We start from the raw sequence: 57,671 nt of genomic DNA, 5'->3' as shown, positions 1-57,671 counted from the left end.
AAATCTATGGCTGGTATTGGAGCTTTTGTTGCTGCTAATGAAGAAATCGTTACTTATTTACGATACAATATGCGCTCTCAGACCTTTGCAAAGTCTTTACCCATGCCAATGGTGATTGGTCTTATAAAAAGGCTTGAGCTCTTAAAGAATGAGCCGGGTTTGCGGGCTAAATTATGGGAAATTGCTACTTTATTGCAAAAAGGATTGAAAGATCAGGGATTTGATATAGGCCATACAAATACGATGGTCACGCCGGTGTTTCTAAAAGGCGATCTTGCCGAAGCAACAGCGCTTACAATGGATTTGCGTGAGAATTATGGTATCTTCTGTTCTATTGTTGTTTATCCTGTAATCCCCAAAGGCCAAATAGAATTACGATTGATACCTACGGCTACCCATTCTAATGAAGACGTTAAGCGAACTGTGCATGCGTTTTCAGAAGTTTCTGAAAAGTTAAATAATGGATACTATAAAGAACAACAAGTTGTTACCGCTTAATATTATGTAAATATTATATCTTTTTAAAATAAGCGCTATATGGAAAACTTGTTTTGTTAATAGTTGTTTATCAATATGTTGTAGAGTACTTGGGGTTGCTTTACTAATTTTGTTTTAAATGTTTCAAACAGGAGTGGTGAAAATTGTGTTTTTAAGTGTTTAAAAAATTTTTTTTTTCGAAAAAAGATTTTACATTAGCTCTATATACAAAAAATTATTAACTTATTAACAAACAAAAGGAGTATATTCTATGGCAAGTATTGAAAAATTCAACGAGCTAAAAAGTCTAATTGATGGTTTAGACGGAGATGCTGACAAATTCTTTAACAAGGGTAACAGTGCCGCTGGTACTCGTGTGAGAAAGGGTTTGCAAGATGTTAAAAATTTGGCGCAATCTATTCGTTTAGAAATCCAAGAGGCGAAAAATAAGAAATAAGATTTATCAAATCTAAGCAATTATAAAGTCCTAATCATTTATTTGATAGGACTTTTTTTTTAAGAAAACCTCCTGTTCTACATAAATTCATGCTGCTGCAAAAGATAATCGATAAGATATTGACGTAATGAATGGGAAGGCACAGAATGATTAAAAAGAAAGGGTAATCCTTTTGAGATCTATTTACCCTGTTTTGCTAGTTTACTGATTTCCCCATCTCGAAGTGTGTGGAGATAAGGAAATCAGTAAATAAGTATAGGGCTAGTTTTGTGCTGTTAAGTCCTTTACAGCAATTGCAATCTTTTGTTTAGTTTCTTCACTGACCGGCACAAGGGGGAGCCTTACATGATTACCACATATTCCAAGTTCTTTGAGCATCTCCTTGACGCCTGCTGGATTCCCCTCAATAAAACACAGGTCATCTATGTTCAACAGTTCGTAATGTAGTTTTCGAGCTTCTTCATAATGCCATTCGTTGCAGTATTTTACAAGCTTTTGGGTTTGTTTTGGAAAGGCATTTCCAACAACAGTTATGACGCCCACAGCACCTAGCGACATCATGGGAAGTGTTAAGGCATCATCTCCTGAAATGAGGAGGAAACCTTCTGGTTTCTTAGCCATAATTCGAGTAAAATGCTCGAAATTTGCTGATGCTTCCTTCACACCAATGATATTCTTGAAATTAGTTGCTAGGCGTATAATCGTTTCCACGGAGATCATACTTCCCGTCCTTCCCGGGACGTTATATAAAATAATGGGTAAAGTTGTTGCTTGTGCTACAGCTTTGTAGTGTTGATAAATCCCTTCTTGAGTAGGTTTGTTATAATAAGGGCTAACAGATAGTATTGCTTGATAGGCCGGATTATCAAAGGATTTTATTTGGTCCAATAGTTCAGCGGTATTGTTTCCCCCGAAACCTGCAACAAGTGGCACGCGTCCATTAACTTGTTCAGCTGTAAAATCTAATATTTTCTTCTTTTCTTCTTTTGTTAGTGTGGCAACCTCTCCTGTTGTTCCCATACTAACAAGATAGTCCATTCCCCCAGTTATTTGATATTCGATCAAATTTGCTAATCCATCAAAGTCAATACTACCATCATTATTAAATGGTGTAATTAATGCCACTCCGGCACCAAGTAGATTATTCATCTTCTTATTTACGTGTTATATTTATTAATCTATTCTTTTGCGAACACTAAATCTACTACAAAAATGGTAGATTTTTCATCATTTTATCATTTTAATTAATTCATCTTCTGTGATCATTGGTATGTTGAGTTTTTGGGCTTTTGCTAGTTTGGACGGCCCCATCTTGTCACCAGCAACCAGGTAATTTAATTTGGTGCTAATGCTGGTCATGATTTTTCCGCCGTTTGCTAATATTAAGTTCGTTAGCTCCTCGCGACTGTGGTATTCAAAAACTCCAGAAATGATGAATGTTTTTTCTAATAGCTTGTAGCTCTTCAACTGTATTTCTTGTTCAACGATGGAAAACTGCAGTCCTTGCATTTTTAATTCTACCAGTTGCTGTTGATGAAGAGCGCTCGAAAAATAGTCGCTAACGCTTTCGGCGATACGTTTGCCAATTTCGTCGACTTCTGCTATTTCTGTACTGCTTGCCGTGGCAAGAGCATCAATATTTTTAAAGTTTAGGACTAGCTTTCTCGCAATGGTTTCGCCTACGTATCTTATTCCGAGCCCAAATAACACTTTCTCAAAAGGCTTTTCTTTTGATTTCTCTATACCATTTAACATATTGCTGATCGATTTGCTTCCAAATCGTTCTATTTGTTCAAGAATACTTTGATGACGGTGTAAGTTATAAAGATCTCCTATTTGTTTAATTAATCCTTTTTTATACAACACTTCTATAGTTTCGTTGCCAAGGCCTTCAATATCCATGGCTTTTCTGCTAGCAAAATGCTGTATTCTACCGACAATTTGAGGGTGGCACCCTATTTCATTCGGACAATAGTGGACGGCCTCCCCCTCTTTACGAACGAGAATAGTGCCACAGACTGGGCATTTTTCTGGATAGGCTATTTTAACCGCATCAGGCACGCGTTTTGCGGTATTTATTGAAGTAATCTTAGGAATGATTTCACCTCCTTTTTCCACTAGTACCGTATCAAGCTCATGTAGGTTGAGTCGAGCAATTTCATTTGCATTGTGAAGGGTGGCCCGTTTTACCGTTGTTCCAGAAAGTTGTACCGGTTCCAAATTAGCAACAGGAGTAACCGCACCTGTACGGCCCACTTGATAACTGATCGATTTTAAGATAGTCTCAACTTCTTCCGCCTTGTATTTGTAAGAGATAGCCCACCGTGGAGACTTTGCAGTAAAGCCCAATTCATCTTGCTGGGCATAGCTATTTACTTTTAGTACAATACCGTCAATGTCATAACTTAGGTCGTGACGCCCCTGTTCCCAATAAGAAATAAAAGCTAGTGCTTCATGGATATTATTACATAGTTTAGTGTGTTCACAGACATGAAAACCCCATTGTTTCAATGCTTGCATACTTTCCCATTGCGTTTTGAATAATTTGTCGCGATTATCGGCATATAGAAAATATAAAAAACAGTCAAGCGGACGTTTAGCTACTTCTGAAGAATTTTGCAACTTGATAGTTCCTGCAGCAAAATTTCGAGGATTAGCGTAAGGGATTTCGTCATTTTCAACCCGTTCTTTATTTAGACGTTCGAATGCAGCACGGTGCATAAACACTTCTCCTCTGATTTCAAATATATCAGGGTAGCCGGTGCTCCGTAACTTACTCGGAATATTTTTGATTGTTTTTATATTGGCAGTAACATCATCTCCTTGCGTACCATCGCCACGAGTTACTCCTCGTGTGAGTAGCCCGTTTTCATAGGTGAGACTCATCGATAAACCATCAAATTTTAATTCACATACATATTGAAAATCGTCCCCTAACACTTTCCTAACACGTGTGTCAAAATCTTTGAGTTCTTGTTCACTATAGGTGTTACTCAGTGATAGCATAGGCCATTTATGGCGCACTGTGATAAACTGTTTAGTAATATCACCTCCCACTTTTTGGGTAGGGGAGTCGGGGTCTAATAGTTCTGGATACTGTTGCTCAAGTGAAGCGAGTTCCGCTAACCTACTGTCGAAGTCGAAATCTGATATACTAGGTTGCGCCAATACGTAGTATTTGTAATTATGCTCGTTCAGTTCCTTGGTTAACGCTGCAATACGAGCAGCTGCATCTTTTTTAGACATATGCGAAGGTAATAAATTTTCAGTTATCATGGGATGCCCCTGTTTAAATCATAGCGGTTTCGTGCAAGGATATACACAGCAAACGTTAACGAGATCAAGAGCTTTGTTTTACGGGCAGAAACCATAAAATGGAGGCGCTTACCACAGCACATAAAGCCATTACCCCCGTCATTGGTAATCCAGAATCGTTATGGAACAAGCTAACAAGTGCTGAGCTTATTGCACCCATTCCCAGCTGTATGCTCCCTAGCAAAGCAGAGGCGCTGCCCGCTGATTTGTCGAATGGATTTAATGCAGCTGCGGAAGTGTTCGGAAATGTGAAGCCTTGACAACCTAAGAAGATAAAAATTAAGATAATTGTCAACGGAAGGTTGATAGCATGTACCGCAGTTAGGCTGAACAGTGTAATTCCCGTGAGTGCTTGCAGTAATAGGGCTATTTTTGCAATATTAGAACTAGCATGTTTCCTAAGTAGGAAGTTGTTTAGTTGGCTTGTGGTAACTAAAGCGGTAGCAATGACTGCGAATATCCAACCGTACTGTTGTTCTGATACGCCATGTAGCTCCATTAGTACATATGGAGATCCGGCCAGATAGGCGTACAAGCCAGAAGAGGCAATCCCGCCCGCAAATGCGTTGACATAAAATGGCCGTGTTCGGAAAACCTCCCAAAACCCCTTAACTATTGGCTTTGGTTTTAGTGAGAGCTGCTTATTAGGGCCGCGACTTTCGGGTAAAATAAATATGACAGCGAGTAGGATGAGTGTAGTGATCAACGCCAGTAATATAAATATCCCATGCCAATCCCAGTGCTCAATAATAAATCCGCCAATTGTTGGTGCAAGTATAGGAGACACACCTATTACGAGCATTAGAAGCGAGAATACCTTTGCCGTTTCACTTGACGTAAAATAATCCCGCACCATAGCTCTTGCCGCAACCATCCCTGCACAACTGCCGAGCGCCTGTACAAAGCGAAAAATAATCAAGTGATCGGCTGAGTATGTAAGAGCACACGCGATAGAGACGATAATGTAGATGATTAAGCCCGCGATTAAGGGTCTTTTTCGCCCGTATCGATCTAACAACGGTCCATAAATAAGTTGACCTGATGCTACACCAATGAAAAAGCTGGTTAAGGAAAGCTGAATACGTGGCACAGTGGTCTCTAGATCGTCTGCTATTGATTGAAAACCGGGTAGGTACATGTCTATGGAAAGAGGCCCAATGGCTGAAAGTAGACCTAAAATTAATATCGTAAATAAGCGGCTTTTTGTTGTACGCATTGAGGGGGCAAAGGTACTACCTTATTGAGAAGGAAAAATAAGTTTTATGTAAAGATTAACGAATAAGGGGTAGCCCAAACGTGCGGGCTACCTCTTATTCGTTAAATTTGCGCTTTGGCCTTTTGTAGAGTACGGTAGCAATTACGGTTATTAATATTACTCCTATGATTATGTAGGTAATAGCTTTCGGAGTACTATAATGTTCTCCGTCTCCCATATCACTTGCTAGTAATAAATTTGAATAAATCATTGCCACCCACACCATGAATAACTTTTTCATTCCTAATCCCTCCTTGATTTTAATTAAATGTTGTTAAAAAAACACTTTCGTGATTCTTTAGGTTTAGTGTCGATGTAAAACATTAAATATAAGGGAAAATAATGAATATTTCAAATTTTTCCGACGCTATTCTATATTATTCCCGGTTTTTTTAATTTATTTGTTTTTATTTTATTGATGATTTATAGTTTTGTGTTTAATTTTTGTATTAAAATCAATTATTCTCTAAAAAATCTCTAAGCACATAATGTAATATACCTCCATTTTTGTAATACGCTATTTCTATTGCTGAATCGAATCTAGCCTTGGCTTTAAACGTGACTTTTTCTCCATTTTCTCTTTCAGCGGTCACTTCAACTGTTTTATGTGTAGTTAGATCCTCCGCTAAACCCTTTATTGAATATTTCTCATCGCCCTTGAGATTTAAGGAAGCTGCGGATTGATCTGGAAGAAATTCCAATGGCGCAACTCCCATGCCAACTAAATTACTCCTATGTATCCTTTCGAAGCTTTCGGCAATTACTGCTTTTACGCCCAGGAGGCTGGTTCCTTTAGCAGCCCAATCGCGCGAAGAACCACTTCCATATTCTTTGCCAGCCAAGATGATGAGCGGTGTCTCGTTCTTTCTATATCTCTCAGCAGCTTTAAAGATAGATAGTGTTTCATTGTCGGGGAAATAGTTCGTGAAGCCCCCTTCCTTGTCCGCAATTTTATTCTTGATTCTCACATTGGCAAAAGTGCCTCTCATCATGACTTCATGATTGCCCCGCCTTGAACCATATGAGTTAAAGTCTTTTACCTCAACGTTTTTGCTTTTTAGATATTTACCCGCTTCTGTATCTGATTTAAAAGACCCTGCCGGAGAAATGTGATCTGTGGTTACAGAGTCTCCCAAATATAAAAGCACCCGTGCGCTTTCGACGTCTTCGATAGCAGACGGTTTGTTACTAATATCCTTGAAAAAAGGGGCTTCCTGGATATAAGTAGATTCGCTGTTCCATTGATAATCACTTCCCGTAGGGGCTTCAAGATCCTGCCATAGGTCATTACCATCAAATATTACATCGTAAACATTTTTGAAGTCTTCCCGTCTCATCGCAGTGTTGATTACCTCATTGATTTCTGCCTGTGTAGGCCAGATATCTTTTAGGTAAACAGGCTCTCCATTCGGGTCTAAATCTATTGGTTCGTTAAAAATATCTGCATCGATTCTTCCAATTAAAGCATAGACTACTACCAGCATAGGAGAGGCCAAAAAGTTCATTTTGACTTGTGGGTGTACCCTGGCCTCGAAATTTCTATTACCACTTAATATAGATGCTGCAACTAAATCTGTTTTGTCTATTGCCTCAGCAATATGCGGAGGTAGTGGACCGCTATTCCCGATGCAGGAAGTACAGCCATAGCCTACATGATGAAAACGTAATGACTCGAGAGGTTCCAATAGTCCAGATCTCTTGAGATATTCCGTAACCACTTTAGAACCAGGGGCTAAACTCGTTTTCACCCAAGATTTAGTGCGTAAACCGCGTTCCACAGCCTTGCGGGCAACTAAACCCGCTCCAATCATAACTGCCGGATTCGAAGTATTGGTACAACTTGTAATAGCTGCAATGACTATTGAACCATCACTTAATGTATATTCCTGATTGTTATTGATGATTCTGACGGTTCTCAGTTGCCCTTCTTTTATCTCTATTTTTTGAGCATTCGATTCGCTGGGAGGAGTGTATTCGGTCCCCGATCCTCCTTCGGATAACCATGCATTAATTTCTCTATTTTTATAGGGGATATATGCGCGGCTATATTCTTCGTTTAATAGCTTGCCAAATTCACTAAACAAATCTTTTACTAAAATTTTGTCCTGCGGGCGTTTAGGCCCGGCAACCGTTGGTTCTAATGTATTTAAATCTAGCGTTACTATATCTGAGTATTTGATGGATTCTTCATCTGTTCTCCATAGCATATTTTCTTTGCAGTAGGTTTCCACCAGTTCAATATGTTCTTTGGATCGGTTTGTACGTTCCATGTAATCCAACGTTTGGTGGTCTATAGGAAAATAAGTTACCGTACAACCGAATTCGGGAGACATGTTGGATATCGTTGCTCTGTCGGTGACAGTTAAGTGATCAAGCCCCTCACCAAAAACCTCTACAAATTTACCTACTACTCCATAAGCTCTTAATATTTTGGTAATAGCTAGAACCATATCTGTTGCCGTACATCCTTCAGGAATTTTGCCGGTTAAACGTAAACCAATTACCTGAGGACAAGTGAAGTAAATAGGTTGGCCTAACATAGCAGCCTCTGCTTCTATACCACCGACACCCCAACCCAATACACCTATGCCATTTACCATTGGAGTATGCGAATCCGTTCCTACAAGCGTGTCGGGAAAATACCATCCATCTCTATCAACAACACCTTTTGCTAGGTACTCTAGGTTTACTTGATGGCAAATGCCCATACCCGGGGGAACAACCGTGAAGTTCTCAAGTTCGTCCTGTGCCCATTTTAATAATTGATACCGTTCTGAATTTCGTTCATATTCTAATTCAACATTTTTATTGTAGGAGTATTCTGTGCCGAAGTAATCTACCTGAACAGAATGGTCAATAACTAAATCTACCGGTATGGCAGGGTTGATTTTATCGCCGTTTTTGCCTTTCCTAATAACTTCTGCTCTGATAGAAGCAATGTCAACAACCGCAGGTACACCTGTGAAATCCTGCATTAAAACGCGTGCAGGTTTATAGGGAATTTCCTTATCAGCACCCTCAGGATTCCAATTTATCAAAGTGGAAAGATGTTCATCTGTAATAGAAAACCCATCGTGATTGCGCAATACATTTTCTAAAAGTATACGTATGGAAAAAGGCAATTTGTTAATCGATTTACCGTTTGCTTGAAGTTTACCGAGTGAAGCTATTTTTTTGTCCATTTTAGTTTAGTTAAAGTATTTATATATAAATACCTATTTTAAACCAAAAATGTTTTTTTTCCGCGTCTTCATGAATTTTAAATGATAAAATAGGGGAGGATTGATCGTTTGAGTCTGTATTGAATCTATGGCGTGAAATTAGGCTTATATTGAGCAACCAAAACGGGGGCATTTGCGCCCCGTTTTGGTTCTATAAAATGAAAATAACTATTTTAATTCAAAAACCACTCTAAACTGGTAGTTGATTTTTATTGTTTTAAAATCGATCTCCATCGGTTGTTCAGCATAATCAGCTGATTCGCCACGTGCAGCCATTGGTTTATACATCATCGGCTGTGGGCTACCTGCGTCTGTATTAGTATCTGTTACTTCGAGCGCTTGACCTAAAGTATCGCCAAGAGCTTGTGCCATAACGGATGCTTTTTCCTTTGCATTATTAACCGCTCTGATCCTCAGCTCATTTTTTATTTCGGTTATTTTACTATGTTCATAACCCGAAATGCTGGTAGATTGAATTCCTTGAGCATCTACGCCATCTAATATCGTATTGATTGCATTTAGGTTGCTTACTTTGATTCGATATTGCTTACTAGCCAAAAAGCCGGGGTCCTTTTTCTTTTTAGGATCATTTTGGGCGTAACTTGAGATGTTGTTGATCGTAAAATCTTCCTCTTTTATACCGGCTTTTTTTACGGAAAGCGCTAGTTGCTTTTCAAGCTCATCTATTGTTATCTTGTTCTTGTTATTACTGTCTTTAAAATATTCCTTTAAAGAAATGGCGACATAAATAATATCGGGAGTTACTTCCTCTTCCGCCGATCCGTAAACTTCGATTTTCCTCCTGGTGTCTACATTTTGAGCAGAAGCTGATAATGTAATAGCTCCTAACACCATTGCTATAACTAGTTTTTTCATATAACTCATTTTACCAATTTTAATTAAGTTGTGGTATTGTTTGGGAATAAAACGATTTGTTAAAAGAAAATGCTACAAATTGTGTTTTCTTAAAAATATTATTCTTCTACAATTTCACTGTTATAGCTAGCAGGTTCTTCAATCTCTTCTTTGAAATAGCGCTTTTGAAATAGGAGTATAATGACTACGCCAACAGAAATTGCTGAATCTGCCAAATTAAACACTGGGCGGAAAAAAATGAATTCTTCATTTGACCAAAAGGGAAACCATGAGGGGTAGGAACCTTGAATGATTGGTAAATAGAACATGTCAACTACCTTGCCGTGGAATAAACTACTGTATCCTCCAGTGGACGGAAGAAAGCTTGCTTTGTCATACCACGTACTTTCACTGAATACGATTCCATAAAAGGTTGAATCGATGATATTACCTAAAGCCCCTGCAAAAATCAGCGCAACACACAAGATCAGACCTCTATGGTATTTACGCTTGATCATATAGATCAAGCCATAACCTATACCTAATACTGCTAGTATCCTGAAAATAGAAAGTGCCAATTTACCACTTTCACCGCCAAACTCCATTCCAAACGCCATGCCATTGTTTTCAGTAAAATGGATGAGCACACGGTTACTTATAAGTTTGAACTCCTGACCGAGGGTCATGTTGAGTTTCACCCAGAACTTAATAAGTTGGTCAAGTAATAATACCGATAATATGATAGTGAGCGGCTTTGTATATCCTTTCATTGAATGTCGAAGTATGCAGTTGATCCCAAATTGACAATAAAGCACGAACCCTTACCATTGGTGATCAGCGACAACTGAGTTGTTAATATTGTTTCAATTTAGCTTCCATGCTCAAAGTCGTATGTGGAACCGCTCTTAAGCGTTCCTTCTGTATCAACTTACCGGTTTCTCTACAAACACCATACGTTTTGTTCTCAATTCTAACTAAAGCTGCTTCAAGATTATCAATGAATTTTTTTTGACGGGCTGCCAATTGATTAATTTGTTCTTTCTCTAATGTCGCAGAGCCATCTTCCAAAGTTTTAAAAGTTCCGGCAGTATCATCTGTGCCGTTACTGTTCGGATTGCTTAAAGACTTTGTCAAGGATGCCAACTCTTCTTTAGCTATCCGAAGTTTCTCTAAAATAATCTCTTTAAACTCTTGAAGTTCTGCATCACTGTAACGTGTCTTTTCTGTGTTTTCCATTTTACAATTCTTTTTAAAGGATATCTGTCTGTACTCGTCAAATATAAATACTTAATAATCTACAGGTTCCAACAAGATTATTCCTTACACTTTTTCAATTAATACATTTAACTCAGTTTCATCTATTTCAACACGTTCACCAATAGATAAGTTGTTCTCTATTTTAAATGAATCCGCGAGAATCTCCGTGCTAATATAGGATAAATTATTCTTAATCGCATCCGTAATAATCGAACTGTTACCCACTGTTACATTGATCTTATCTGTAACTTCAAAGTTTAGCTCTTTACGGAGTGTCTGAATACGGTTTACTAGTTCTCGAGCTAATCCTTCTCCTTTAAGCTCGGGAGTAATATTTATATCGAGGGCAACAGTTAGTTTGTCGAGGTTTGCTACCTGCCAACCCGAAACATCTTCAGCAATGATTTCAACATCATCAATGGTGATTTTGTGCGGTGTATTGGGGATAGTGTACGCTCCGGTTATTTCCAGTTCATTAATATTTTGATCAGATAAGCCATTAATGGCATTTGCAACAATTTTCATGTCTTTGCCTACCTTTGGTCCTAATGCTTTAAAGTTAGGTTTGATCTTCTTCCTAATGATTCCGGAAGTGTCTTTAATAAATTCGATTTCCTTTATATTGGTTTCAGACAAAATAAGGTCTTTGACTTTTGCAATCTTTGTACTAAAGGCAGTGTCGAGGACTGGAATAAGAATTTTGTTTAATGGTTGACGCACATTAATGCCAACCTTTTTACGAAGCGATAAGGTCAATGAAGAAACATCTTGTGCCAAGCGCATACGCTCCTCCAAAGCTTTGTCTACAAATTCTTTATTGTATAAAGGATAATTTGATAAATGCACCGATTCAGCAATGTCTTTACCTGTGACACTGTTTAAATCTAAAAACAGTTGATCACTGAAAAAAGGAGCTATGGGCGACATCAACTTTGCTACTGTATCCAAACAGGTATAAAGTGTTTGATATGCGGATATTTTATCGTTGGTATATTCTCCTTTCCAAAATCTGCGACGGCATAACCGGACATACCAGTTGCTCAAATGCTCATCTACAAAATTTTGAATAGCCCTTGCAGCTTTTGTAGGTTCAAAATCGTTGTAATAATCGTCAACTTCTTGTGTTAAACTGTTTAACAAAGATATCACCCAGCGGTCTATTTCAGGACGATTTTCTTGTGTAATATCCTCTTCCTTATAAGTAAAACCGTCAATGTTGGCGTATAATGCGAAGAAGGCATAGGTGTTATACAGCGTGCCGAAGAATTTTCGTCTAACCTCATCTAACCCTTCTTCATTGAACTTTAGGTTATCCCATGGTGCTGCATTACTAATCATATACCAGCGAGCTGCATCCGCACTGTACTTTTCAATTGTAGCAAAAGGGTCTACGGCGTTACCAAGACGCTTCGACATTTTATTGCCGCTTTTATCTAAGACCAAACCATTGGAAACAACATTCTTAAAGGCAACAGAATCGCACAACATAGTGGCTATCGCATGTAAAGTAAAGAACCACCCTCGGGTTTGATCTACTCCTTCGGCAATAAAGTCGGCTGGATAAGCGCCACTAAAGCCATCTTTGAAAGGAAGTCTGTCGTCTTGTCCTAATTTGCCGTGGTCTAATCCCCATTGCGCATAAGGCATAGCGCCTGAATCAAACCAAACGTCAATAAGGTCAGGTTCCCTATAAAGCTTTTGACCGTTTATAGACACCAATATAATATTGTCTACGTAGGGGCGATGGAGGTCGAATGCTTCATTACTCAAATTATCAAGGTATTCTTGAAGATTAGCCCGTTCTTTTTCGCTTAATAATCCAGAGTCTAAGCTATAAGCGATCTGTTCGCGGAGCTCAGGGATAGATCCAATACATATCTCTTCATTTTCATCTTCTGAGCGCCAAATAGGAAGCGGTGTTCCCCAATACCTTGAACGTGAGAGGTTCCAGTCTACCAGGTTTTCCAACCAGTTGCCAAACCTACCTGAGCCTGTGGCAGCGGGTTTCCAGTTAATGGTTTTATTGAGTTCAACCAACCTGTTTTTTACCGCAGTAGTTTTGATAAACCAGCTATCCAATGGGTAATAGAGGATGGGTTTATCCGTACGCCAGCAATGTGGATAGCTGTGTTCGTATTTTTTTACATCAAAAGCTTTATTTTCTTCCTTTAATTTAATAGCTATGAGTACGTCAGTGGGTTTGAAATCAGTCGATGCCCGCTCAGCATCACTATAATATTCTTCTTTTACATATCTTCCCGAAAAATCTGTGATCTCTTTTACAAATTTCCCTTGTTTATCAACGATAGGCACGTCTTTACCGTTATCATCTTTTACTAAGATGCCCGGAACACCATTTTCTTTACATACTCTAAAGTCATCTGCTCCAAAAGTAGCCGCTGCATGCACGATGCCTGTTCCATCTTCTGTTGTAACAAAATCACCTGCTATTACTCGAAAGGCATTTTGTTGTAGATCTTCATTAGTTACATAAGGTAATAGTTGCTCATATTTCAAGTTGAGAAGATCTTGACCATGAAATTCAGCAGCAATCTCCCAGGGGATCAACTTGTTTCCGGTCTGATAATCTTGAAATGGTAAATCCTTTGCTTCCGGTTTGAAGTACTTTTCTATTAGGTCTTTGGCTAAAATAATACTTATAGGCTCAAAAGTATACTGATTAAATGTGCGTACTTTTACATAGTCTATATGCTTACCTACTACCAGCGCACAGTTAGCGGGAAGCGTCCATGGAGTAGTTGTCCAGGCGATCATAGCCGTGTCTTCTCCTTCTTGCTCAAACAATTGTGGAATTAGTGGATGTATTTGATCTTTAACGATCCTAAACTCCGCTACGATGGTGGTATCCTTAACCGGCTTATAAGTGCCGGGTTGATTGAGTTCGTGGGAGCTCAACCCGGTTCCCGCTGCAGGAGAGTAAGGTTGGATGGTATACCCTTTGTATAGCAAATTTTTTTTATAAAATTCTTTTAGAATCCACCAAATGGTTTCGATATATTCGTTCTGATAAGTAATATAAGGATGGTCAAGATCAACCCAATAGCCCATTTTCTCCGTAAGGTCATTCCAGACATCAGTGTAACGCATCACCTCTTTTCTACAAGCATTGTTGTATGCTTCGACAGTGATTGTTTTCCCAATATCTTCTTTGGTAATACCGAGCGTTTTTTCAACAGCCAACTCAATTGGTAATCCATGTGTGTCCCAGCCGCCTTTGCGCTTTACCTGATACCCTTTTAACGTTTTATAACGGCAAAAAATATCTTTAATAGTACGTGCCATAACATGGTGTATACCAGGCATGCCATTTGCCGATGGGGGGCCTTCATAGAATGTATATGGCTTGGCGGAAGGTCTGCTGCTAACACTTTTTTCAAAAATCCGCTTTGTTTGCCAATTAGCTAAAACATTAGCGCCTATGTTGGGTAAGTCGAGCTGTTTATATTCCTTGTACATCAGTGTATTGATTCCAAAATTTAAGGTTGCAAAGTTAAGGTATTATGCTGAGAAGTGAAAGGGGCGCATACTAATATGTGTCAGGCAAGTGTTATAGCGCTTACCAGATGACATAATTGTGCGATATTATTTATTATCTTTAACAGGTCGTTATCTTAATCTTCATAATATTATGAATAAATATTTAAAAAGAGGTTTTTTTTTCACCTTACTAGGACTATTAGCAGGGGGGTGCGGTTTGTACCTTAAAGATATGGAGAACGATTGGTATAGTATAATACTAGTGGTAGGAGTTATTGTGTTTGGAGTAGGTTTTGTGACGATCGTTTACAGCTTGATTAGAAAAATCGAACGCAAAAGCATTCTGGAATCCAGGGAACAGCAATCGCAGGAAAAAGAATAGGGTAAATGAAATATATACAGGCCTTTAAGTTTGCCGTAAAAGGACTCAGGGATTCGTTTATAAGTGAAAGGAACTTTAGCGTTCACCTGATAATGGCGTTAATCGCCACGATTGTTGGTGGGCTTTTAAAGCTTAATCTGAACGAGTGGCTCTGGATTCTTCTTTCCATAACATTAGTGATTGCCGCGGAACTATTTAATACCGCTTTGGAATCACTTACTAATTTGGTCTCTCCGGAATATCATGTATTAGCAAGGAAAGCAAAAGATGCCGCTGCTGCTGCAGTTTTAGTGATTGCTATATTTTCATTAATCTGCGGAGGAATGATTTTCATACCAAAGATTATAGGGTTGATAAAAAACTAACTGAAGTGTTGCATAAAACTAGGGGGATTGTCTTAAAAACCACGGCCTATGCTGAAAGTAGTGTTGTGGTGCATGTTTTTACCGAAAAGTTTGGTATTCAATCTTATCTGATCAATGGTGTAAAAAAACCTAAGGCTAAAATTAGACTGAATATTTTACAACCATTACATTTACTTGATATGGTTGTTTACCATAAGGACGGAACAGGACTACAACGTGTGTCGGAAGCAAGGCAGTTGCCGTTGTTTCAAAGGATACCGTATGATATTATTAAAAGTTCATTGGTCATCTTCTTGAATGAGGTAGTGTATAAGAGTGTGAAGCAACAGGGACCGGATATAGCCATGTTTGAATTTTTGTACAATGCTGTTATTTGGCTGGATTCATCAGTTGATACGCCTGTTAATTTTCATATTTATTTTCTATTGAAGTTTACAAGGTATCTGGGGTTTTATCCTGCTCTCCCTAAGTCAGTAGATAAGTTTTTCGATTTAAAAGATGGTGTTTTTACGCCTCATGTGCCCAGTCACGCTTTTGTATTGCATGAGCCTCACACCACTCAATGGGCACGCATTTTAGCGTGTTCCTTAACCGATCTACCCACTGTTAAAATATCCAATAATGATAGGAGGGTGCTGATACGGAAGGTAATTGATTTTTACCGTCTCCACATCGATAATATTGGAGAGATTAAATCGAATGAAATTTTAGAGGAGGTATTGAACTAATTGTTATTAGTGTATAAAACCGAACTAATTATTTATAATTGCAAGATGATGCGATGCGTTTATCTCTTGGTTAAACAATAGCCACGACACGTTGGCTTGTTTATCGGAGATAGTATATGAATAGTTTTATAAAAAGAAAAGTATATGAAGTTTGGACAGGTAGAAGACCCAGGAAAAATTGATTTTTCGTTGCCTTCGACGCACCCAGATACGATCAGTTTGCTCAAGAATCATAAACTTGAAACGAAAGACTTCCATGTATCTGTAGGTTGTGCAAAATGGAATAAGCAGGATCTAAAAGGATTTTATCCTCGGGGTGTTAAGGATGAATTGGCGTATTATGCCACGCAGTTTAATGCTATTGAATTAAATGCTACATTCTACAATTCACCCAGTAAAGAACAAGTGTTAACATGGAAAAACAAAACACCCAGTGATTTTAGATTTTTCCCGAAAATACCAAATCAGATTAGTCATTTTAGACGTTTACTCCATGTGACGGAACCGACCTTGGCGTTTTGTGATGCCATTAGTTTTTTCGAGGAGAAATTAGGTATGGTTTTTCTCCAAATGCATGATAACTTTGGGCCAAAACAGTTTGATCGAGTAAAGGAATATTTGGCAGAATTTCCCGTAGGAACTCCTTTGGCAGTGGAAGTAAGAAATCAGGAATGGTTCAAAGATGTGGAGGCAAGTAATAGTTTTTTTTCTTTATTGGAAAGTAAAAAGGTGACGAATGTTATTGTGGATACGGCAGGAAGACGAGATATGCTGCATATGCGTTTAACAACTCCTCACGCTTTTATTCGGTTTGTAGGAGCTAATCATGAAACTGATTACGCCCGTTTGGAAGAATGGTTAGATCGCATAACTGAATGGAGAAAATACGGACTTCAATCACTTTATTTCTTTGTACATCAACATGTAGAAAAAGAATCCCCCCTATTGTCTGCATATTTTATTCAAAAGTTGAATAAGTTGTTTGATTTAGATTTGAAAGTACCTAATGGTAAGAATGATCCTGAGCAGACTGTTCTTGGTCTTGATAAATAATAAAGAAGGCGTCTAAAAAGGGCGCCTTCTTTCGTTTTGTATCTACCTGTAGAGTCTATCGGTTTTAGGATGTTACTCTGCGACCAATGGTTGATAGCAGTAGTTTATCCATTTGGGGTCATAAATAAGGGGATTATTGTATTTAGGTTCGTTGTTTGGGCCTGACGAAGTTGTTTTCAGGAGCTTTTTCGACCATTTTCTCAGGTTATGCCCTATACACATCAGGGCGAACTCAATATCGACCTTTTCAAGCCCCCTCATGGTTAACCTGTTGAATCTGTTGTTGCTTTTCATCTGTCCGAAGACCGCCTCCACTTCTATGGGGCGTTTACTCCGGTGGTACTTTCCTGTTTCCGATGTTAGACGTTCGCGTGCCCTGGTCTTCAGTTCGTTCAACCGGTGGTTGACTTCGATGATCCTGTTTCCCTGCGCTTTATGGCACTGCCCCCGAAGCGGGCAGCCTTCACAGCGTTCGGCCCTGTAATAGCTCACCCGGGAACTATATCCATTGGTGCTTTTGCGTATTCCCTTACCGGCAAACTCCATCTTCTGTCCCATCGGGCACACATAGAAGTCCTGCTCTTTATGATAATACAGGTTCTGTAATAGAAAAGGATTGTTCCTCTGGTTGCGTTTCTGCTCTTTGTGGAAGTAATTATATTTCACGTAACCTTCTATGTTCTTTGATTCCAGCATTTCATAGTTCTCTTCACTTCCGTAACCGGCATCGGCCACCACCACATCGCTCTGCCTGTTATATTGATCTTCGAAGCTATCAAGATGGTCTTCCAATGTGGTGGTATCGGTGCTTGTCTGGTGGATACTGTAGTGGGTGATGAACTGTTCTTCCGTACTGATCTGCGTGTTGTAGGCCGGTTTGAGCTGCCCGTTCTGCATGTGGTCATCTTTCAGCCGCATGAAGGTGGCATCTTCATCGGTTTGGAGTTGCTACCTTTAAAGCGAGACAGATTTAGACAGTAATTTTAAATTTGTAGAAATGCATAGAAAATTTGATGATTCGTTTAAGATAATGGCGGTCGATTTGAGCGTTGTTAAGGGATCTGTAGCCGATGTAGCTAAGGAATTAGACATAGACCCCAGTTTACTGAGTAAATGGCGTAGAAATCCACGTTATAATGGGAATAAGGTTTTACCTGACAATCCCAAGATCAGTCCGGAGGAGCAGGAGTTAAGGATTTTACGCAAGAAATTAAGAGATACAGAATTAGAACGCGATATCTTAAAAAAGGCCATAGCCATCTTCTCCAGGGGAGACGGTCCATATACCGGTTCATAAAGGAGAACCGAGAAGTATATTCCGTAGAGAAGATGTGCGAAGTATTGAACGTTAGCAGCAGTTGTTTTTACCGTTGGCTGGTTTGGCCCGAATCCCCCAGGGAACAACGCAGTAAAGCACTTGTGGATAAAATACAGCAGGTACACAGTGACAGTAAGTATATCTATGGCAGCCCACGGATAACCGCAGAGCTGCACAAAAAAGGTGAAATGGTATCAAGAAGCTACGTAGCAAGATTGATGAAGAAACATGGGATACGAAGTAAGGTTAAGAAAAAATATAGGGTGACCACAGATTCGAGCCATAGTTATAGGATAGCTGAAAATCTCCTCCAAAGAGATTTTTCAGCGGATTCCCTATCGCAAAAATGGGTTAGCGACATTACTTACATCCATACCGGCAAAGGGTGGCTTTATCTAACAACGGTTATCGATCTGGCGGACAGAAAAGTCATTGGATGGTCTTTAAGCACCGATATGACGACTAAAAACACTTCTGTACAAGCCATCAAAATGGCTATTAGAAACCGAGGTATCAAAGATGGTCTTATCTTCCATTCGGATAGAGGGATCCAATATGCCTGCGATGAATTCAGGAGGGTAATTGTAAAAAACAAGATACTTCAAAGCATGAGTAGGAAGGCCAATTGCTGGGACAATGCAGTAGCTGAGAGCTTTTTCAAGACACTAAAGGCTGAAATGATCTACCATAGAAAATTCATCGATCAGCAATCGGCTAAATTGGAGATCTTTGGATATATTGAAGGTTTTTATAATACCAAAAGAACACATTCTGCCCTGGGATATAAAACCCCTAAGCAGATCGAAGAGATGCTATTGGAAAAAGAGAAAATGGCAGCATAAAAAAGTCTCCTATTTTAAGTTGCAATTCCAGTTTTGCTGTAACTGTTCCTTTCCCCCAGTGTAGCCAATTGCTTTTCGTACTTTTCCAGCCTTGGAAGATGTTCTTCCCGCAGCTTTTTAAGCTGTTTTTGGGTAGGTTTTGCTGTTGCTTTGAGCTTTTCGTTCAGTAAAGAAAGTCTGTCCCTGAGCTCATTGCTCTTAATAGGTTTGGGTGTTTCATCCCTGCCCAGTTCCGATTGGTCCTGTTTTATCTGTGATTCAATGTCCGAGAGGACCGACTGTATTTTATTTTCCAGTTTTGCTTTGTTCTTTTCCACCGAACCTTTCCATACAAAAGTGTAACGGCCTGCCGCCGATTCAATCTTTGTACCGTCTATGTACTGGACCTTTAGGCTTACATAGCCCAGTTCGGCAAGCAAACGGACAACATCGGCAAAAAGGGAATGGATATGCCCTTTAAGTCTTTTGCCACGGAAGTGGTTGATCGTTCGGTAATCCGGTGCACTGTGGCCCGAAAGCCACATGAAATAGATATTCTCCTGTAAGGCCTTTTCTATCCTGCGGCACGAATAGATGTTGCCCAGATAGGCATAGAACAGCACTTTGATCATCATACGCGGATGGAAACTGCTCGTGCCGCCACCTTTGTACTGTCCTATGATGTGGTCGATGTTCAGTCTGTCAACCACTGCATTTACCAGACGTACCGGGTGGTTCTCTGGGATCTTTGCAAAAATATCTTCCGGAAACAGGCTCGGACTGTTGGACGGTAATGCTTTGAATAGTATGTTTGCCATATTGTTTGGGTGCACCTAAAAATAACTGTTTTTTAGGACAAAAAATAAAAATCCCCGACACTTTTTCAGTATCGGGGATCTTCTATTAATAGGGCTTTTTAGACAGCTCCTTTATTATTTATAGATTAGCTGCGTGTTTATAGCCTTTTGTTGAGTTCATCTTGCAAGCGTCTGTTTAATTTTTGCTCCCGTTCCATAGCCTTTTTCCTGTGAATCTCAAACTCGTTACGTAATTCTTCTAAAGAGTTCTTTGCTTCTGTTGTTACCATGTGGCTTTGTTTATATCTGTATATAAAAAATAAAAGTGCCAGTAGTAAAAGACCTACTATCGACCACATAAAGGTGCTATACGTGGTTTTCGATAGCTGGATGCCAATTACGTTGAAGTTCTCTTTCTCTTCTTTTGCATCTTTAAGTGCTAATTGAGCATTGCTCAGACTATCTTTCAATGTATTTACTTCAGCATCATGATTATCCAATATTGTTTGAACATTAGCTAACTTAGAGTTCATACTCCTAATTGTATCTGCTACGTTGGCTTTAAGTTTTTCCAAAGATGATTTTTTGACCACTTTATATTCTTGATAATTATTTGAAGAACTATTAATGTAATCAAATTGACTGACTATTGTTCCTTTATTGAGCGGAGATTGTGCAGGAGATTTTGACGGTGTTGTTGCCGTTGTTCGGGCTTTGTTTGCTGGGGTTACCGGTGTATCCTGCGCATATGTTGTGTGCAGAACGAAAAAAGTTAAAATAATTAGGTAGATACTAAGTTTTTGCATAAGTAATAAAAAGTGAAAAATATTGTGTGGCTCCAAAGATAATAAACCTTCGGCAAAATTCGATGTAATAATGCTGAAGCACAGAGGTGCTTTAAGGCAAGCATCAAATGTTGATGAATTTTAATATATTAATTATTAGCTTTTTATAAGGCTAATTTAAGAAATATGAATAAAATATTTTGCAATATTAATGAACTACTCTATATTTGCAGTCCCAAAAGGATCAAGTCTTTTATTTAAGACATTGCTAGGAGGAGGCTTAGCTCAGCTGGTTCAGAGCATCTGCCTTACAAGCAGAGGGTCACTGGTTCGAATCCAGTAGCCTCCACAATATAAAAGCAAAACACCTTAGGGAGGCTTAGCTCAGCTGGTTCAGAGCATCTGCCTTACAAGCAGAGGGTCACTGGTTCGAATCCAGTAGCCTCCACAACATAAAAAGTCGTTTTCATCAAATGAGAGCGACTTTTTTTATTTTGTAGGAAACTCTATATCCCCACGGACGTTTTTTTATTTCTACCCTCATTGTCACATCGAATGTGGTAACGGACCTAAAAGAGGAAAGAAGAATTTAATTTTGAATTATCAGTCTATTGTCATACTTTTATAAATACCAATTGCAAATCTAATATGTTAAATAAGCAGTCGATAATATGTTGGCTGCTTATTCTTTTATAGGGGATAAGTTTGCTAGTCTTTAGCAAAGTAATACTGCCTATCTTGCTATATTTATAACTGAGCAGTAATGTCTTTGGATAGAGGGGATACCGCGGAGCGATAGCGATGAATGAGTTTTCCCTTTTCGTCAATTAAGAATTTTTCGAAATTCCATTTGATTTCCCCGGTAAAGTCAGGATTCTCCTCTTGTGTTAGATAAGCAAAAAGAGGATCGATATCGTCTCCCTTTACGTCAGTCTTTTCTGATAGTAAAAAGGTAACGCCATAATTTTGTTCGCAAAAGCTTTTTATATCATCATTGGATCCTGGCTCTTGGTCTCCAAAATTGTTTGCCGGGAAACCTATAATGACCAACTTGTCTTTAAACTTCTTGGATAGCTCTTCAAGTTCTTTGTATTGAGGTGTAAAACCACATTTTGAAGCGGTATTAACGAGCAATATTTTTTTACCCTTAAATTGGCTTAATGAAATGGTATCGCCATCAATAGAAGTTAGGTTAAATTTGTAAATATCACCTTCTTGGGATATGGCAAACAACAGTGTAAATATTAACATGGTGGTTTTCATAAACATTGTATAATAAGGTAATTTCCCTTTGTTAGTTACGCAATATGCCAGTAACTGATGGAAGATCAGTTAATGCTGGAAGTTTCTCTTTCGATAACGAAGTTAAATAATTCTTCAATAGGTTGCTTAATAATTTTTCCTATTTGTATCGCGTATTGATTACAGACGATACGTAATTGCTCACTGAAATAATAGGCTATGGAACCAACAAAATGGAAGAAATGGAGCTGATAATCTGGGAATAATAGAATGTTCTTTTTGACGAATTCTTCGAATCCTTGATGGAGTAGACTTTGGATGTATGGATGAGCCTGGTTACTTTCCATAAAAGGAGCAAATGAGGCAAGATAAGTGTTAGGCGAGTTTCTTTGATAGACGTTTTTAATAACAATTTCTTTGTTTACCCGGTAGGTGCTTTCAAATTTTTTGGAAAGTTCTTCAGGCATGGATCCATATAAGAATGATGTGAGTAATTTCTTGCCAAACCAAGCTCCTGATCCTTCATCTCCAAGTACAAACCCCAGCCCTTGTTTGGTTGACTGCACCTGTTCGCCATCAAAAAATGTTACATTGGACCCCGTGCCAAGTACGGCTGTATAACCGCTGTCGTTACCGCATGTGGCGTATGCCGAGCCTATAAGATCAGTGTCTACAGAAATAAATGCATTTCTAAAAAGATGTGATAGCGCGTTGGATACCATTTCTCGACGGTCGGGATTGGTACAACCTGAACCAAAGAAATACAATTCGGTCACTAAATCTGCATATGGAGTGATATCAGTAATATTTTGAATGATCTTGACGATTTCTTTTTCGGTAGTAAAAAAAGGATTTAAACCTCTTGTTCTAAAAATTAAAGGTTCTCCTTCAGGTAAGGCGAGCATCCAGTCTGATTTATAAGACCCACTATCTACAACTAATATCATAGTACCTTGTCAGGTTTTAAAAAAGTCTGTTAACGTGTACACAAACTTATGTAAACTTTCGTAGGTATGCAAGTATGTGGGATAACAGAAAACAGAAAAGATGAGGGTGATCACCGAACTTAATTTAAGGTTAGTGATCCTGCTATTTGCTTCAGGCCGATTTCAGCCATTTTTGCTTCATATAAAGCATTACTAAAGCGGACACTAGCGTCTATATAATTTCGCTGTGCCTCGCGGAATTCCAGCGGTGTAATACTTCCCAGTTTATATTTATCAAGTGTAATGTCCATATTTTGTTTTGCAATGGATTGATTGTTCTCTTCAAGTGCTACCAGGTCGAGATTAACGAGGTAAGTTTGAAAGGCTGCCGCAAGTTGAGCTAACAGGCTCTGATTGGTTTTTTCTAAATCGACACTTGCATTTTCGATAGCAATTTCGGCATTCTTTTCATTCCGTCTTTGAAGAAGGCCATTGAAGATATTCATGGAAGCGTTGAAACCATAACTGAAGCCGTTATTTCTGGTCTGTGTGGCGAAACCTAGCTCAGCCGTTGTACGACTTCGTGTATAGGCGGAGTTGACGTTAATGGTTGGATAGCGTTGACCTTTTACCTGTTTAAGATTTAGCTGTGCTATTCTCCGGTTGATAAGTGCCGCCTGCAGATCAGGATTGTGTTGCAATGCCAGATTCAATAATTGATCATATTTTAAACTACTTTCAATGATAATACTATCGGCTAGATCAAAAGGGGTGTTCACATCTCTTGCGAGTATCTCATTTAATCTAATTTTTGTGTTGCCAAAAAATACGCGTTGCCGCATGAGGTTGGTGGTGTCTGTATTGAGGTCTACATTAGCGGCAAGAACCTCTAGTTTAGCTGCCCGACCGATTTGGTAGCGGCTTTCGGCCATTTGCAATCGATAACGGGAGAGATCTAGGGCTGTTTCCAATGCATTTAATTGTTGCTGCTGTTGGACAAGGTTGAAGTATTCGCTTACTACGTCAAATACGGTAGACAGAATGGCTTGTTTTAAGTTTGCTTCCCCGAGTTTTTGTAGTTCTTTCAACTGGTCATATCTAGCAAACATTTGAAAACCATCAAAAATAGTCCAATTTAGGTTGGCTCCATAGGCCATAGCGGTGTTTTGTGCTCCTTCTAATGCTCTAGTTTCACCACTCAATAGTGTCTGGGTTGTGTTTTGGATGGTTGCAGAGGAAGAGACATCGCCGGAAACAACAGGTAACATCCCTGCATTTGCTATATTGACGTTGTTTTCGGCTATCGCAATCTCATTACTGACGAGCCGTATATCGTAATTTTGTTTCAGCGCAATTGAAATTGCTTCTTCTAAGCTTAAGGGGCCTTGTGAAAAACCAGATTTTGGTATACTTATTTGTAAGAATAGTAAAATGTTTAATAATATATTCTTCATAACTAGCTGTTCGGGATTTTATCCAATAGGTTGGGGCTTGATTAATTCTTCTCGTTCGACTCTCTCAGCTTCCATCAAATCTAAATTGGGTTTGTATCGCCGTGACCATAACGAATAAATTGCAGGTATAACAAACAGTGTCAGTATGAGCGAAAACATCGTTCCTCCAACAATTACTACGCCCATTCCGATACGGCTGGTGGCTGCTGCTCCAAGGGCCATGGCAATAGGTAGTGCACCTAGGGCGATAGCAAAGCTGGTCATCAATATCGGGCGTAATCTTGCTTCAGAGGCTTCTAGGATTGCTTCTTTTACGGAGCGGCCTTCCTCTTTTAATTGATTGGCAAACTCCACGATGAGAATGCCATTTTTCGTAACGAGTCCGATCAACATGACTGTTCCTATCTGACTAAAGATGTTCCAGCTTTCACCCACGATCCATAGGGAAAGCATGGCGCCGGCTACGGCCATAGGAACAGTCAAAATGATGATAAAAGGATCAAGAAAACTTTCAAATTGTGCGGCTAGTATGAGATACACCAGAAGCAGAGCTAAGCCAAAAGCAAATAGTGTGTTCGAACCACTTTCCCGAAAGTCTCTTGATTCACCACCAAGATCTGTTGAAAAACTTTCGTCCAAAACTTTTTCTGCAATACGGTCCATAGCTGCAATACCATCTCCCATGCTCATCTCCGGTGCTAAACTGGCGGATACCGTCGCAGACATGAAACGGTTGTTATGGTATAGTTGGGGCGGACTTGACCGTTCTTCAATATTGACTACATTGTCCAATTGTATAGGGCGATCTTGATTGTTTCTTACAAAGATAGATGTCAGGTCGATGGGAGAACTTCTATCGATATCATCAAATTGGCCAATAACCTGGTATTGTTTGCCATTCATAATAAAATAAGCAAAGCGTTGTCCACTGAGTGAAAGCTGAAGGGTTTGGGCTACATCCAATACCGATACACCCAAACTTTGTGCCTTATCCCGGTCGATACTGATGTTCAACTCTGGCCGATTGAATTTAAGGTCAACATCAACTGTTGAGAACGTCGGGTCGTTATTCGCCTCGTCCATAAAAAGTGGTATTTTCTCTTCCAGTTTTTCAAAGGTCGATGCCTGTATAATATATTGGATAGGTAGCCCGCCCCGTCTACTAACTGATATGGTTGGTTGCTGTGTAACAAATGTTCTGGCTTCCGTATATTTTCGGGTTTGCTGGGTGAGTGCTTGTGCGATATCACTTTGTGACCGCTCTCTTTGCTCAGGAGGAGCCAGTGATATACGCATTCGGCCATTATTGGTTGCTCCCGTACCACCAAAACTTGGAGAGGTATTGACTATATTTACCGATTTTTCGGGTACCGAATCGTTTACCAGCTGGATAAGTTCAAGCATGAAGCGATCCATATATTCATAGGTGCTTCCTTCCGGGGCGGTTACATTAACGCCAACAAAACTTCGATCTTCATATGGTGCCGTCTCTTTTTTCAAATGCGTCCAAAAGAAACCGATTAAACCAAAGCAAATAAGTAATATAGGAAAACTCAACCATCGGTTTTTGATAAATGCGTGTAAAGCGTTTCCGTAAAGGCTTGTCATTTTTTCAAAATAAGGCTCCGTTATTTCATAAAAGCGAGAATGTTTGATGCCATCTTTTTTTATTAAATAGGCGTTCAGCATCGGTGTTAACGACAGGGAAACGAACGCAGATATTAAAACAGCTGAGGCAATTACTACCCCAAACTCCCGAAATAATCTACCTACAAATCCTTCCAGAAACATTACCGGTAGGAAAACGGCTGCAAGTGTTACAGATATCGAGATAACGGCGAAAAAAATCTCATTGGAGCCTTTAATTGCAGCCTGCATGGGCGACATGCCTTCTTCCACTTTTTTATAAATATTCTCCGTCACCACTATCCCATCATCTACTACCAGGCCGGTCGCCAAAACGATTGCAAGCAAGGTTAATACATTTATGGAAAAACCAAAAAGGTACATGATGAAGAAGGTTGCAATGAGTGATACCGGGATATCAATAAGAGGCCGAAACGCTATACTCCAATTTCTAAAAAATAGATAAATGATGATTATAACCAAAATTAGCGCTATGAGAATAGTTTCCGCAACTTCGGTAACAGACTTTTTAATAAAGAGTGTATTATCAATAGCTATATCGATTTTTATATCTTCCGGCACTTCATTTCTGAGTTGTTCCAATCGTGCATAAAGTGCTTCTGCAATTTCTACATAATTGGTGCCGGGCTGGGGCACCACGGCCAGCGCCACCATAGGAACTCCAGATTCCCGCATATTTGTTTCCGGATTTTCTGGTCCTAAAACGGCTTTACCCACGTCATTAAATCGAATAATACGTTCACCATCCGTCTTGATAATTAGGTTGTTAAACTCTTCTTCGGAAGACATGTTCCCAATCGTTTTTACCGTCAATTCGGTGTTAGCTCCTGTAATCTTTCCAGAGGGTAATTCTACATTCTGCTGAGTAAGTGCATTTCGTACGTCTAGTGGCGTTAGGCCATAAGCCGCTAAACGCATGGGTTCTATCCACATGCGCATGGCGTACCTCCTTTGTCCATAAATTTGAACGGTACTTACCCCCTGGAGTGTTTGTAAACGTTGCGCTACGGTGTTTTCAGCTATGTCGTTTAATTCCAGTATGTTACGATTTTCGCTTCTGACCGTCAACGTGATAATCGGTTCTGAATCTGCATCAGCTTTTGATACTACCGGCGGAGCATCGATATCCTGAGGTAAGCTCCGAAGCGCTTGCGATACTTTGTCACGGACATCATTGGCGGCCTCTTCCAAGTCTTTTCCCAGGACAAATTCAATATTGATATTACTGCTTCCTTGATTGCTGGAGGAGGAAATATTTCTTATCCCATCAATTTGGTTAATCGATTTTTCTAAAGGTTCAGTGATTTGAGATTCAATAATTTCCGGGTTTGCTCCGGCATAGCTAGTCCTAACCGAAACAATAGGCGGGTCTATTGATGGAAATTCTCTAATACCCAAAAAAGTATACCCTATTATCCCAAATAATATTAAGATTAAGTTCATTACAATCGTAAGAACCGGTCGTTTTATACTAATCGTAGATAAACTCATGGCTGTATTTTAACACTAACTTCCATTCCATCCTTTAAAGACATAATTCCCGAGGTAAGCACCGTATCACCAAGTTGAATGCCTTCACTCACCAAGATATCGGTATTGGTTCTGCTATCGCTTTCAATGTTTACTGCAGTAGCTTTATCGTTTTTTAATAAAAACACTTGCTTTCCATTTTGTACGGGCATAACAGCTTCCGTCGGAATCAATACCGCTTCCCTCACCATGTTAATGGGAAATTCGATACGTGCAAAGGATCCCGGAAAAAGTTCTCCATCATCATTATTTGCTAAAGCCCTAATTTGTACAGTACGCGTTTGCGCATCTATTCCTGGTTCTATCGCATAGATTTTTGCGTCAAAATGCTTCGGTTTTCCACTAACGGTGAATTTTAAGGGTAACCCTTCTTTTACCTGAGAAGTATATTTTTCAGGAACGGAGAACATTACTTTCACGGGATTCGTGCTAACAAGATTGGCGACAACTGTTGTAGGCGTAAGGTATTCACCAAATGAAACGGAGCGTAATCCTATTCTTCCGCTAAAAGGTGCTCTTACTTTTGTTTTTGCTATCTGCGCCTGAATTAACTGCGTTTGTGCCTTGGCTGATTGGAGATCGGCGTGGGCAACATCATTTTCCTGTGTGCTGATGGCCTCTTTCTCTAATAGTAGAGATGCCCTTTGTGCATTGTCTTCTGCTAATTTCTCCTGCGTCTGCATTTGCAGTAATTGTGCTTGCAGTTCGGTATCATCAATAGTAAACAGCACTTGGCCTTTTTCAACAGGCGACCCTTCCTGGAAAGACAGATTCCGTATAATTCCAGAGACCTCACTTCTTATTTGAACTTGTTCGTTAGGTTCAATACTTCCAGAGACAGTTAATATATTGGAAAAATCGCGAGGTGATACAATGATTGCATTCACCTCCATAGGAACACCTTTTTTAGCTGGCTCTGGTGCTTCTATTTTTTTTTCTTTATTACGGGAATACTTATAAGCGGCAAATGCGATAACCCCAATAATAATTGCTAGGTAAAGGTACTTTCTTTTCATTCAGAAAATATTAAAGGTTGTTTTAGCTTCGTATCCTTGACAATAAACCAAAGATTATTGCATATATTATCATATATCGTACTAGGTCTGACGGATCCTAATTAATACCTGCTAATTTAGGTATAATTTATTATACTCTTTTGCAACATTATTGATGTTAATCGGGTTTTTATACGCTAAAACTGAAATAAAGTTAAAATCATATCGAAGCTGATATGTAGCTGTTCTAATAAGTAGATGATGAAGCCACTATCTGTGTGAATTTTCATATAATGGAAAGTTTATCTAAGTTTGGGCTTTTAATTATTTTCTTATGAATAGATCGTTTATTGAATTCGCTAGTTTTTTTTTCGTTATGATGATTGCTACTGCTGCTTTCGCTCAGCAACCTATAAAATTTGAGGTGTCATTTAAAGAGCCTCAGGCACATTATGTAGATGTACAGATGGAAATTGATGATGTTTCAGGAAAATATGTGGATGTCAAAATGCCTGTTTGGGCACCTGGATCTTATTTAATAAGGGAGTTTTCTAAGAACGTGGAAGGGTTTAGTGCCAAGAGAAAGGGAGGAGATCTATTAAAGGCAGATAAACTGAGCAAGAATACTTGGCGTATCACGACAGAAGGAGAAAAGAATATAGTTCTTAATTATCGTGTATACGCTTTTGAGGTGTCAGTTCGTACTAGTTTTATCGATGAGTCACATGCCTTTTTGTCGCCAACAGGGATTTTCATGTATGTGGATAAGCAAATTGATAGACCGGTTGAGGTCCAAGTAATACCTCACCCTTCGTGGAATAAAGTCTCAACGGGGTTGGAACCGATCGAGGCTAAAAGGTTCAGCTATCGCGCAAATGATTTTGATGTATTGTTTGATTCCCCATTAGAGATAGGTAATCAAGACACTTTTGAGTTTACAGCCGCAGGAATACCGCATGAAGTAGCTATGTACGGCGGTGGAAACTACGACAAGGAAAAATTGAAAGTCGATATGGCAGGAATAGTCGAAAGTGCTACTAATATATATGGTGAAAATCCGAATAAACGTTATGTTTTTATTGTGCATAATTATTTGTCGGGCGGTGGCGGATTAGAGCACTTAAACTCTACGGTGTTAGGTGCGTCAAGATTCAATTACGCAACGGAGAGCGGTTATAAAGGGTTCTTAGGTTTAGTTGCACACGAGTATTTTCACTTATGGAATATTAAGCGTTTGCGGCCAGTTGCTTTAGGGCCGTTTAATTACGATGAGGAAAATTATACTACCAACTTATGGATTGCTGAGGGTTTTACAGCTTACTACGACAATCTACTGGTGAGGAGAGGGGGCTTTTACACAGAAAATGAATACCTAAAAATGTTGGCAGACGATGTGTCGGCAGTAGAAAACCGTCCGGGAAACCATATACAGTCGTTGAGTGAGTCAAGTTTTGATGCTTGGATTAAATATTACCGTCCTGATGAAAATTCAGTGAACAGTGTTGTTTCTTATTATAATAAAGGTGCGCTAATGGCTATGATGATGGATGTGAAGATCTTGCATGCAACGAATGGTGAAAAGGGATTGGATGATGTGATGAAATTAGCCTATAACGAGTTTTATAAGAAGCGTGATAAGGGTTATACGGACGAAGAGTTTAAGGCGTTAGCAGAGGATGTTGCAGGAATATCTTTAGACGATATCTATTCTTTAGTGAACAATGCTGTAACTCCCGATTATAATGAATATTTGAATTACGTAGGCTTGGAGTTGGTTAATGTAAATGAGGGATATGAGATTCCTGATTTAGGTATTCGAACAAATACTTCCGATGGAAGATTTTTGGTGCAGAGTGTCTTACGAGGTAGCGGTGCATGGGATGGAGGGATTAATGTTAAAGATGAATTAATAGGCGTTAATGGATACCGTATTGATGCTAACGGGAAAGAGTTGAATCGCGTAGTGCAGTCTAGTAAAATTGGTGATTCGTTAAATTTCCTTGTTTCACGTGACGGCATTCTGAAAGAATTGGATGTTCATGTTACCGCAAATAAAATGGGTAGATATGTTATTGTGCCTATCGAAAATCCTTCTGAGGATCAGAATAGTTTAAAGGCGAAATGGTTGGCTGAAAAATAAATCGCGATCACAAACAAAATGATAAAAAAACAGAAAAGGCGAAAGCTCATAGGTTTTCGCCTTTTCTGTTTTTTTTTATGTGTTAAAATGCAAAACGGATGGATAATCCAAAACCCGCAAAATCGACTCCGGAGTTGTCGGGAGCAAAGCGTATTTCAGGTTTCCAATCAAGCGACAAGTTGATAGGGGCACCATCTATTTTGTAATCTAACCCTAATACGCCGTCTATACTAAACGCAGCCCCGCTATTATCGGTCTCTTTATTTTTATATGTTCCAATACCAGCACCACCGCCATAGTACCATCTCAAGCCTTGTACATCATTTATAGGATTGTGTATTTCGTATAACCCTACTAATTTAAATGTAGAAGATTTGCTGTTGGAACGGAAATTTAAAATAACATCTAATGCATTTTGATCTGTCAAAAATGTCTTGAAAGTAATTCCATTGGCAACACCGAAGCGTCCACCTATAGCACTTTTGTAATCGTACCCTTGGGTTGCCTGAGCGCGAACTTCTGATCCTATACACGATAAAACAATAATACACAGCGCAGTCAAAAGCGATTTTTTCATAAATTTAATTTTTAATAAAATAGTAAGTTCATACATAATTGTGTAACCGGCACCAAAGTTACACTTAATAGTTGTTACAAAAACATTCTGGTGAGGTTTTTTTATTGTTGGCAAAATAAATGCCAGTAATAGATATTGCTATGTATGCATAGTATATTTTTGGATTTTAATTGAATAAAGGAAGATTTTTTTATCTTAAAAACAACACAGAGTACCCCCTTTTTTGTTTACCTTTAAAGTGTAACTGAATAAACCGAATGTTATAACAAATTTTTTTGCTATGGAAAGCGTTAAACGTGTCTTCGATTTGCTGGAATACTATCAGCAGCATCATGCTCAAAAAGTCATGGTTGCTGGCAAAGCAAACGGCAAATGGACAACATATGATACAAAAAGTGTTTTAGAAATAATTAATAACTTAAGCAAGGGCTTGCTTGACTTAGGCATAAAAAAAGGAGATAAAGTGGCCATGATGTCTGCTAATAGACCGGAGTGGAACTTCGTGGATTTTGCCGTAAATCAAATCGGTGCAGCAATTGTTCCCCTTTATCCGACACTTTCTGAAAGTGATCTAGACTATATTATAGAAGACGCAGAAGTTAAGATGACTTTTGTTGGTACAAAGGAGCTATATGATAAAATTAACAAATCGCTACAAAATAAAGATATAGGTGTCCCTGTTTATGTTTTCGATGAAATCGACGGGAGTTCCAACTGGAAAGAAATCGAGGAAAAAGGGCGGGATCTAGACGTAGACCTTCACCCGTATAGGGATGCAGTATCTGAGGATGACCTACTAACCTTAATTTATACTTCTGGAACAACAGGGAAGCCAAAGGGCGTTCATCTGTCTCACAGAAACCTAGTGAGTAATTTCAGTGATTGTGGGCATCTGCTCCCAGCTAATTACTTGAAAGCCATTAGTTTTCTTCCTCTGTCCCATATATTTGAGCGTATGGTGGTTTATCTATATTACTACAAAGGGATATCGATTTATTACGCAGAGAGTATGGACACTATTGTGGCCGATATAAATGATGTGAAACCTAATGGTTTCACCACCGTGCCGCGTGTACTAGAAAAAGTTTATGATAAAATTGTGGCAAAAGGAGCCGCTTTAACAGGAATAAAGAGAAAATTATTTTTTTGGGCGCTTGATCTGGGTTTGGGATTTCAGGAGCCGGGTAAGAATGGGTTTTTTTATAGGATAAAATTAGCTATAGCACGTAAGCTGATTTTTAAGAAATGGAGAGAGGCTCTCGGAGGCAACATTGTTGCTATCATTAGCGGTGGAGCAGCTCTTCAAGAACGGTTAGCACGTATATTTTGGGGAGCAGGTATACCCGTGTTGGAAGGATATGGATTAACAGAGACTTCCCCCGTGATTGCGGTAAATAATTTAGAGATTAATGGATTAATGTTTGGTTCAGTAGGAAAGTTGTTGAAATCCGTTCAGGTGAAGATAGCAGCTGACGGTGAAATTCTATGTAAAGGTCCAAACGTTACAAAGGGATACTATAAAAACGATGAGGCGACAGCCGAAATTTTTGATAGCGAAGGTTATTTTAAAACAGGAGATATCGGAGAGTTAACTAAAGATGGTTTTTTGAGAATTACTGATCGAAAGAAAGAAATGTTTAAGACAACTGGCGGTAAATATGTTGCTCCGCAGGTTTTAGAGAATAAATTCATGGAGTCTACGCTCATAGCGCAAGTTATGGTTGTTGGTGAAGGAAAAAAATTTCCATCTGCTTTAATTGTTCCTTCCTTCGATGACTTGAAAAAATGGGCGGAGAAGAAGGGCATTACAGGTAATTCTAAAGAGGAACTTGTGGCAAACAAAGAAGTGTTGAATAAATTTCAAGGAGTTGTTGATCGAGCTAACAGTGATTTTGGACATTGGGAACAAGTAAAAAAATTCACATTGCTTTCAAAGGAATGGAGTATTGATGAGGGCGAGTTAACCCCAAAATTGAGTCTAAAAAGAAAGGTGATCCTAGAAAAAAATAAAGAGATCATTGAAGAGATCTACAAAGAAGAAGATACGGTAAAAGCTTCAGATGACGACTAGCATATAAAGTCAATTCATAAAAAACAAAGGCCTGCGGCGGAAATTATTCGCCACAGACTATTTAATTTTTTTAAGTGCACGATTTGCGCGATCCATAGCCCGCTCTATTTTGTATTGATACCACCTATCTTTAAAGATTTTCCTCATCGTATTGTCGAAATGACGGGTTATAACTAAGTTTCTAAATCCCCGCCACTTATCCATTCTTTTCGAAGGAAGTGCCCTGACACTTATAGAATATCCTTCGGTTACATACTGTATGTAGTGCCAGTACCCTGAAGGCATGACTAAGGTCTGGCCCGGGTGGATTTCAGCTTCGTAACCATTAAGATATTTAAGTGCGGGGTATTTACTATAATCGGGATTTTTGAGGTTGGCTATACTATGGAAGTTATAGGGTAGCCTGTACATGAGATCCGATTGATTTAAGGGGAAAAGCCATATTTTCTTAATTCCCTTGTATTGGGTGATAAATACATGAGACATATCAATGTCAAAATGATTACGTGTACTGGAGCCTTCTCCACCAAAAAACAAAAATGGTAACCATTTAATGATCTTGCCTCCAGTTAGATCGTTGTAGATAATGTCGTTGTTTAACTCAGGTTTTAATTTTATTAAGTTGAAAAGAAATATTCTTAAATCTGTTGGTTCCCGTTCAATAAGATCCAGGTACTCTGAGAATTTCATTTTTGCTACCGGAGCACTCTTGGCCCGATCATTGGAAGTATCTTCCTTGCCATACAACTCGATGATGTGATCTCCAGCAATTTGTTTGAAATAACTATAGTTCCACTTAGTAAAGGCCGGGCTATCTTTACTAACAAAGTCTTCCAAAATGACAGGAATACCTTTATCCAAGTATTGATCGAGAAACTCTTTTGAGCTTAATCCACACCTTTTATCTGTTTTTTTTAGTTGCACTGCTCTATAGGTTAATATACGTCTAACTGCAAACTTATAAATTCTTTTGCAAACTTGGATGATTTGTTTTTCATCCCGAGGTTTTAGTTGATCGTTCGGGCTATATAATTTGCATTAATAAGCTGTTGACCTTTGAAGTAGCATATCTGCAGATATTTAAAATCATAACCCTTGATATTTTTAAAATTAAATAGTAGATTTGCTATGCAAGCATAGTAAATTATGAGTCAAGATAACACAATCGACTATTATTTAAAAATAGCATGGCAATCAATTGCCAATAAATATAATCATTTAGCGTCAAAACATGGTATTACCCAAGCTACAGGATATCTACTGATCAATATTCGAAAGGAGGGAACTGCAGTTACGCAGATAGCTGGATTGCTTGGAGTCAAGTCAACTAGCCTATCTCGCATATTGAACGGTATGGAAGGGCAGGGGTTGATTTATCGGCAAGCCGATACGCAGGACAAGCGATCAGTAAGGGTGTTTCTTACACCGCTCGGGGTAGCAAAGCGGGAAATAGCGAAGAATATCGTAAGAGATTTCAATAATTATTTTGACGATCACATTAAAGATGTAGAAAGAACAAAACTTATTGATATGTTGAAACGTTTAAATGACCTAGCTATGAATTACATTCCGAAGGATGAATCCTCCAAATAAGTTTTTAACTGCAATCGATTTAGTTGATCGATAATGGGTTGCTATAAAATTATTTTCAATTATGATGAACAGAAAGATTAAAAAAGTGGCAGTACTTGGCTCTGGTGTTATGGGGTCGCGTATAGCTTGTCATTTTGCAAATATAGGTGTATCTGTGCTGCTTCTCGATATTCCTCCTAGGGAGCTCACCGCTGACGAGGAATCGAAAAAGCTTAGCTTGGAAAGTAAAGTCGTTCGCAACAGAATCGTCAAGCAATCGCTAGATGCAGCCGTAAAGTCGAATCCTTCCCCGTTGTTCAGTAAGAAAAATGTTAAGTTGATCGAGACGGGCAATTTTCAAGATGATATGGAGAAAATAGCACAGGCCGATTGGGTGATAGAAGTGGTCGTAGAAAAGTTGGAGATAAAAAAGCAAATCTTTGAACAAGTGGAAAAATACCGAAAGCCGGAAACTCTGATCACTTCTAACACCTCTGGAATACCTATTCACTTAATGATCAAAGATAGAAGCGATGATTTCAAACACAATTTTTGTGGGACACACTTTTTTAATCCTCCTCGTTATTTACGCTTACTTGAGATTATTCCTACAGCGCATACCAATCATGAGGTGGTCGACTTTTTAATGGAATATGGGGATAAATTCTTAGGTAAGACGACGGTGCTTTGTAAGGATACACCTGCTTTTATTGGAAACAGAATAGGTGTTTATTCTATGTTAGCTGTAACCCATTTAGTAGAGAAGCTGGACTTAACTGTAGAAGAGGTAGATAAATATACTGGTCCGGCGATGGGACATCCAAAGTCGGCAACATTTCGTACATCGGACGTGGTAGGTTTAGATACGATGGTTAATGTGGCCAATGGATTATATGAAAATGTTCCCGACGATGAGGCCCGTGATATTTTTAAGTTGCCTGGTTACGTATTAGAGATGGCGGAAAAAAAGTGGCTGGGAGAGAAGACAAAACAAGGCTTTTACAAGAAACAGAAAGATGAAAAAGGTAACAGTGAGATATTAGTACTTGACTTAAAGCAACTAACTTATCGAAAACAAGAAAAGGTGAAATCGTCGACGCTGGAGGAAACAAAAAAAATAGATGATTTAGCTAAAAGAATGAAAGTTTATGAACAGGGGGATGACAAGGCTGCAATTCTCTTTAAGGCCATGCATTACCCGTTGTTTGAGTATGTTTCGAAGCGAGTACCTGAAATTACGGACGACTTTTTTCGTATCGACGACGCCATGCGCGCAGGATTTGGTTGGGAATTCGGACCATTTGAAGTATGGGATGCCTTAGGAGTTAGAGATACAATAGAAAAAATTAAGGGTGAAGAGAAACGGTTGCCTGGCCAAACGGGAGAAGTAGCTCCATGGGTGATAGAAATGCTGGAGAGCGGGCATGAGAGTTTCTATCAAATCGAAAATGGTGAAAGGAAATTCTATGATCAGGCAAGCAAAAATTATAAAACGATTCCGGGATCAGAAGAGTTTATTATACTGGATCACCTACGCGAAACAAAAACGTTGTGGAAGAATAGCGGGGTTTCTATTATAGACCTGGGCGATGGTATTATTAATGCTGAAATTCGCACGAAAATGAATACCATTGGTGGCGACGTTATTCAGGGTATCAATAAGGCTATTGATATAGCTGAAAAAGATTATAAAGGGTTGGTCATTGGAAATGACGGGGCAAATTTTTCAGCTGGGGCGAATATAGGTATGATTTTTATGATGGCTGTAGAAGAAGACTATGACGAATTGAATATGGCTGTGAAAATGTTCCAGGACACCTCGATGCGTTTACGTTATTCTAGTATACCGGTAGTCGTGGCGCCCTTTAACTTAACACTTGGGGGTGGATGCGAGTTTGCTTTACACGCTGATTTTGTACAGTTGCATGCGGAAACTTATATGGGTTTGGTAGAGTTTGGAGTGGGAGTTATACCCGGTGGGGGGGGGACGAAGGAATTCGCCTTGCGTGCATCTGATGAGTATAAAAATGATCAGATAACACAAAATGTTTTGAAGGATAGATTCCTGACCATCGGTCAGGCGAAAGTAAGCACTTCTGCTGTTGAGGCTTATGAGCTTGGTTATTTGGAAAAAGGTAAATATGCGATTTCCATGAACCGTAGCAGACTGTTAGCAGATGCCAAATCAAAGGCCTTAGCGTTAGCAGATAAGGGATATACGCAACCAGCTCAACGAGATGATATCAAAGTTTTAGGGAACCAAGGTTTAGGTATTGTATATGTCGGTGCAAATTCTATGAAATCGGGTAATTATATTAGTGAGCACGACCAAAAAATTTCTGAAAAATTAGGATGGGTAATGTGTGGTGGGAATTTGTCGTCGCCAACGGAAGTATCTGAACAATATTTGCTCGATTTGGAACGTAGGGCATTCTTGGCATTAGCTGCTGAACGAAAAACATTAGAACGTATTCAACATATGTTGACGAAAGGAAAGCCCCTACGGAATTAATATTATTATGTGCTACAAGAATGTATACACGATGTAGTACAAAACTTACATTTTAACATTAAACTTATGGAAGCATATATTATAGCTGGTTACCGATCTGCTGTGGGTAAGGCCCCTAAGGGTGGCTTTCGCTTTACACGTGCAGATGATTTAGCCTCGCATGTTATTAAACGCTTAGTTGATTCTATCCCCAATCTTGATAAAGCGCAAATAGATGATGTGATAGTGGGAAATGCTACTCCGGAAGCGGAGCAAGGGCTCAACGTGGCAAGATTGATCTCTTTAATGTCTTTAGATACAGATAAAGTTCCGGGTGTTACAGTTAATCGCTACTGTGCATCGGGACTGGAAACGATAGCCACTGCGGTCGCTAAAATAAAAAACGGTATGGCAGATATTATTGTCGCTGGTGGTGTCGAAGTAATGTCTGGAATGCCAATGGGCGGATGGAAGCTCGTGCCAAACCCAACGGTTGCTAAAACCCACCCGGATTGGTATTGGAATATGGGGCTTACAGCGGAGGCTGTTGCCAAAGAGTTTAAGGTGAGTCGCACGGATATGGATGAATTTGCTTTTCAATCGCATCAAAAGGCATTGGCTGCTATAAAGAGCGGTAAATTTAAAGACGATATCGTTCCTATAACGATCAAAGAAAATTATATCAATGAAGGAAAAATAGTGGATAAAGAATATGTGGTTGATACAGATGAGGGACCGAGAGCAGATACCAATGTGGAGTTGTTGGCTAAATTAAAACCTGTTTTTGCTGCGGGGGGCAGTGTTACCGCCGGTAATTCCTCGCAAACATCAGACGGGGCAGCTTTCGTTTTGGTCGTTTCTGAAACAAAGCTAAAAGAGTTAAACGTTGAGCCAATTGCTAGACTAGTGAGTTATGGTGTAGCAGGTGTTCCACCAAGAATAATGGGAATAGGTCCTATAGAAGCTATTCCAAAAGCTTTGAAGCAAGCTGGTCTAAAGCAAGATGATATTCAACTGATTGAATTGAATGAAGCTTTTGCTTCGCAATCCTTAGCTGTTGTTAGGGAGCTCGGGTTAAATCAAGAGATCATCAATGTGAATGGAGGAGCTATTGCCTTAGGGCATCCATTGGGCTGCACTGGTGCTAAATTGAGTGTTCAACTGTTTAACGAGCTGAAGCGACGTGAACAGCAATATGGTATGGTAACGATGTGTGTGGGAACCGGACAGGGAGCTGCTGGAATATTTGAAATATTGTAAGTGTAGAAAATTATATAATGTATATAGTAAATCAAGCATATGGAAAGCATGGAAAAAATAAGCATTAAAGGAGGAGAGTTTGTTATTAAAGAAACACAATTCCAAGATATTTTTATTCCAGAGGAATTTGACGAGGAGCAGCTAATGATCAAGAAGACCTGTGAAGACTTTTTGGACTCGGAGGTAAATCCTAACCTTGATCGGATAGACGCTCAAGAGGAGGGCCTTATGGAGCTTTTACTTAATAAAGCAGGAGAACTCGGTATTTTAGGTGTGTCTATACCCGAAGAGTTTGGAGGTTTTGGTAAGAACTTCAACACTTCCATGCTCGTCACAGATGCTGTCGGTGCCGGACATTCTTTTGCTGTGGCACTGTCGGCTCATACGGGCATTGGAACATTGCCCATTCTATATTACGGGAATGCCGAGCAGAAACAGCGGTATATCCCCAAACTGGCCACTGGCGAGTATAAAGCTGCATATTGTTTAACTGAGCCTAATGCAGGTTCTGATGCTAATAGCGGAAGAACAAGTGCAAAATTAAATGCTGAAGGGACCCATTATCTACTTAGCGGTCAGAAGATGTGGATCACTAACGGCGGATTTGCAGACATATTTATTGTTTTTGCCAAAATTGACGACGATAAAAATTTGTCGGCATTTATTGTGGAGCGAGCTTTTGGCGGTGTTACCATGAATCCCGAAGAACATAAGTTAGGAATCAAGGGGTCGTCTACTCGTCAGGTGTTTTTCAACGATTGCCCAGTGCCAGTAGAAAATATGCTCTCTGAACGCGAGAACGGATTTAAAATAGCTGTAAATATTCTTAACATCGGCAGGATAAAATTGGGTGCAGCTGCGATAGGCTCGTCTAGGAAGGTTATTACACAAGCCTTAAAGTATGCAAATGAAAGGGTACAATTTAAACTGCCTATTTCAAAATTTGGTGCAATACGTTATAAACTCGCTGAGATGGCAGCTAGAAATTTTGCTGTTGAGAGCGCTGCATACCGAGCTGGCCAAAATATAGACGACGCATACGATGCTTTGGTAGCAAGTGGGATGGAGCCTGCCCAAGCAAAGTTAAAGTCAACAGAACAGTTCGCGATAGAATGTGCTATTTTAAAAGTATGGGGGTCTGAAATGCTTGATTATATTGTAGATGAAGGTGTACAAATTTACGGAGGTATGGGGTATTCGGCAGAAGCTCCTATGGAACGCGCATACCGAGACTCTAGAATAAATAGAATTTTTGAGGGAACAAATGAGGTTAATCGATTATTAATTGTTGATATGCTTTTAAAGCGTGCTCTGAAAGGGGAGTTGGATCTAATGGGCCCTGCCCAGGCTGTCGCGGGGGAACTATTGGCTATACCTGATTTTGAAGATGCTGATGATACCTTGTTTGCTTATGAAAAGAGAATTATTGCTAATCTTAAAAAAGCAGGTCTTTTAGTGGCGGGTGCCGCTGTTCAACAGTTGATGATGACTCTTCAAAAAGAACAGGAGATATTGATGAACATTGCTGACATCATTGGAGGGGTTTATATCGCAGAATCGACGTTACTCAGGGTGGAAAAATTGGTGCAGATCAAAGGTACGGAAGAAGTGAAAGAGCAGTTGGATATGGCCCGTATTTGCTTGCAGACAACAGTTGATAAGGTTTATCTATCGGGCAAAGAGGCTCTAAATTCTTTTGCAGAAGGAGACGAATTGAAGATGATGCTGGTAGGCCTGAGAAGGTTTACTAAGGTGGCCCCTTTTAATATTAAAGAAGCACGCCAAAATGTGGCCAAACGGTTAATCGAGGCTAACAAATATTGCTTCTAAATAAATCAACACGTTAAAAGTGATACCATATTGACCGCTTATATCCGTCAGTGTGGTGTTTGTTTTGCGTTAATTATATCATTTTAGTGCCAAAGTCTTTACTAAATAAAAATTTTATGTTAGGTTTGAGAGCAATATTATAACATAACTTATTACCGATGTTTAAAGACTTGAGAGTTTGCTTTTTCGTTAGTTCCTGTTTATTTTTAGCTGTTAGTGTAAAGGCGCAGGACTATTCTTTGTTGGCCAGTAATTATTATGCCGATAAGGGAGATAGCATCACTTATACACTTTTTCAGGGCAGAGGTTTGGATTCTACAGAAATAGCCCCTGAAGCAATCAGCAATTTAAGCTATGCAAACTATATACAGGGAGGTAAAAAAGTTTCCGATACGATCTCTTTAAATAGCGAATTTGTAAAATATAGCGCTTTACAGCAGAACAACGGACAAAGTTTATTGACCATTGAATTTAAAGGTGGTACAGAGACCCACGACCAACTGGTGGTTGAAGATTTTGCTAAGACTGAAAATTTGAAAGATTTAGCTAGCATAATTGATTCATCGGGATTTACAACAGAATACACTGCAAACACATTTTTTACAGCCAAAGCGCTCACTAGAACAGAAAAACATAACGGCAACTTATATAAAAACAAAGAATGCCAACAATTGGAAATCGTGCTTGAGCAAAACCCCTATAGATTACAGTATGGTGATGATATAACAGCCGTTATTTTTTTAGCAGGTAAACCTCTGGAAGGAGCTAGTGCAACGATTTATACCAAATCAATTACTGGGCAAGTCCATGAGGCAAAATACAGATCCAATGGTGACGGGAAGATATATTTTAAATTAAATCGCTCGGGTTTATGGCTACTTCAAACGGTTTACGCTAATCCCAGCGAGGAAGACGGAGTCGATTATAATTATTATCAAAGCTCTTTTTCCTTTAGCTTTCAGTGATAAAGCTACTCCTGTTCTTTCTTTTTTCACACTTGCATGCATAAAAAAAGCATTCAAGCTTTCGCTTTTAAGAAGCCAAGGGCACCCTCATGAGGTCCTTTGAAAATTAATTTCTGCGATTTTCTTTCTTAGACTCCTGCCATTGCGCATTGAAGGACTTAGTGGAAACTTCAGGTAAGTCACGTTTATTGCCCCAAGGTTTTCTGAAGAAAAGCTTAAGGAAGTAGTTCTTGAATTTTCCACCAAAGAAATCGAGTAATTTACGTCGTTGAACGATTTTAACGTAGGCTTTCCATCCCCATTCCTCACTTTTGGGAGAAAGACCGTCTTTTACAGCGTCTCTTCTGTTCAGTAGAAGCATCTTATGGATATCTATTTTCACCGGACACACCTCGGAACACTTTCCGCAGAGGCTACTTGCATAGCTTAGGTGTTTGAATTCGGCCATTCCCTTCATATGAGGTGTAATGATACTGCCTATTGGGCCACTATAGGTCGTATTGTAGGTATGTCCACCTATATTTTTATAAATAGGGCAGGCATTGAGACACGCCCCACAGCGGATGCAGTATAAGCCCTGTCTTTGTTCTTTTTGAGCGAGAAGATCCGTTCTACCATTATCTAATAAAATGACATACATCTCTTCGGGACCATCCGTTTCCGTTTCCTTCCTAGGACCACTGATTATGCTATTATATACCGTTAAGTTTTGTCCCGTACCATGGTTTGCCAGTAAGGGCCAATATAAATCTAGATCGGCAATTGATGGTATAAGCTTCTCAATACCTACCACAGCTATATGTACGCGAGGAAACGTCGTACTCAGCCTGGCATTGCCCTCGTTTTCAGTAATTGCGATACTGCCAGTGTCGGCAATAAGAAAGTTGGCTCCTGTTATGCCCACTTCGGCATTTAGGTACTCGTTTCTTAATAATTCGCGGGCTTTTAGGGTAAGTTGCTCAGGAGAGGCATCAAGTGGCGTGTCAAAATGCTGGTGGAATAATTTTGAAATATCGGCCAAGCTAAGATGCATGGCAGGAGTAACGATATGATAAGGCTTTTGACCTAGTAATTGAACAATATATTCCCCTAGGTCGGTTTCTACCGATGTAATCTCATGTTCTTTAAGAAAAGCATTGAGCTCGATTTCTTCGGTCGCCATCGACTTGGATTTTACTACCCGTTTTGCGCCAACGCGCTGGATAATTTGTAGAATCTCTTGTTGAGCTTCTACTACATTGTTTGCCCATAGAACTTTGCCTCCATTTTTTTGGAAATTAGCTTCAAAATCGGGTAAAAGCTTATCCAAGTTTTCCATTACCCGCCATTTGATAACGTGGGCTTTTCTCTTGGCATTTTCAAGGCTGTTCCAGCGCTGCAAGCCAATGTTAACTGCGTGATTATATTTGTCAATGTTATAGTTAATAACGTTTCTGTGCGATAAGTCGAAAGCCTTATCCTCACTGGTAACAATGAAATCAGAAGCAGTTTTTGTAGACATGTTTTAAGATTCTTTTTTCTATATTAACAACGGAAATAACCAATAGTTATTTTTTGTTTGAATCGACGACCGGACGTTGGTCGCGATTCACCAAATCCCAGGCAGTGTAAAACACCAACTGTGCGCGTTTGGTAAGCATCTCGAAATCAATTTTGTCTACGGTATCTCCAATATCGTGATAATCTTCATGTACACCATTAAAATAAAAGACAACTGGAATGCCATTTTTTGCAAAGTTGTAGTGATCCGAACGGTAATAAATCCTTTCAGGATCGTCGGGGTCATTATACTTGTAGTCTAATGTCAGTTGCGTATTGTCACGGTTTGCTTGTTCACTTATCTGATGTAATGTCGAACTTAGTTTATCAGATCCAACTAAGTACACATAATTCTTGTTGTTTGCATGTGGAGGATCAATGCGTCCGATCATATCGATGTTTAAATTGGCAACTGTTTGGGCTAATGGAAAAACGGGGTAACGCGCATAATAATCGGAGCCCAGTAAACCTTTTTCTTCACCTGTTACCGTCATGAATAATATGCTTCTTCTAGGGCCGTTGCCATCTTGTTTGGCTTTTGTAAAAGCTTTAGCTATCTCCAATACACCTGTAACACCCGATCCGTCATCATCAGCACCGTTGTTTATCTGTCCGCCTGCATTGACACCTATATGATCATAGTGAGCGGTAATGACTAAAAGCTCATCTTTAAGATCAGTACCTTCTAAATAACCCAGTACATTTCGAGCTTTTACGTCAACTATTTGCGTGCCAAACTGTGTATCTACATTCACCTTGACCTGCTTCGTGCTGGGCTTACCGGTGCTGTCAATCTGTGTTTTAAGATCTTGGTACGATTTTCCGGTAGTCTTTAGAATTAGATTCGCGGTTTTAGGAGTGATGTACGCAACAGTTGCTGTTTGCTCTTTAGCGGTATCCTGAGTAGCAATATCTTCTTTTATTTGCATTTTTCCGGTGCTGCCGGCTTTTCTTACTCGTTCCAATAAGGTTTCTGTTTCTGGCGAAACAGCTAGAATTAGTTTTGGCCCTTTTCCTATGATATGCTGTATACGTTTATTACGACTTGTTGCCCAAGATGATTTTTCCGTCGTTCCCGTAATCGCAGAAACGCCATTATTATTGGTAGGTTCATCGGTGTTGATAAGAAGGACAACCTTTCCACTTATATCGATATCCTTTAAATCATCATAATGTTTATCAGATATACCATAACCAATAAAAATTAACTCCTCGTCTTGAATATGTTCATTATTTTCAGCATTGATAATATAGAAATCGACTCCGGACTCTAAATCGTGATTACCAATACGGAAAGTATTTACTTGAAATTTGTTTTCGGCTAGTGGAACGGGCTGGAAATAAGCGCCATTAACCGGAGCGGTTAAACCGAGCTTTTTGAACTCCCCAGCAATATACTGTGCCGCTTTTTCTATTCCTTCTTTTCCAGTTTCCCTACCTTCAAATTCGTCAGATGCGATAATATGTAAATGATCACTAGCCGATTGTTCTGTGATGAGTTGCGCGTATTGTTTTTGTAATGTGTTTTGCGCAAAGCAACCACTTAATAAACTATTGGTGAGAAAAGCAATGATAATCGTTCTCTTTAACATAATATTCGAATTAGCTACATGCAATTTTATTTACTCTGGTTTGGTGTCTACCACCTTCAAATTCAGTTTCAAGAAACACTTTGATCATTTCTTTACAATCATTCAAAGACGTGAACCTTGCTGGTAAACAAATGATATTAGCATCATTATGTTGACGAGCAAGCAAAGCAATTTCCGGATTCCAACAGATCGCAGCTCTGATCCCTTGATGTTTATTTGCTGTAATAGCAACACCATTGGCACTGCCACATATTAATATTCCAGCTTTGTAAGTACCTCTTTCCACTGCGGTTGCGGTAGGATGTGCAAAATCTGGATAGTCAACAGAATCTGGATTATTTGTGCCGTGGTCATCTACTGTATAACCTTCATTCTCTAAAAAGACAATAAGTTCTTTTTTGTATGCGTACCCTGCGTGATCTCCTCCAATTGCTATTTTTTTTAATGTGCTCATTTTTTTAATATGTCTGTGTTCTCTTTTATTCTTCTGCGTTATCGTAGAATGCTTTTTCGGCCTTCAATTTTGCTTTTTGAACCCTTCCTGCTATAACAATGCTTAATTCATATAGCAAAAATAAGGGAAAACTTACGGTAAGCATCGTTAATATATCTGGTGTAGGTGTTACAATAGCTGCTATAACCAAAATGATAATGATTGCATACCTTCTGGTAGCTTTCATAAATTGCGGTGTCATGATACCAATTTTTGATAAAATGTAGATCACAATTGGTAATTCAAAGACAATACCCGTACCTAATGTAAGTGTTGCTACGGACGAAAGGTAGGAATCGACAGTTATTTGGTTATCTATTTCAGGGCTTACGGTATAGTGAGCGAGAAAATTTACGGATAGTGGCGCAATTAAATAATAGCCGAACAGAATACCGGTAATAAATAATAATGTGGCATAAAAAACAAAGCCGTTAGCCGATTTTCTTTCAATGTCTGTTAAAGCCGGCTTTACAAACAACCAGATCTCATAAAGTAGATACGGGAAACCTAATACCAGACCGATTAAAAGCGAGGAGTTTAATTGTAGCGTAAACTGCCCCGCCATATCTGTATTGATAATATTGATAGGAATTTCAGTTACGCAAAAATCCGGTCCAAGATTAAACTTCTCACCAATACTGCACATCATACGATATGTCCAGAATTCGGGCTTTTTAGGTCCCATAATGATCACGTCAAATATAAAATCATAAAAAGCAAAGGCAAGTCCCATAAATATAGCGACGGCTATTGCCGAGCGGATGAGGTGCCACCTTAAGACCTCAAGATGGTCGAAAAAGGACATTTCTGCTTCAAGAGATTTGCCCTTTTTTTTAATTGTTTCGATAATTTTTTTGCCAGAAATCTCGCTCATAGTTCAAGTAATACGGAAGTTTATTTAAAGTGTTTTTAGCGTTGCTATCTGCTTATACATCCCTTCGCTGTTTACAATATACAATACATTTAGAAAACAAAAATACCATTCTTAACGTAAGAATGGTATTTCTACTGCATTATATTCGATAAAATTCATACTATTCTGAAAGGTCAAAGTTTTCCATAAACTTAGTTGTAAAGTTTCCGGCCCTGAAGTTTGGGTCTTTCATTAATTTAAGGTGCAAAGGAATGGTAGTTTTTATTCCTTCAATAACGAATTCACTGAGCGCACGTTCCATGGTTGATATTGCTTCTTCTCTTGTTTGTGCAACGCATATAAGTTTTGCGATCATAGAGTCGTAATTTGAGGGAATTTGATAACCCGCGTAAACGTGTGTGTCCACTCTAACGCCATGTCCACCTGGAGAATGAAAAGTAGTTATTCTGCCGGGCGATGGACGAAAATTGTTGAACGGGTCTTCTGCGTTTATTCTACATTCGATAGCATGCATATTTGGCTCGTAATTTTTACCAGATAATGGAACGCCAGCCGCAACTTTAATTTGCTCTTTAATTAAGTCGAAATTGATTACTTCTTCTGTTACCGGATGCTCTACTTGAATGCGTGTATTCATTTCCATGAAATAGAAATTTCGATGTTTATCTACCAGGAATTCGATGGTTCCGGCACCTTCATAGTTTACAGCCCTGGCACCCGCAATAGCTGCCTCTCCCATTTTCTGCCGTAATTCAGTGGTGATAAATGGAGACGGCGCTTCTTCGACTAATTTTTGATGGCGGCGTTGGATGGAGCAATCTCTTTCAGATAAATGACAGACAGTGCCATACTGGTCACCGATAACTTGTATTTCTATGTGTCTCGGATCCTCAACAAATTTTTCTAGATAAATCCCATCATTTCCAAAAGCCGCTCCGGCTTCCTGTCTGGCAGAATCCCACGCCGGTTCAAACTCCTGATCATTCCAAACAACGCGCATGCCACGGCCACCACCACCGGCTGTCGCTTTTAAAATAATCGGGTAGCCAATTTCATTAGCGATTTTTAGACCTTCCTTTATAGAAGGAACTAGACCATCAGAACCCGGAATTGTCGGAACACCAGCAGCACGCATAGTTTCCTTTGCCGACGCTTTATCCCCCATACCGCGGATCTGTTCGGGCGTTGCACCAATGAACTTTATACCATAGTCGCGACAGATCGTGGAGAATTTTTCGTTTTCTGATAAAAAGCCATAGCCAGGATGTATCGCGTCAGCATTTGTTAATTCGGCAGCTGATATTATGTTAGGGATATTTAAATAGGAATCTTTACTGGCAGGAGGCCCAATGCATACAGCTTCATCGGCAAATCTAACATGAAGACTTTCCCGGTCAGCCGTAGAATATACGGCTACGCTTTTGATCCCCATTTCTCTGCAGGTTCTGATGATGCGTAAGGCGATCTCTCCGCGATTAGCTATTAATATTTTTTTAAACATGAATTCTATAAATATACCAAGTAATGTGTTGGTTTAATGATTGTAACTATGAGGGATCAACTAAGAATAATGGTTGATCATATTCTACTGGTTGAGCGTTATCTACCAATACTTTAACTACTTTTCCTGAGATTTCCGATTCAATTTCATTGAATAGTTTCATAGCTTCAACTATACACACAACCTGCCCGGATTTAACTTCGTCGCCAACATTTACAAACGCAGCTTTGTCAGGACTGGAAGATCGGTAAAAGGTACCTATCATTGGTGATTTTATAGTGATATATTTTGCTGTCTCATCCGCAGCTGTTTTGGCAGGTGCGGTCTGTTCAACAGGCGGGGGATTCACTGCAGTTACCTGTGCCGGCGCTTGAGCAGCAGCTTGGACTAAAGGCTGGCCGGGAACTGTAGCAGTTACATATGTTGGCTCTTGGTTTGTTTTTATTGTTATTTTGAAATCTTTTTCTTCAATGGCAACCTCATTTACACCTGATTTTGCAACAAATTTTATCAAGTCCTGAATTTGTTTAATATCCATGCTCATAGTTATTGGTTCTATTTAATGTCTTCACCTTTTGCTTCCTGATACTAGGAGGTAACCTAAATAGGAAGTGTTGATCTGTTAATTATCAGTAATTGTATAATAATGCCTGCAAAGTTAGCATTTTGATACCTTACAGTAAAATTGTTTGTCTTGTTATGTATATAAACTGTTTGATGGTGACTAGTATGCCCATTTTAGATAAATAGACCCCCATGTAAAACCTCCACCGAATGCAGCTAAAATGAGTACATCGCCTTTATTTAATTTTTTTTCCCATTCCCAAAGGCATAATGGAATCGTACCACTCGTAGTGTTACCATATTTTTGAATGTTAATCATCACTTTTTCCGGCCCAACCCCCATGCGTTCAGCAGTAGCATCTATAATCCGTTTGTTTGCCTGATGTGGAACAAGCCAGGTTACATCATCTGCGGTTAAATGATTGCGTTCCATAATCTCCGCAGCAACATTTGCCATATTTGTCACGGCAAATTTAAAAACGGTTTTTCCTTCCTGAAATGCATAATGTAGTTTCTGGTCAACTGTCTGATGGCTTGCAGGAAGTAATGAGCCACCGGCTTTAATATTCAGATATTCTTTTCCACTGCCATCACTTTTCAAAATGGTATCAATAACGCCCAGCCCTTCTGTATTTGGCTCTAATAGTACAGCGCCGCAGCCGTCCCCGAAGATGATACAGGTCGCCCTATCTTCGTAGTTAATTATCGACGACATCTTATCTCCGCCAACCACTAATACCTTTTTATGTTTACCTGACTCAATAAATTGAGCACCAGTGGTTAATCCGTACAGAAAACCCGAGCAGGCCGCTTGTAAATCATAACCCCAAGCATTTACCGCTCCTATTTTATCGGCTAGCACGTTGGCTGTTGCGGGGAATGGCATGTCGGGTGTACTTGTACAAAATATGATAAGTTCTATCTCTGCCGCTGATATTCCCCGTTTTTGTAATAGTCCCTCTACAGCAGGAACGGCCATATCTGAGGTAGCTGTTCCTTCACCTTTTAAAATACGACGTTCTTTTATGCCCGTTCTAGTGGTGATCCATTCGTCATTGGTATCTACCATAGTTTCCAACTCTTGGTTGGTTAGTACGTAATCTGGAACATATCCGTTTACAGCGGTAATAGCAGCATGAATTTTAGACATTCTAAGTTTTTATTTAAAAGCAGCTTTTACTTTATCTACAAATTTTGATTCTATCATATTACGGGAAAGTAATATCATGTTTTTTATGGCCTCCGGACTGGATATCCCATGACCTATAATCACGGGAGCGTTTACTCCCAATATCGGACTGCCTCCGTATTGTTCGTAATTGAAACGGTCGAAGAAATCGTCCTTAAAACCTTTTTTTAAGGTTAATGAATAAAATGATTCAGCTAACTTTAGCACAACATTACCTGTGAATCCGTCACATACAATAACATCCACGTGATCTTCAAATAAATCTCTACCTTCTATATTTCCTATGAAATTGATTGTGTTGCTGTTTTTCATTAGTGAATGAGCAGCAACTGTGAGCATATTTCCCTTTTCTTCCTCTTCTCCAATATTCAATAATGCCACTGCGGGCGTTTGAGTTTCGTAAATATGGCGGGAATAGAGGCTACCTAAAATTCCAAATTGTAATAAAACTTCCGGCTTGCAATCTGCATTAGCTCCAACGTCAAGTAATATGCTAAATCCTTCTTTCAGCCTGGGTACATTAGTAGCAATTGCCGGTCTAATAACCCCTGGTATTGTTTTAACACTGAACATTGCTCCCACTAACATAGCACCCGTATTGCCTGCAGAAGAAAAGGAATCAATCGCTCCCTCTTTTAATAAATGAAAACCAAGACTTATGCTAGCTTTTGGCTTTTGAGAAATAGCCTTGGTAGGATGTTCACCCATATTTATGACATCTGTCGTATGTACAAAATCAAAAATGGAGGGAGAAACGCCAGCCTCTTCAATTAAGGGTAGGGCAAGTTCTTTATTACCTATAAGTACCAGTTTCTGGTTGTCTAATAATACTTTGGATGCCTCTATCGCACCTAAAACAGTCGCTTTAGGCGCGTAGTCTCCACCCATAATGTCTAAGCCAATTTTCATCCTTGATTAACGTTTACTTTTCATCAGTAACTAAAACATCCCAAAGTACCGCATTTTTTTGCAAATAGCGAACCTTGGGATGTTTTTTAATATTGAAACCTGCATGAGCTACCGTTTAAAAAGGGATAGGAAGACATACAGCTCATGCAAGCTTCATCACCTTTAAAAAACAATTTAAGCAGATGAAAAATCAACTTAGGCAATCGAGGTGTTTTCAATCAGTAACTTGCCATTGTAATAAAGGTTGCCGTCTACATTATACGCACGGTGTGGCAAATGTACTGCTCCAGTAGTTTGGCAAGTAGTAAGGCTTGGTAATTCAGCCTTGTAATGTGTTCTTCTTTTGTCTCTTCTAGACTTAGAGGTTTTACGTTTTGGATGTGCCATCTCGTCTTGGTATTTTAATTAATTGTTTTTTATTTTCTTAAGTATATCCCAACGTGGGTCTGTTTGTGTATCCCTTGTTTCGGGAGCAGATAAGTTCTTCAATTTATCAATCATTGATTTGTCACATGCTGTGTTTAATCCCTGTTCTTCACATCTTGCGTAAAGCGGAACTGATAAATTAATGTATTCGTATATGTTATTAGCTAAATCGAGCTCGTGTTCGTTCCTTTTTAGTATCAAGATCTCGTCTGAGATGTCTGATGTGTCATCATCCTCCTGAAACTTTACAATCAAACGCTCATTAATATCCGTTTTCCCAGGGAATTTACGCAAACAAACGTCACACGTGAGTTCAATGATACCGGTTATATGGAAATCCGCTATAAGCATCGTTTCTTGCTTATCGAGGGTTAAGAAAACCTTTAATGCACCATCTTTGACGATCGAATACTCAAACTCGGCAAAAAAATGTTTGTCGACTTCAAATTCAAACTCATGTTTTCCAAGCTTTAGGCCTGTAAACGGTATACGGTATTGATTCAAAATTTTCAAAGCACGATAATTAAGCTCGCAAATTTAGAAATAATAAATAATATGTGAAAGTTTTTTTTAAAGTAACTCAGGTCGACCAGGGTAAGCGTTTGTTTTCAAAATTTGAAAGGCATCAAATGAAACCGGTTTTTAGGATGGATGCCGTTTACGTGTTTTGTAAGATGTTGATTCAAATTTAGATTAATCCCTGTCTTTTGTCAGTTTTCTGATCTTCAATGGATTGGCTAATAGATCATCCTGTTCTTTTCTCCTTTTTGCAATATGAACGGCTGCAAAAATAGCTTCTTTAAATGATTGTTCCGAAGCAATATTTTTCCCCGCTATATCGTAACCTGTTCCATGATCCGGTGAAGTGCGGATAACAGGTAATCCAGCAGTGAAGTTTACGCCGTTATGAAAAGCTAGTTGTTTAAAAGGAATTAGGCCCTGATCATGGTACATGGCTAAAACGCCGTCGAAATTTTTGTAATTATCACTAGCAAAAAATCCATCAGCGGGATAGGGACCAAAAGCAAAAACATCCATTTCATTTGCCTCTTCTATTGCAGGAATAACAATGTCTTGATCTTCTGAACCAATTAGACCGTTATCTCCCGCATGTGGATTTAATCCTAACACAGCAATTTTTGGTTTTTGAACCCAAAAATCATTTTTTAAGCTGTTGTGCATGAGCCTTAGCTTGGCTAAAATCGTTTCCTTTGTAATATTTTCTGCGATTTCTTTTACAGGAATATGCCCAGTGACTACACCTATTTTTAATTCTTCGCTGATCATAAACATGAGGGCGTCTTTCGATCCGGTTTTTGATTGTATATATTCCGTATGTCCAGGGAAGTTGAATTCGTCTTGTTGTATATTATGTTTATTGATAGGAGCGGTTATCAAAACATCTATTTTACCTTGAATAAGATCATCTGTGGCTTTTTCCAGGGAAAGAAACGCATATTTTCCACCAATGCTATTGGATTCTCCGAGCATAATCTTTACATCTTCATGCCAGCAATTTATCATGTTCGGCCTCTTTTCACTTGCCTGATCAGCGCTGTTAATGACGTTAAAGCTAAAATCGGTAATGCCAATGGCCTTACGATGAAAGGAAGCAACTTTTGTATTGCCATATACTATAGGTGTGAAAAAATCCAGTATTCTATTATTTGCCAATGTCTTTATGATGACCTCCAAGCCTATCCCGTTCACATCACCAATAGTTATACCAACTTTTAACTTTTCACTCATTTTACTACGTTTTTGAATAGGCCAAACTTAGATAAAATTGATTTTATATGCAATTCTAAATAAACAGTATCTTTGTGCAGTTTTAAATCGTATTACATGTCGTTAGTTCGTGCTAAGAAACACTTGGGCCAACATTTCTTAACAGATAAAAATATTGCAAAAAAAATTGTTGAAGCGTTGAATCCTGAAGATCGTTTTCAGCTGGTGTTAGAGGTAGGTCCTGGGATGGGGGTATTATCGGATTTTCTGTTACAAGACCGAAGGTACAAGACTTGGATGATTGACCTTGATGCCGAATCGGTAGCGTATTTGGCGGGTAAGTATCCCGCAATGGGAAACAAATTGATTCTAGGAGATTTTCTCGATTTAAACTTCTCTTCTACATTTAATGGTCCAATGGCCATTATTGGCAATTTTCCGTACAATATTTCCTCTCAGATTTTGTTTAAAGTGCTTGATAATCGTCATCAGGTTGTTGAGGTGGTTGGTATGTTCCAAAAAGAAGTGGCTGAACGTTGTACAGCGTTACCGGGAGGCAAAGAATATGGAATTTTAAGCGTTTTTTTACAGGCTTATTATGAGGTTCAATATTTGTTTACCGTGAAGGCGGGAGCTTTTAATCCTCCTCCAAAAGTTCTTTCAGGTGTTATTCGATTGTTAAGAAACAATACGGTAGCATTGAATTGTAATGAACAACTTTTTTGGAAAGTAGTGAAGGCGGGGTTTAATCAGCGACGCAAAACTTTACGCAATGCTTTGTCGGTTATTATCAGCAAGGATAAAATGAAAAATCATCCCTTATTAGAGCTCAGAGCTGAACGCTTGGGCGTAGATGACTTTGTAATGTTGACGAATGAAATAGAAACCTGGCAGCATAATAGGTAAGCTGGTATTGCTTTATAAATTTATGATAAATGTATTAATTGTTGATGATATTCATCAAGTATTTATGGATAGGTTGTCTGAAGCAGGTATTAATTTTTCGTACTTTCCTGCTATTGGAAGGACTGAGGCGTTAAAGATGCTAAAAGACTACGAAGTTTTAGTTGTTCGGTCAAAGTTTAAAATCGACGAAGAGGTTTTTAGCGCCGCAGATCATCTCAGCATAATAGCGCGAGCCGGTGCAGGTATGGATAATATCGATGAACAATTGGCGGAAGAATATGGTGTTAGATTAATAAATGCACCTGAAGGAAACCGTGATGCAGTAGGAGAGCACATGATAGGAATGCTATTGTCGATGCTGAATAACTTAAGTGCTGGAGACAAACAGGTGAGGGGTGGAATTTGGTTAAGAGAACAAAATAGGGGAGTAGAACTTGGAGGGAAGACGGTGGCATTGATAGGATATGGAAATAACGGACAAGCAATGGCCCGTAAACTATCAGGTTTCGGCGTGAATGTAATTGCTTATGATAAATACAAAACAGGTTTTTCTGATCAATATGCGAAAGAGGTCAGTATGGAGGAAGTGGTGCGAGATGCGGATATTTTAAGTTTACATATACCGCTAACAAGAGAAACACATCGCTTAGTTGATGCGGAGTATCTTCTACATTTTAAAAAGCCAATTTTCTTTCTTAATGGAGCTAGAGGTGAAATAGTAGATATTATGGCTGTTTTAGATGCTATTGATCATGGTAAAATATTGGGGGCAGCCTTTGATGTTCTGCCACTTGAACGATTTCCAGAGGCTAGTACTGTTGATTGGTTTGAACGACTGTCTAACCATGAAGGCGTATTGTTGACTCCACATGTAGCAGGTTGGAGTGTTGAATCTTATTTTAAGATTGCAGCGGTGTTGGCTGATAAGCTAATTAGCCATGCTAAGAGCGACATGAAATTAAAAAATGATTGATTGTATATATCAATATCAGCCTAACTAAAAGTTATCAGCTTCGTAATTTCCGCATATCGTGTGCTAGTTCCCTTTCTAGCTAAAAGATAGCTAAGGCGAGTTAGTACGAGAGATGCTTTGCCTGTTTTAAGCGGAGAAAGAAGTACCACAACCGCAGGTGCTGGATGCATTTGGATTGTTGAAGGTAAAACCACGCGCACTTAGTCCACTTTGAAAATCTATTTCCATTCCTGCTAGATAAAGACCGTGCGCCTTATTCATGAAGACCTTAATACCGGAAACTATATATTCGGTATCACCCTCTTTTTTTTGGTCAAAACCAAGTATATAGTTCATTCCAGCACAGCCGCCGCCTTCAACGCCTACGCGTAAACCGAAGTTGTCCCCAATCTCTTGTTGTTCTTTTAATTTTTTTAACTCCTTTACAGCACCTTCTGTTAAGGTTAAGGGGGCATTGCTTGTCGCTGTTTCTGTATTCATTTGTCTGTTTTTAGAATTATCCCTTATTAAATAGACCAAAAAATTGGCATCTATATATTACTTGCAAATATAAAATTTTAATCTTTGTAATCAGGTGGTTCGCTGTGTTTATGACGATTTGTTAACATTGCCAGTTGTTTCAATTTCCATGGTCTTTTTGTAATCCGACGGAATTAACGACGTTTTATTTGTGTTGTAATCGATACATACACAGGTTGTTTTAGCTTTAGCGTGAATAGTTATTCCCTTTTGACTTTCGGATGTCAGGATATAGGCTAACTCAAAGCTCTTATTTCCAACTTTTGATGTTCTAACATAAATTAATAATTGATCTTTTAGGGTTAACGGTTTGATGTAGTCAATCGTTGCGCTGGCAATAATGATTCCCATCAGGTTCCAGTCCCACTTTATTACTTCTTGCCAATATTTTGTGCGTGCGACTTCGCAATAGGTCAAATAAATGGCGTTGTTAACATGGCGAAAAGCATCAAGATCAATGAACCGAATTTCCACGGGAGTACGGAATTTAAAATCTTCTAAATGGTCTTTTTGTGTCATTTTGTCTTTTTTAATTGTTTTATCATGACTTTTTGTCTCTTTTTTGAGAAATTGAATTGGTTTTTCAGACTGGTATATAGTTTGAATATACCAAGTAAATCAAAATTAGTAATTTAATAGGAGGAAAACATAATGAGTATTTCAAGATTTGTTGACAATAATAAGATTAGGAAAATCGATCCATGGGTTAACAATTTATTTGATGATCTGTTCAGAGATTCTTTTGGTGTTGTAAATGGCGCTGCTAAGTATCCATCAGTGAATGTTGCAGAGTCTGCGGATGCTTTTCATGTAGAATTTGCGGTTCCCGGGTTTAGTAAAGAGGATTTTAAAATTGCTGTAGAGCATGATATTCTTACCGTAAGTGCAGAACATAAGGCTGAAAAGCTTGAGGATGCAAGGCGATACAGCCGTAAGGAGTTTAGCTATAGTTCTTTTAAACGTTCGTTTACTTTGCCTGAAGCTGTGGATGTTGATAAGATCGAAGCATCTTACAAAGATGGTGTTTTGGTTTTAAGCGTGAATAAAAAGAAGCAAGAAAAGGTTGAAGCAAAGGAAATAGCTGTTAAATAAGTTTGGAAGAGCTTTAGCGTTTTTTAGTAAAACGGGAGTTGACATATAAGCTCCCGTTTTATTATTTAGCTATCTGAATTTTATTTTTGCAAAAATAATTAGCTCATTTTAAGCTTTTTCTGAATATCTTGAACGTAGGCTTTGAACTTTTTGTCGGTATCGATTAAGTCTTCTACTGTTTGGCAGGCGTAAATTACCGTAGAATGGTCTCTTCCTCCAAAAAATGCCCCTATAGATTTAAGTGAGGTTTTTGTGTGATTTTTTGCTAAATACATAGAAATCTGTCGAGCTTGCACGATCTCCCGCTTTCTAGTTTTTGATTTGACCATTTCTACTGGAACTTCAAAATATTCACATACTAATTTCTGTATAAAATCTATGGAAATCTCTTTGTGCGAATTTTTTATAAAATTCTTTAACATTGATTTCGCTAGGTTTAGATCAATTTCTTTCTTATTTAGCGTTGCTTGTGCCAATAGTGATACCATAGCACCTTCCAGTTCACGTACATTATTGTCAATATTGTTGGCTACGTATTCCACGACTTCATATGGCAAGTCTATACCATCAGCATACATTTTCTTCTTTAGTATAGCCATTCTAGTTTCCAGATCCGGTACTTGCATGTCTGCGGACAGCCCCCATTTAAAACGACTAAGAAGACGTTCTTCTAGGCCTGCTAGATCTTTAGGGGCTTTATCTGATGTAAGTATGATCTGCTTTCCTGATTGGTGAAGATGATTGAAGATGTGAAAAAAGATATCCTGTGTTTTGTCTTTGCCGGCAAAATTATGTACATCGTCCATAATAATTACGTCCATAGCTTGGTAAAAATTGACAAAATCGTTTATCGTATTGTTTTTTAACGAATCGACAAACTGTTGGCAAAATTTTTCACAAGAGACATAAATAACAAGCCTGTCTGCCATATTTCGTTTTACCTCATTGCCTATTGCTTGTGCCAGATGCGTTTTGCCTAATCCAACGCCTCCATATATCATGAGTGGATTGAACGACGTCCCGCCAGGTTTACTTGCAACCGCATAGCCGGCCGAGCGAGCAAGTCTATTGCAGTCTCCTTCTATAAAATTATCAAACGTATAATTTTGATTCAGTTGGGGGTCTACATGCAGCTTTTTTAAACCTGGAATGACAAATGGATTCTTAATGTCTTTATTTAAAGCAACAGGCACAGGAATCGACTGCTTTTTCCCTTCAGCGCCATTACCGTTGGAAGGAATGTTAGTTGTGTACGGTATGTTTTTAGATGATTTTTCAACTACTATATTGTATTCCAAGCGGCCGCTTTCTCCTAATTGTTTTTTTACTGTTTTACGTAGCAGGCCAACATAATGTTCTTCGAGCCATTCATAAAAAAATAAACTGGGTACTTGTATGGTCAATACATTTCCTTCCAAACGCAAAGCGGATATAGGTTCAAACCATGTTTTGAAGCTTTGGGCTGGAATGTTATCTTTTATAATTTCTAAGCAACTATTCCATACACTTGTACTCGTTTTTTCCATACCGTATTTTGTAATATTCTGATTTTCAATAATCGATGGTTGAAATGTTAATAACCTATCGGAGATTCGAAGTTCAAAAAAAAAAACAACTAAAAAAATTAAAATTTAAATTATCTTTAAAATACTTGTTAATCAGAGGTTTATGTTGATTTTTTGCTGCTTTTCATTCGTTGAATAATCTGAGTCAATAATTTTCCACAATTTATTTTCGCTCATTATAAAAATAAAAGATTTGAGCTGTTTTCTGTCGAAATATAAACTCCGCTTACGAATTGTTAGTGCAGTCTAAAGTTCTGAATAATCCTTTTAAAAAAAGAATTCAATGAAAAAAATCTCTTATTTTTCGATGGTAAATACCAAAGGATGTGTTACCGCTATAAACACTTACTTGGAGAAGTTTATTTGTAGACGTTTAATTAGAGGTATTAATAGAAGATCATGTTGCTTAGGTGTTTTTGTTTTGTAAAGTGTATTAATGGTATACAGCTCTGATGTGGTTAGCTGCTTATGGTATAACATCGGAGATATATTAGTAACCATACATTTGGATTAATAC

50 protein-coding genes, 2 tRNA genes and 1 pseudogene (1 of these 53 running past the window's edge) are annotated in these 57,671 nt (G+C 38.9%); 20 read left to right on the top strand and 33 right to left on the bottom strand.

Annotation, left to right across the window (positions count from 1 at the left end; all coding sequences use genetic code 11):
- On the top strand, positions 1 to 498 hold the 3' portion of the coding sequence (locus tag H8S90_RS00265; protein ID WP_187340663.1) for an aminotransferase class I/II-fold pyridoxal phosphate-dependent enzyme. The gene continues 744 nt to the left of window position 1, outside the view; 498 of the gene's 1,242 nt are visible here — the last part of the coding sequence; the start codon falls outside the window, past its left edge; the stop codon is at positions 496 to 498.
- A 250-nt stretch (positions 499 to 748) separates the two neighbouring features.
- Positions 749 to 934, top strand: a complete 186-nt coding sequence (locus H8S90_RS00260) for a histone H1 (RefSeq protein ID WP_187340662.1) — start codon at positions 749 to 751, stop codon at positions 932 to 934.
- A gap of 261 nt (positions 935 to 1,195) precedes the next feature.
- Here H8S90_RS00260 and dapA read toward each other — a convergent pair whose 3' ends face one another.
- The 9 genes from dapA to ileS form a co-directional block, all read right to left on the bottom strand.
- On the bottom strand, positions 1,196 to 2,083 hold the full coding sequence (dapA, locus tag H8S90_RS00255) for a 4-hydroxy-tetrahydrodipicolinate synthase (protein ID WP_187340661.1): 888 nt from the start codon (positions 2,081 to 2,083) through the stop codon (positions 1,196 to 1,198).
- A gap of 78 nt (positions 2,084 to 2,161) precedes the next feature.
- Positions 2,162 to 4,180, bottom strand: a complete 2,019-nt coding sequence (ligA, locus tag H8S90_RS00250) for an NAD-dependent DNA ligase LigA (protein ID WP_187342852.1) — start codon at positions 4,178 to 4,180, stop codon at positions 2,162 to 2,164.
- A 94-nt stretch (positions 4,181 to 4,274) separates the two neighbouring features.
- A complete protein-coding gene (locus tag H8S90_RS00245; RefSeq protein WP_187340660.1) occupies positions 4,275 to 5,465 on the bottom strand; it encodes a Bcr/CflA family multidrug efflux MFS transporter in 1,191 nt (396 codons plus the stop codon).
- Between the two features lie 94 nt (positions 5,466 to 5,559).
- Complete coding sequence (locus H8S90_RS00240) at positions 5,560 to 5,745, bottom strand: hypothetical protein (RefSeq protein ID WP_187340659.1); 186 nt, start codon at positions 5,743 to 5,745, stop codon at positions 5,560 to 5,562.
- 214 nt (positions 5,746 to 5,959) lie between these two features.
- Positions 5,960 to 8,686 carry an aconitate hydratase AcnA gene (gene acnA / locus H8S90_RS00235; RefSeq protein ID WP_187340658.1) on the bottom strand — a complete coding sequence of 909 codons (2,727 nt, stop codon included), beginning with the start codon at positions 8,684 to 8,686 and terminating at the stop codon, positions 5,960 to 5,962.
- A 207-nt stretch (positions 8,687 to 8,893) separates the two neighbouring features.
- Entirely contained in the window at positions 8,894 to 9,601 is a 708-nt protein-coding gene (locus tag H8S90_RS00230; protein ID WP_187340657.1) for an SIMPL domain-containing protein, read from the bottom strand.
- A gap of 98 nt (positions 9,602 to 9,699) precedes the next feature.
- Positions 9,700 to 10,350, bottom strand: coding sequence for a lipoprotein signal peptidase (locus tag H8S90_RS00225; protein WP_187340656.1), 651 nt, complete (start codon positions 10,348 to 10,350; stop codon positions 9,700 to 9,702).
- A gap of 82 nt (positions 10,351 to 10,432) precedes the next feature.
- Complete coding sequence (locus tag H8S90_RS00220) at positions 10,433 to 10,816, bottom strand: TraR/DksA C4-type zinc finger protein (protein WP_187340655.1); 384 nt, start codon at positions 10,814 to 10,816, stop codon at positions 10,433 to 10,435.
- Positions 10,817 to 10,900: 84 nt separating this feature from the next.
- A complete protein-coding gene (gene ileS / locus H8S90_RS00215; protein WP_187340654.1) occupies positions 10,901 to 14,314 on the bottom strand; it encodes an isoleucine--tRNA ligase in 3,414 nt (1,137 codons plus the stop codon).
- 172 nt (positions 14,315 to 14,486) lie between these two features.
- On the opposite strand from ileS, the gene H8S90_RS00210 reads away from it, so the two are divergent.
- The 4 genes from H8S90_RS00210 (at position 14,487) to H8S90_RS00195 (ending at position 16,863) form a co-directional block, all read left to right on the top strand.
- Complete coding sequence (locus H8S90_RS00210) at positions 14,487 to 14,717, top strand: signal peptidase (RefSeq protein ID WP_187340653.1); 231 nt, start codon at positions 14,487 to 14,489, stop codon at positions 14,715 to 14,717.
- A 5-nt stretch (positions 14,718 to 14,722) separates the two neighbouring features.
- A complete protein-coding gene (locus tag H8S90_RS00205; protein ID WP_187340652.1) occupies positions 14,723 to 15,082 on the top strand; it encodes a diacylglycerol kinase family protein in 360 nt (119 codons plus the stop codon).
- A 5-nt stretch (positions 15,083 to 15,087) separates the two neighbouring features.
- Entirely contained in the window at positions 15,088 to 15,810 is a 723-nt protein-coding gene (recO, locus tag H8S90_RS00200; protein ID WP_187340651.1) for a DNA repair protein RecO, read from the top strand.
- Between the two features lie 144 nt (positions 15,811 to 15,954).
- Complete coding sequence (locus tag H8S90_RS00195) at positions 15,955 to 16,863, top strand: DUF72 domain-containing protein (RefSeq protein ID WP_187340650.1); 909 nt, start codon at positions 15,955 to 15,957, stop codon at positions 16,861 to 16,863.
- 72 nt (positions 16,864 to 16,935) lie between these two features.
- On the opposite strand, the gene H8S90_RS00190 is transcribed toward H8S90_RS00195, so the two are convergent.
- Positions 16,936 to 17,781 (bottom strand): transposase, encoded by an 846-nt coding sequence (locus H8S90_RS00190; protein WP_222852198.1) that lies wholly within the window; start codon positions 17,779 to 17,781, stop codon positions 16,936 to 16,938.
- A 79-nt stretch (positions 17,782 to 17,860) separates the two neighbouring features.
- Between H8S90_RS00190 and H8S90_RS00185 the strand changes: the two genes are divergently transcribed.
- A complete protein-coding gene (locus tag H8S90_RS00185) occupies positions 17,861 to 18,160 on the top strand; it encodes a transposase (protein ID WP_187339052.1) in 300 nt (99 codons plus the stop codon).
- Positions 18,073 to 19,023 carry an IS3 family transposase gene (locus tag H8S90_RS00180; RefSeq protein WP_187342851.1) on the top strand — a complete coding sequence of 317 codons (951 nt, stop codon included), beginning with the start codon at positions 18,073 to 18,075 and terminating at the stop codon, positions 19,021 to 19,023. Before H8S90_RS00185 ends, H8S90_RS00180 begins: the two co-directional genes overlap by 88 nt.
- Before the next feature lie 29 nt (positions 19,024 to 19,052).
- On the opposite strand, the pseudogene H8S90_RS00175 reads toward H8S90_RS00180, so the two are convergent.
- Positions 19,053 to 19,820, bottom strand: a pseudogene (locus H8S90_RS00175) (transposase); the annotation flags it as partial.
- 137 nt (positions 19,821 to 19,957) lie between these two features.
- A complete protein-coding gene (locus H8S90_RS00170; RefSeq protein ID WP_187340648.1) occupies positions 19,958 to 20,605 on the bottom strand; it encodes a hypothetical protein in 648 nt (215 codons plus the stop codon).
- 253 nt (positions 20,606 to 20,858) lie between these two features.
- Between H8S90_RS00170 and H8S90_RS00165 the strand changes: the two genes are divergently transcribed.
- Positions 20,859 to 20,933, top strand: a tRNA-Val gene (locus H8S90_RS00165).
- A 24-nt stretch (positions 20,934 to 20,957) separates the two neighbouring features.
- Positions 20,958 to 21,032: transfer RNA gene (locus H8S90_RS00160), tRNA-Val, on the top strand.
- 299 nt (positions 21,033 to 21,331) lie between these two features.
- Here the strand turns inward: H8S90_RS00160 and H8S90_RS00155 are convergent.
- From H8S90_RS00155 to H8S90_RS00135, 5 genes are all read right to left on the bottom strand, one after another.
- Positions 21,332 to 21,847, bottom strand: coding sequence for a glutathione peroxidase (locus H8S90_RS00155; protein ID WP_187340647.1), 516 nt, complete (start codon positions 21,845 to 21,847; stop codon positions 21,332 to 21,334).
- A gap of 65 nt (positions 21,848 to 21,912) precedes the next feature.
- A complete protein-coding gene (locus H8S90_RS00150; RefSeq protein ID WP_187340646.1) occupies positions 21,913 to 22,773 on the bottom strand; it encodes an N-acetylglucosamine kinase in 861 nt (286 codons plus the stop codon).
- 119 nt (positions 22,774 to 22,892) lie between these two features.
- Positions 22,893 to 24,206, bottom strand: coding sequence for a TolC family protein (locus H8S90_RS00145; RefSeq protein ID WP_187340645.1), 1,314 nt, complete (start codon positions 24,204 to 24,206; stop codon positions 22,893 to 22,895).
- A gap of 18 nt (positions 24,207 to 24,224) precedes the next feature.
- Positions 24,225 to 27,344 carry an efflux RND transporter permease subunit gene (locus H8S90_RS00140; protein WP_187340644.1) on the bottom strand — a complete coding sequence of 1,040 codons (3,120 nt, stop codon included), beginning with the start codon at positions 27,342 to 27,344 and terminating at the stop codon, positions 24,225 to 24,227.
- Entirely contained in the window at positions 27,341 to 28,399 is a 1,059-nt protein-coding gene (locus H8S90_RS00135; protein WP_187340643.1) for an efflux RND transporter periplasmic adaptor subunit, read from the bottom strand. The genes H8S90_RS00140 and H8S90_RS00135 overlap by 4 nt, the downstream gene beginning before the upstream one ends.
- Positions 28,400 to 28,712: 313 nt before the next feature.
- Between H8S90_RS00135 and H8S90_RS00130 the strand changes: the two genes are divergently transcribed.
- Entirely contained in the window at positions 28,713 to 30,518 is a 1,806-nt protein-coding gene (locus H8S90_RS00130; protein ID WP_187340642.1) for a M61 family metallopeptidase, read from the top strand.
- An 82-nt stretch (positions 30,519 to 30,600) separates the two neighbouring features.
- Here the strand turns inward: H8S90_RS00130 and H8S90_RS00125 are convergent, their stop codons facing one another.
- Entirely contained in the window at positions 30,601 to 31,095 is a 495-nt protein-coding gene (locus tag H8S90_RS00125) for a hypothetical protein (RefSeq protein WP_187340641.1), read from the bottom strand.
- A 280-nt stretch (positions 31,096 to 31,375) separates the two neighbouring features.
- On the opposite strand from H8S90_RS00125, the gene H8S90_RS00120 reads away from it, so the two are divergent.
- Positions 31,376 to 33,166 (top strand): long-chain fatty acid--CoA ligase, encoded by a 1,791-nt coding sequence (locus H8S90_RS00120; RefSeq protein ID WP_187340640.1) that lies wholly within the window; start codon positions 31,376 to 31,378, stop codon positions 33,164 to 33,166.
- Positions 33,167 to 33,223: 57 nt separating this feature from the next.
- On the opposite strand, the gene H8S90_RS00115 is transcribed toward H8S90_RS00120, so the two are convergent.
- A complete protein-coding gene (locus tag H8S90_RS00115; RefSeq protein WP_187340639.1) occupies positions 33,224 to 34,090 on the bottom strand; it encodes a cupin-like domain-containing protein in 867 nt (288 codons plus the stop codon).
- Between the two features lie 222 nt (positions 34,091 to 34,312).
- Here H8S90_RS00115 and H8S90_RS00110 point away from each other — a divergent pair, with 222 nt between their 5' ends.
- From H8S90_RS00110 to H8S90_RS00090, 5 genes are all read left to right on the top strand, one after another.
- Positions 34,313 to 34,759, top strand: coding sequence for a MarR family winged helix-turn-helix transcriptional regulator (locus tag H8S90_RS00110; protein WP_187340638.1), 447 nt, complete (start codon positions 34,313 to 34,315; stop codon positions 34,757 to 34,759).
- Between the two features lie 61 nt (positions 34,760 to 34,820).
- Positions 34,821 to 37,250 carry a 3-hydroxyacyl-CoA dehydrogenase/enoyl-CoA hydratase family protein gene (locus tag H8S90_RS00105; RefSeq protein ID WP_187340637.1) on the top strand — a complete coding sequence of 810 codons (2,430 nt, stop codon included), beginning with the start codon at positions 34,821 to 34,823 and terminating at the stop codon, positions 37,248 to 37,250.
- A gap of 66 nt (positions 37,251 to 37,316) precedes the next feature.
- On the top strand, positions 37,317 to 38,489 hold the full coding sequence (locus H8S90_RS00100; RefSeq protein ID WP_187340636.1) for an acetyl-CoA C-acyltransferase: 1,173 nt from the start codon (positions 37,317 to 37,319) through the stop codon (positions 38,487 to 38,489).
- 39 nt (positions 38,490 to 38,528) lie between these two features.
- On the top strand, positions 38,529 to 40,319 hold the full coding sequence (locus tag H8S90_RS00095) for an acyl-CoA dehydrogenase family protein (RefSeq protein ID WP_187340635.1): 1,791 nt from the start codon (positions 38,529 to 38,531) through the stop codon (positions 40,317 to 40,319).
- 158 nt (positions 40,320 to 40,477) lie between these two features.
- Complete coding sequence (locus tag H8S90_RS00090; protein ID WP_187340634.1) at positions 40,478 to 41,284, top strand: DUF4198 domain-containing protein; 807 nt, start codon at positions 40,478 to 40,480, stop codon at positions 41,282 to 41,284.
- 106 nt (positions 41,285 to 41,390) lie between these two features.
- Here the strand turns inward: H8S90_RS00090 and H8S90_RS00085 are convergent, their stop codons facing one another.
- The 11 genes from H8S90_RS00085 to pdxA all read right to left on the bottom strand — a co-directional run bounded on the left by H8S90_RS00085 (position 41,391) and on the right by pdxA (position 52,120).
- A complete protein-coding gene (locus H8S90_RS00085; protein WP_187340633.1) occupies positions 41,391 to 42,785 on the bottom strand; it encodes a LutB/LldF family L-lactate oxidation iron-sulfur protein in 1,395 nt (464 codons plus the stop codon).
- 46 nt (positions 42,786 to 42,831) lie between these two features.
- Positions 42,832 to 44,415, bottom strand: a complete 1,584-nt coding sequence (locus tag H8S90_RS00080) for a M28 family peptidase (protein WP_187340632.1) — start codon at positions 44,413 to 44,415, stop codon at positions 42,832 to 42,834.
- Between the two features lie 10 nt (positions 44,416 to 44,425).
- Positions 44,426 to 44,869 (bottom strand): ribose 5-phosphate isomerase B, encoded by a 444-nt coding sequence (gene rpiB, locus H8S90_RS00075; RefSeq protein WP_187340631.1) that lies wholly within the window; start codon positions 44,867 to 44,869, stop codon positions 44,426 to 44,428.
- A gap of 25 nt (positions 44,870 to 44,894) precedes the next feature.
- Positions 44,895 to 45,782, bottom strand: a complete 888-nt coding sequence (gene tatC, locus H8S90_RS00070) for a twin-arginine translocase subunit TatC (RefSeq protein ID WP_187340630.1) — start codon at positions 45,780 to 45,782, stop codon at positions 44,895 to 44,897.
- Positions 45,783 to 45,942: 160 nt separating this feature from the next.
- Complete coding sequence (gene accC / locus H8S90_RS00065) at positions 45,943 to 47,283, bottom strand: acetyl-CoA carboxylase biotin carboxylase subunit (protein WP_187340629.1); 1,341 nt, start codon at positions 47,281 to 47,283, stop codon at positions 45,943 to 45,945.
- 46 nt (positions 47,284 to 47,329) lie between these two features.
- On the bottom strand, positions 47,330 to 47,827 hold the full coding sequence (gene accB, locus H8S90_RS00060) for an acetyl-CoA carboxylase biotin carboxyl carrier protein (protein ID WP_187340628.1): 498 nt from the start codon (positions 47,825 to 47,827) through the stop codon (positions 47,330 to 47,332).
- Between the two features lie 180 nt (positions 47,828 to 48,007).
- Positions 48,008 to 48,997: a beta-ketoacyl-ACP synthase III gene (locus tag H8S90_RS00055; protein ID WP_187340627.1), complete on the bottom strand. Its 990-nt coding sequence runs from the start codon at positions 48,995 to 48,997 to the stop codon at positions 48,008 to 48,010.
- 9 nt (positions 48,998 to 49,006) lie between these two features.
- A complete protein-coding gene (gene plsX / locus H8S90_RS00050) occupies positions 49,007 to 49,945 on the bottom strand; it encodes a phosphate acyltransferase PlsX (RefSeq protein ID WP_187340626.1) in 939 nt (312 codons plus the stop codon).
- A gap of 195 nt (positions 49,946 to 50,140) precedes the next feature.
- Complete coding sequence (gene rpmF / locus H8S90_RS00045) at positions 50,141 to 50,332, bottom strand: 50S ribosomal protein L32 (RefSeq protein ID WP_093333064.1); 192 nt, start codon at positions 50,330 to 50,332, stop codon at positions 50,141 to 50,143.
- Between the two features lie 18 nt (positions 50,333 to 50,350).
- Positions 50,351 to 50,884, bottom strand: coding sequence for a DUF177 domain-containing protein (locus H8S90_RS00040; RefSeq protein WP_187340625.1), 534 nt, complete (start codon positions 50,882 to 50,884; stop codon positions 50,351 to 50,353).
- A 180-nt stretch (positions 50,885 to 51,064) separates the two neighbouring features.
- Entirely contained in the window at positions 51,065 to 52,120 is a 1,056-nt protein-coding gene (pdxA, locus tag H8S90_RS00035) for a 4-hydroxythreonine-4-phosphate dehydrogenase PdxA (protein WP_187340624.1), read from the bottom strand.
- 96 nt (positions 52,121 to 52,216) lie between these two features.
- Between pdxA and rsmA the strand changes: the two genes are divergently transcribed.
- Together rsmA and H8S90_RS00025 are read left to right on the top strand one after the other, a co-directional pair.
- On the top strand, positions 52,217 to 53,005 hold the full coding sequence (rsmA, locus tag H8S90_RS00030; RefSeq protein WP_187340623.1) for a 16S rRNA (adenine(1518)-N(6)/adenine(1519)-N(6))-dimethyltransferase RsmA: 789 nt from the start codon (positions 52,217 to 52,219) through the stop codon (positions 53,003 to 53,005).
- Positions 53,006 to 53,027: 22 nt separating this feature from the next.
- Complete coding sequence (locus H8S90_RS00025; RefSeq protein WP_187340622.1) at positions 53,028 to 53,978, top strand: NAD(P)-dependent oxidoreductase; 951 nt, start codon at positions 53,028 to 53,030, stop codon at positions 53,976 to 53,978.
- 126 nt (positions 53,979 to 54,104) lie between these two features.
- On the opposite strand, the gene H8S90_RS00020 is transcribed toward H8S90_RS00025, so the two are convergent.
- Positions 54,105 to 54,458 (bottom strand): iron-sulfur cluster assembly accessory protein, encoded by a 354-nt coding sequence (locus H8S90_RS00020; RefSeq protein WP_187340621.1) that lies wholly within the window; start codon positions 54,456 to 54,458, stop codon positions 54,105 to 54,107.
- 108 nt (positions 54,459 to 54,566) lie between these two features.
- Positions 54,567 to 55,016, bottom strand: coding sequence for a thioesterase family protein (locus H8S90_RS00015; RefSeq protein ID WP_187340620.1), 450 nt, complete (start codon positions 55,014 to 55,016; stop codon positions 54,567 to 54,569).
- A gap of 132 nt (positions 55,017 to 55,148) precedes the next feature.
- Here H8S90_RS00015 and H8S90_RS00010 point away from each other — a divergent pair, with 132 nt between their 5' ends.
- Positions 55,149 to 55,589 carry an Hsp20/alpha crystallin family protein gene (locus tag H8S90_RS00010; protein ID WP_187340619.1) on the top strand — a complete coding sequence of 147 codons (441 nt, stop codon included), beginning with the start codon at positions 55,149 to 55,151 and terminating at the stop codon, positions 55,587 to 55,589.
- A 98-nt stretch (positions 55,590 to 55,687) separates the two neighbouring features.
- Here the strand turns inward: H8S90_RS00010 and dnaA are convergent, their stop codons facing one another.
- Complete coding sequence (dnaA, locus tag H8S90_RS00005; protein WP_187340618.1) at positions 55,688 to 57,115, bottom strand: chromosomal replication initiator protein DnaA; 1,428 nt, start codon at positions 57,113 to 57,115, stop codon at positions 55,688 to 55,690.
- Between the last annotated feature and the right edge of the window lie 556 nt (positions 57,116 to 57,671).

Source organism: Olivibacter sp. SDN3 (genome assembly GCF_014334135.1).
Taxonomy (GTDB): Bacteria; Bacteroidota; Bacteroidia; order Sphingobacteriales; family Sphingobacteriaceae; genus Olivibacter.
Note: the sequence above shows the minus strand (reverse complement) of the source record. Positions and strands in the feature narration are given on the sequence as shown.

Excerpts from the sequence above, each read along its gene's own strand:
- H8S90_RS00260 (WP_187340662.1), top strand. The coding sequence starts at position 749 with ATGGCAAGTATTGAAAAATTCAACGAGCTAAAAAGTCTAATTGATGGT.
- dapA (WP_187340661.1), bottom strand. The coding sequence starts at position 2,083 with ATGAATAATCTACTTGGTGCCGGAGTGGCATTAATTACACCATTTAAT.
- ligA (WP_187342852.1), bottom strand. The coding sequence starts at position 4,180 with ATGTCTAAAAAAGATGCAGCTGCTCGTATTGCAGCGTTAACCAAGGAA.
- H8S90_RS00245 (WP_187340660.1), bottom strand. The coding sequence starts at position 5,465 with ATGCGTACAACAAAAAGCCGCTTATTTACGATATTAATTTTAGGTCTA.
- H8S90_RS00240 (WP_187340659.1), bottom strand. The coding sequence starts at position 5,745 with ATGAAAAAGTTATTCATGGTGTGGGTGGCAATGATTTATTCAAATTTA.
- acnA (WP_187340658.1), bottom strand. The coding sequence starts at position 8,686 with ATGGACAAAAAAATAGCTTCACTCGGTAAACTTCAAGCAAACGGTAAA.
- H8S90_RS00230 (WP_187340657.1), bottom strand. The coding sequence starts at position 9,601 with ATGAAAAAACTAGTTATAGCAATGGTGTTAGGAGCTATTACATTATCA.
- H8S90_RS00225 (WP_187340656.1), bottom strand. The coding sequence starts at position 10,350 with ATGAAAGGATATACAAAGCCGCTCACTATCATATTATCGGTATTATTA.
- H8S90_RS00220 (WP_187340655.1), bottom strand. The coding sequence starts at position 10,816 with ATGGAAAACACAGAAAAGACACGTTACAGTGATGCAGAACTTCAAGAG.
- ileS (WP_187340654.1), bottom strand. The coding sequence starts at position 14,314 with ATGTACAAGGAATATAAACAGCTCGACTTACCCAACATAGGCGCTAAT.
- H8S90_RS00210 (WP_187340653.1), top strand. The coding sequence starts at position 14,487 with ATGAATAAATATTTAAAAAGAGGTTTTTTTTTCACCTTACTAGGACTA.
- H8S90_RS00205 (WP_187340652.1), top strand. The coding sequence starts at position 14,723 with ATGAAATATATACAGGCCTTTAAGTTTGCCGTAAAAGGACTCAGGGAT.
- H8S90_RS00195 (WP_187340650.1), top strand. The coding sequence starts at position 15,955 with ATGAAGTTTGGACAGGTAGAAGACCCAGGAAAAATTGATTTTTCGTTG.
- H8S90_RS00190 (WP_222852198.1), bottom strand. The coding sequence starts at position 17,781 with ATGCGGCTGAAAGATGACCACATGCAGAACGGGCAGCTCAAACCGGCC.
- H8S90_RS00185 (WP_187339052.1), top strand. The coding sequence starts at position 17,861 with ATGCATAGAAAATTTGATGATTCGTTTAAGATAATGGCGGTCGATTTG.
- H8S90_RS00170 (WP_187340648.1), bottom strand. The coding sequence starts at position 20,605 with ATGCAAAAACTTAGTATCTACCTAATTATTTTAACTTTTTTCGTTCTG.
- H8S90_RS00155 (WP_187340647.1), bottom strand. The coding sequence starts at position 21,847 with ATGAAAACCACCATGTTAATATTTACACTGTTGTTTGCCATATCCCAA.
- H8S90_RS00150 (WP_187340646.1), bottom strand. The coding sequence starts at position 22,773 with ATGATATTAGTTGTAGATAGTGGGTCTTATAAATCAGACTGGATGCTC.
- H8S90_RS00145 (WP_187340645.1), bottom strand. The coding sequence starts at position 24,206 with ATGAAGAATATATTATTAAACATTTTACTATTCTTACAAATAAGTATA.
- H8S90_RS00140 (WP_187340644.1), bottom strand. The coding sequence starts at position 27,344 with ATGAGTTTATCTACGATTAGTATAAAACGACCGGTTCTTACGATTGTA.
- H8S90_RS00135 (WP_187340643.1), bottom strand. The coding sequence starts at position 28,399 with ATGAAAAGAAAGTACCTTTACCTAGCAATTATTATTGGGGTTATCGCA.
- H8S90_RS00130 (WP_187340642.1), top strand. The coding sequence starts at position 28,713 with ATGAATAGATCGTTTATTGAATTCGCTAGTTTTTTTTTCGTTATGATG.
- H8S90_RS00125 (WP_187340641.1), bottom strand. The coding sequence starts at position 31,095 with ATGAAAAAATCGCTTTTGACTGCGCTGTGTATTATTGTTTTATCGTGT.
- H8S90_RS00120 (WP_187340640.1), top strand. The coding sequence starts at position 31,376 with ATGGAAAGCGTTAAACGTGTCTTCGATTTGCTGGAATACTATCAGCAG.
- H8S90_RS00110 (WP_187340638.1), top strand. The coding sequence starts at position 34,313 with ATGAGTCAAGATAACACAATCGACTATTATTTAAAAATAGCATGGCAA.
- H8S90_RS00105 (WP_187340637.1), top strand. The coding sequence starts at position 34,821 with ATGATGAACAGAAAGATTAAAAAAGTGGCAGTACTTGGCTCTGGTGTT.
- H8S90_RS00100 (WP_187340636.1), top strand. The coding sequence starts at position 37,317 with ATGGAAGCATATATTATAGCTGGTTACCGATCTGCTGTGGGTAAGGCC.
- H8S90_RS00095 (WP_187340635.1), top strand. The coding sequence starts at position 38,529 with ATGGAAAGCATGGAAAAAATAAGCATTAAAGGAGGAGAGTTTGTTATT.
- H8S90_RS00090 (WP_187340634.1), top strand. The coding sequence starts at position 40,478 with ATGTTTAAAGACTTGAGAGTTTGCTTTTTCGTTAGTTCCTGTTTATTT.
- H8S90_RS00085 (WP_187340633.1), bottom strand. The coding sequence starts at position 42,785 with ATGTCTACAAAAACTGCTTCTGATTTCATTGTTACCAGTGAGGATAAG.
- H8S90_RS00080 (WP_187340632.1), bottom strand. The coding sequence starts at position 44,415 with ATGTTAAAGAGAACGATTATCATTGCTTTTCTCACCAATAGTTTATTA.
- rpiB (WP_187340631.1), bottom strand. The coding sequence starts at position 44,869 with ATGAGCACATTAAAAAAAATAGCAATTGGAGGAGATCACGCAGGGTAC.
- tatC (WP_187340630.1), bottom strand. The coding sequence starts at position 45,782 with ATGAGCGAGATTTCTGGCAAAAAAATTATCGAAACAATTAAAAAAAAG.
- accC (WP_187340629.1), bottom strand. The coding sequence starts at position 47,283 with ATGTTTAAAAAAATATTAATAGCTAATCGCGGAGAGATCGCCTTACGC.
- accB (WP_187340628.1), bottom strand. The coding sequence starts at position 47,827 with ATGAGCATGGATATTAAACAAATTCAGGACTTGATAAAATTTGTTGCA.
- H8S90_RS00055 (WP_187340627.1), bottom strand. The coding sequence starts at position 48,997 with ATGTCTAAAATTCATGCTGCTATTACCGCTGTAAACGGATATGTTCCA.
- plsX (WP_187340626.1), bottom strand. The coding sequence starts at position 49,945 with ATGAAAATTGGCTTAGACATTATGGGTGGAGACTACGCGCCTAAAGCG.
- rpmF (WP_093333064.1), bottom strand. The coding sequence starts at position 50,332 with ATGGCACATCCAAAACGTAAAACCTCTAAGTCTAGAAGAGACAAAAGA.
- pdxA (WP_187340624.1), bottom strand. The coding sequence starts at position 52,120 with ATGAGTGAAAAGTTAAAAGTTGGTATAACTATTGGTGATGTGAACGGG.
- rsmA (WP_187340623.1), top strand. The coding sequence starts at position 52,217 with ATGTCGTTAGTTCGTGCTAAGAAACACTTGGGCCAACATTTCTTAACA.
- H8S90_RS00025 (WP_187340622.1), top strand. The coding sequence starts at position 53,028 with ATGATAAATGTATTAATTGTTGATGATATTCATCAAGTATTTATGGAT.
- H8S90_RS00020 (WP_187340621.1), bottom strand. The coding sequence starts at position 54,458 with ATGAATACAGAAACAGCGACAAGCAATGCCCCCTTAACCTTAACAGAA.
- H8S90_RS00015 (WP_187340620.1), bottom strand. The coding sequence starts at position 55,016 with ATGACACAAAAAGACCATTTAGAAGATTTTAAATTCCGTACTCCCGTG.
- H8S90_RS00010 (WP_187340619.1), top strand. The coding sequence starts at position 55,149 with ATGAGTATTTCAAGATTTGTTGACAATAATAAGATTAGGAAAATCGAT.
- dnaA (WP_187340618.1), bottom strand. The coding sequence starts at position 57,115 with ATGGAAAAAACGAGTACAAGTGTATGGAATAGTTGCTTAGAAATTATA.